Genomic DNA, 57671 nt, shown 5'->3' on the forward strand with positions numbered 1-57671 from the left:
ATATCACGCTGGTCTTGGCGTCGTTTCAGGTCTTCTCGCTTATCGTGGAGCTTTTTACCTTTGCCAAGGGCTATACTCACTTTTAGCCAGCCTCGTTTAAGATACATTTTCAAAGGGATTAAAGTTAAACCCTGCTGTTCGACTTTGCCAATTAGCTTACGGAGTTCTTGGCGATGCAATAGTAGCTTGCGTGTACGCCGTGGTTCATGATTAAAATATTGTCCACTAGCGTTGTAAGGTGAGATATGCACATTAATCAACCATGCTTCGCCATTGCGAAGCAAAGCATAGCCATCTTGGAGATTGACTTTACCCGCACGAATCGACTTAACCTCTGTTCCTGTCAATTCAATTCCAGCTTCGTAAGTTTCTAGAATTTCATACAAATAACGGGCTTGACGGTTGTCGCAAATAACTTTGTAACCTTCGTTCTTGTCGCTCATTGATAATTTTGTGTGCTTTAAATGTACCTAAAAAATTATTTGGATTGGCTTATGAATTATAGGGTGTATCTTATAACCGCTATAAATTGTGAACTGTATATCACTAATTTAGCTTTTCTAAGTTCACAATTCAAAATTTTCCGGCAACTTTAAGTTACCTGAGAGCAATAATCATTAGTGATTGGCTAAGTACTAATGAAAAAGGACAAAGGATAAAAAACAAAAGATATTTATACTTACTTAAGTAAGTGAGCAATAAGAAATAAAATTATGTTACGTCCACTTACTTCGCTTTTTGAAAATTATTAATTATATCAATATTAATTTACACTATAGTGAGCATTAGTGAGCATTTGTTCTGCCTTATTGAGGAATTGTTACAAATTACAAAACTTTCTATACCTCCCCAGCACAGGAAGTCAGAGGTGAGTTAGAATTGTTAACCTATACATAAAGATTTAAGATTCCCTTTATAAATCAACCCTGAAGGCATTCATTAGCTGGTAATCCTGTCATAGGATGAAACATAAGAACACTATTCTTGCTTGTGTTCACTGATGGAGTACGTAAAAGCAAATTTCTGAGTAAAAAAATGCTAGGGGTGTATTGTCCATGCCCTTGACGATCCTTGTAGTGGATGATGATTTGGGCACTCGTCTGTATATTAGCGACTATCTTGAACTGTCTGGCTACTCGGTAATTATGGCTAATGACGGTCAAGAGGCTTTGGCTATGGTGGATGAGTATCATCCCGATTTGATTGTCACGGATATCGCCATGCCACAGATGAATGGCTACGAATTAGTGCGCCGGGTGCGTCAACAGCCAGTATTTCGGTTATTGCCTGTAATTTTATTAACAGCCCGAACTAAGACTCAGGAAAGAATTATGGGCTACCAATCAGGGTGCGATTTATACTTACCCAAACCCTTTGAACTGGAAGAGTTAGCAGCAGCAATCCGTAATCTTTTAGAGCGATCGCAAATCATTCAATCAGAGTACCGCTTTTCTCATAAAGATAGTTTGGGTCTTTCCACCTCAACAAAAGCGGTGGACACCTATAATTCTTTGTCCACTCAAATTCAGAAATCCCACTTGCACTCATCCCTAACTCATAGAGAACAGCAAGTCTTAGAGTTATTGACTCATGGTCTTTCTAATGCCGAGATGGGTCATCAGCTATATCTGAGTCCTCGAACAGTGGAAAAGTACGTTAGCAGTTTATTGAGAAAAACTTTAACTAGCAACCGAGCGGAATTAGTACGTTTTGCGATTAAGCATGGTCTGGTGGAATAAAAAAGTGAGGAGTTAGAAGTGAGGAGTGAGGAATTAAAACTCCTAACTCCTAATTCCTAACTCATAACTCATAACTCATAACTTTTGTAAGCAGACCTTCACAAGCATCGATCAGTAAATCAATAACTTGATTAAATCCCTGTTGACCACCGTAATACGGATCTGGAACTTCCTTTAGAGTGTGTCGAGAGCAAAACTCGCACATCAAACGCACTTTATACTGATATTGTTTAGTTTGATCAAGAGCGAGGATGTTCTCATAATTTTCTTGATCCATCGCCAAAATCAAATCAAAATCTTGAAAATCTGACTCTTGAAACTGGCGGGCTTGACCACGCAGTTTAATTCCCAACTTTGTAGCAGCCGCAGCACTCATGCGTCTATCAGGTGGGCTACCAATGTGATAACTAGATGTACCAGCAGAGTCACAAAGGATACGGACACCTTTGGAATCGGCACAGCCATCGCTCAAGCCAGCCTGCTCAATTAGATGATTCATAATGTTTTCTGCCGATGGCGATCGGCAGATGTTACCTAAGCAGACAAATAGCAACTTGTAAGCCATAGATATTTTTTACCTTTAGTCAAAAGTCAAAAGTCAAAAGTCATTAGACCAATGACCAATGACTTTTGACTAAAATCCAGGAAGTTCCAGTCCACTGGTCAATTCTTCCATACGTTCCCGCATTGTTGCAGTGGACTTGGTGTAGGCTTCTTTCATTGCCACTGTCACCAGATCAGAAACTACTTCTGCACCTTCGGCTAAAGCATCTGGAGAAATTTCTACCCGCTTGGGTTCTTGGTTACCACTGACAATCACCTTCACCAGCCCACCGCCAGATTCTCCTTGAATCTCCATTTGCTCCAATTCTTCTTGAAGTCGCTTTGCGCCTTCTTGAACTTGCTGTGCTTTCTTAAAAGCTTCGGCCAGTTCCTTCATTTTTCCTAAGCCAAAGCCGAATCCCTGTCCTTTTCCTGTCATAATTAGTTTTACGCTTGTGCGTTGAATAACAAATCAAATTCAATTATAGATGCGGTAAGTAATTTGCCTCTTTTTTTACCAATAATTAATGCATCCTAGCATTGGGCATTGGTTACACCCTGTCTCTCATCTTTCCAATCCCAAATCTCCAACGCTCCATTTCCGAGATTGAGAGTTTCAACAAGCAGCTTGAAACTCTCCGAGCATTTTGACTTCTGGCTCTAACCGAATAGACCAACGTTCTTGTACCTGATGTTGGATATGACTAATGAGACAGAAGATGTCACTAGCTTTTGCCCCACCACGATTAACGATAAAATTAGCATGGAGTAGTGCTACTTGTGCTCCACCAATTTGGTAGCCTTTGAGACCAGTTTGTTCAATTAACCAGCCTGCGGTGTAAGGTTTGGGATTGCGGAACACACTGCCACAACTGGGGAAGTTGTATGGTTGGGTGCTCAACCGATGCTTTTTGTGTTGTTTGGTGATTGCCACAACTTTTGCTGGCTCGGCACCTGGCGCGAGTTGTAAAGTGGCTTGGGTGACTATGCGATCGCCACCTTGCAATAATGAAGTCCGGTAACTATAACTTAACTGTTCTGGGGTAATAGTTTCCAGCGTCCCATCGGGTGATAGTACCTGGGCACTAACTAACATATCTGCGATACAGCTATTATGTGCCCCTGCATTCATCACTACGGCACCTCCGGCTGTTCCAGGGATACCAACAGCCCACTCCAATCCTTCCCACCCTAATTCTGCTGCCGCCCATGCCAAGCTGGGAATTGATTCTCCGGCAGCAACGGTTAATTGACCTGTATGGGGGTCAAAGTTGCTGAAGCGGAGATGACGAGTAGCAATGACTAAACCTGATATACCGCGATCGCTCACTAGCAAGTTAGAACCTGCTCCCAGTGTTGTCACCTTTAAATCACGTTCTTTTGCGTATTTAAGACTTGCTTGCAGTGCTTCTAAGTTTCGGGGGGCAACGTATAAATCAGCAGCTCCCCCAACCCTATAGGAAGTAAACGCTGACAAGGAAGCCTGGGACTTAATCACACAATCAGTACTGGGTAAGTAAATTACTTCACTCTCCACCGAATTAGTTGTTTGGTGTTTCTTTGTATTCAAAGCAGAAACTGTGCAGACGTTTCCAGCTACCTGGGAAATGGTCATTTTTACTTTGTTTTGGTAAAATTTTTACATTTATTTAGCGCAAAGATCCGGTAATAGAGCTAACCTATGAAACCGTTGCTAGAGGGGCACTTTGCTCAGAAATAAAACTTCGCAAAGTCTCCACTTAAGATGTGGCTTTAGCTGGCTCACAAAGTGTTGTAATTACTTCAGGAATCACCTGGTTCAAGTTCCCAGCCCCCAAAAACAGCGCTAAGTCTCCTGGGCGTAGTGTTTGCAGCAAGTACTTACACACTGAGGGTAAAGTTGGTTGATAAACTACAGGAGAATGCTGTTTAGCAATTTCCGCCGCTAGATGTTCACCACTAATTTGCCCTAAATCGGGTTCGCCTGCACTGTAAATATCAGTCAGCACAACCAAATCAGCATGGGTAAAAGACTCGGCAAATTCTTTTAAAAAGGTCAGTGTCCGGCTATAGCGATGGGGTTGGAAGATGGCAACCACTCTTTGCCCTGGTCTTGCCTGTAAGCGTGCTGCGGCCAGAGTAGCACGAATCTCGCTGGGGTGATGAGCATAGTCATCAATAAAAGTAATACCATCAACTTCACCTCGGAACTCAAAGCGTCGTCTTGCTCCTTCAAAGGTGGCGATGCCTTTGGCAATTGCTCCAAATTCTAAGCCCAAGACTCGGCCAACAGCCACTGCTGCTAGAGCGTTGCTGAGATTGTGCCGACTGAGCAGGCGCAAATTCAATACGCCCAAAGCTTTGCCTCTTTCCCAAACTAAAGCCGTGGTGCCATCAGCACGATAATCAACATTAGTCACGGTGTAGTCAGCGTCGGTATCTGAGTATAAGCTGTAGCTGATTGTGGGTTGCAAGCGATCGCGCACTGTGGCACAGTCAATGCTACCTATTAACGTTTTACAACCCTCAGCAAATGTCTGGAAGATGTCAATGACTTCTTCTAATGTATCGTAATGGTCAGGATGATCGAGTTCAATATTGGTGATGATGCCAATTTCTGGAGCGTGTTTTACCAAAGAACCATCAGATTCATCTGCTTCGGCCACCAAATATTGGCTTTGTCCCAATCGAGCGTTACCGGACCAAGCATTGACTTCGCCACCCACTAAAATTGTTGGATCTAAACCAGCTTGCAGAAGCATATAGCCAATCATGCTACTGGTTGTAGTTTTGCCGTGTGTTCCTGCTACTGCAATACTGTAGTAATCGGAAATTAATGCGGCTAGTACATCTGAACGATGTAAAATTGGACAACCTAATTCCAGCGCTGCTTTGTATTCTAAATTATTCGTGTTAATTGCTGTTGAACAAATAACTTGAGGTAGTTTTGACTTAGTAGCAGTAGGTAATTGTTCTTGTGAATTTAATCCTACTGCATTAGCCAATACCTGAGGGCGAAAGAATTCGAGATTGCTTGCCTCTTGTCTACCAAAAATATGAGCACCAATAGATTCCAATTTGTGCGTAATGTGGTTAGGACGAAGATCCGAACCTGATACTGGAAATTGACGCTTGGTGAGAACGTATGCCAGAGCAGACATACCTATGCCACCGATGCCAATGAAATGAAATGGTCTACCACTAAAATCTACTGAATTAGTCATTTATTGCTCCTCTTACACCACACCACACCATAATCACAAATGACACGCGTATCATAACAGGAATTTGATTTTTACCGTAACTGCTCCTATATCATGTTCATGTTTGATGGCCAGATGATGTTTCTGCTCTGGTTTTGCTTATTCAGAATGATTTTACCTTGGTTGGAGGTTTTTGCTATTTTTGAACTGTTCTTAAGATTATTCTCAAAATTTTGGCTACATCGGGAAAGAAATTCTTGTAATGTCAAATACATATTTTTGGCTACCTTACTGGAATTGGCTACATAATACATTGTTTAGTGAAACTTATTTAAAATTGCATCAAGTCTAGGCCTGAATTGACTACAATAGTACATTGGTAATGAAACTATTTTTCAATTGCATAAAACCCAGGCATAACTGGATGCAGCAACTAGCAATTTTTGGTGGCACATTTGATCCAATTCATTGGGGACACCTGCTCGTAGCTGAGACAGCAATGCAAGAAGTATCCCTTGAAAAGGTAATTTGGGTGCCATCCCTAAATCCTCCTCACAAAGAAGCAGCTTTGTTTGAGCATCGTGTGGAAATGCTGCAATTAGCCATAAAAGACAACCCAGCGTTTACTGTCTCACAAGTGGAGGCAAATCGCTCTGGGACTTCTTATGCCATTAACACCCTGATCGACTTATCTGCTTCTTACCTAAATACTCACTGGTACTGGATTGTAGGCTTGGATACTTTCCAAACCTTACCCCGTTGGTACCGTGGACACGAACTAGCACAAATGTGTGATTGGTTAATCGCACCCCGACTGCTAGGTGGTGAGACTATAACTCAAAGCAAACTAATCTGCAAGCAAGTGGAGCAACAACTGAGGGAGCAGTCATCCACTATTCACTGGCAACTCTTGAATATACCTTTAGTAGGAGTTTCGTCAAGTCTAATTCGCAAATTTTGCCGCGAACGCCAGTCAATTCGTTATTTAGTCCCGGAATCGGTCAGACCATATATTACTAACAACAATCTCTACTCGAACAAATCTGAATAAATTATGTGTTTTTTTATTGATCTAACAGTTTATGGTTATTATTGCTCCCCCCCTTTGCGATATGATTGGGGTCAACGATATCAACATATAAGCATAAATACAGAGGGCAAGACACTGTGATTAGAGTTGCAATCAACGGTTTCGGGCGGATTGGACGTAACTTTGCGCGCTGCTGGGTGGGTAGAGAGAATAGTAAAATCGACCTTGTGGCTATTAATGACACGTCAGACCCTAGAACCAATGCTCATCTGCTGAAGTATGACTCGATGCTAGGGAAGATCAAAGGTGCTGAGATTAGTGCCGATGATAACTCTATCATCGTTAACGGTAAGACCATTAAGTGCGTATCCGATCGCAACCCAGAAAAGTTGCCCTGGAGAGATTGGGGAATTGACCTAGTTATCGAAGCAACGGGGGTGTTTACTAGCAAAGAAGGAGCGCTGAAGCATGTGAATGCTGGAGCTAAGAAAGTTCTGATTACCGCTCCTGGTAAAAACGAGGATGGCACTTTTGTGATTGGTGTGAATCATCACGACTATGATCACAACATACACAATATTATCAGTAATGCTAGCTGTACTACCAACTGCTTGGCGCCGATCGCCAAGGTGTTGAACGATAAGTTCGGTATCATCAAAGGTACGATGACCACCACCCATAGCTATACAGGTGACCAGCGCTTGCTAGACGCTTCTCACCGAGATTTGCGACGGGCGAGGGCAGCAGCGATCAATATTGTACCCACCTCCACTGGTGCAGCAAAAGCAGTGGCGCTGGTTATCCCAGACCTCAAAGGCAAGCTAAATGGTGTTGCCTTGCGTGTACCTACCCCGAACGTCTCAATGGTAGATTTCGTAGTTCAGGTTGAGAAGCGTACTATTACTGAAGAAGTTAACCAAGCTTTCAAAGATGCTGCCGAAGGTTCACTTAAAGGCATTTTGGACTATAGCGATCTCGAACTGGTATCTTCCGATTATCAAGGTAGTGATGCTTCTTCGATTGTTGATGCCAGCTTGACTTTGGTTATGGGCAATGACTTAGTAAAAGTTATGGCGTGGTATGACAACGAGTGGGGTTACAGCCAACGAGTCTTAGATTTGGCTGAATTGGTAGCCCAGAAGTGGGTTTAATTAAAGAGTTAGGAGTGAGGAGTGAGTAAAACTCATAACTTATAACTCATAACTTTTGAAGTGTTGAAATCCCTGGCTAAGACTTAGAACTTGGTCAGGGAATTTTTTTTGTTCGTCGTGAAATAGTACTGTTGATCCGGGTGTAATCTTGCCCACGATCGCAGCCCTCTCACCAAGATGTTGCACCAAGGCTAATGCTGGCTCTTGTGGCAAACACAGCACTAATTCAAAGTCTTCGCCACCGTATAAAGTATATTTTAGCGCTTGCTCTGGTGTCAGCCAATGGTCAAAAGCTGCTGGGAAGGAAATTTGTCTGCGTTCTAGCACAGCGCCAACGCCACTGGCACGGCAAATTTGGATAATCGCATCCGCCAAACCATCGCTGCTATCCATACCAGCAATGGGCATCGGGCATGGGGATGCTAAGATTTTCCAGAGGATTGGTAAGACATCTAACCGTGGCTGTGGGCGTTGATGTGCGCGGATTAGAGCCGTCTTTTCTTCGTTGTTGAGGTTTTCTCCAAATTCGGGATGTAAGAGCAATTCTAAGCCAGCTCTTGAGGCTCCATGAACGCCTGTAACGACGATCGCATCCCCGACAACAGCAGCAGAACGGCGGATAATTTGACTTGGGTTAGCTTGACCAAAAGCGGTAATTGCCAGAGTAATTACAGGCGATCGCACAATATCACCCCCAACAATTGAGGTATTGTATTTTTGCAGGCATTCTGTCATTCCCTGGTATAGTCGCTCAACCCAACTCACCCTAACTTCACCGGGGAGTCCCAACCCGACGGTGATTCCCAATGGCGAAGCACCCATTGCTGCTAAATCTGATAAATTGGCAGCAGCAGCTCGCCAACCAGCATCTTCTGGGGAAGTGGTGACATTGCTGAAATGTACGCCATCAACCAGCACATCTGTAGTCACCACCAAAGATTGCTCTGGTACAGTCACAAGGACTGCTGCATCATCTCCAATAATTTCTGGAGGACAGAAGCGCTGCAATCTTTCTAAAAGACCTTGTTCTCCAATATCTTGTACTTGTAGGGAAGATAACTCACTGTTCACAATCGGTTTTCCGTGTTGCAAAATTACTAAGAAAACTGATGATTTGCTTTACTGTTTAATATAAAAGTATCGTCTAGGAGTCAGTTGGGATGGTAACAACACCAGTAACCAGCATCACATTTGAGGAATACTTAACCTATGATCATGGCAACGATTTTCATTATGAACTGGTGGATGGCAAGCTGGAGCTAATGAACCCACCGACTATTCAACATTTCCTGATTGTCGATTTTTTGGATACTGCCCTGAAAGCAGAAATCAAACGTTGTAACTCTACTTGGCTATGTTTTCGGGAAAGTGGGGTGAGAACGGGTAGAAATAAATCTAGATTGACTGATTTGTGTGTAGTGACACTGGAGCAAGCTAGAGAATTGTTGAATGCCTCAGCAGTATTTGAGTCACCCCCGTTACTAATTGTCGAGGTGGTCAGTCCAGAATCGGTGAAACGGGATTATCGTCATAAACGCTCCGAATATGCAGCTTTAGAGGTTCCTGAATATTGGATTGTAGACCCAATAGAGTCAAAAATTTCACTGTTACTACTGGAAGATGGATTTTACGAAGAAACAGTTTTTACCGCCAGTGAGAAAATTGGATCACGGACTTTTCCAGAATTAGCGATTACAGTTGATCAGGTGTTTAGCGCTGGGAATCTGAGTCAGGGGAGTTAGGAGTTAGAAGTTAAGAGTTAGTAATTATTCTCCCTCATCTGCCTGATCTCCTGCTTCCCCTGCTCTCCTCTTATGCTGCTTGCGGCTCAACCAGATTTTCTATTCCCTGAATCACAGTTGCCGATTCAATTTTGTCACCCGCTTTCAATTTATCCAAGATTTCTCTGCCTTCAGTGAGATAGCCAAAAACGGCATAACGACCATCCAATAGGTTGCGTCCGGCGGGGGTGAGTTCTGGTTCAAACAAAAAGAAGAAAAATTGTGATGAACCACCATTTACTTCACTTTCGGGACGAGCCATCACCACTGCACCAAAAGCAGAAAAAGGCAGAACTGGCATATCGATATAACGACCAGCTTCTTCTAGTGTAATGCCATAGGTAGGTGCTTTATCACCCTGAACTAAGACTTCTAAGGGAATGGCGCGATATTTGCCCGTCTTTGGATCAATAAAACCCACGTCTTTGCCGGCTGGATCTCCAGTTTGCAGAAAGTAAGATTCTTCAGAACGCGTAAACTCTAAACCATTATAAAAACCCCTCTGCACCAAATCTACAAAATTACCAGCAGTGACAGGGGCGCTATAACCGTCCACTACGAGGGTCAAATCGCCTTTATTGGTTTTGAATTCTACAGTGGCACGACCTTTAAGTTGTGGTAGGTTACTGTACTGGGCAGGTACTTCAAAGGGGAATTCTTTCACCATTGACTCTTGTAACTGAGTTATGAGATTCAGAAGTTTGCCTCTGTCTTGCAGAATTTGTTCTTTATCTTTGCTGTCTGCCAATTCTTGCAATTTACCCACCCCAGATTTTAACTCGGTAATCCAAGCTTCAGCTTGGGGTTGGCGTTCTTCGGGAACGCTTGTTAAGATTTGAGAGGGTTTATCGAGAATACGGGATGCTTGGCTGATGTCTTTGGAAATAGCACCCCACCGCCGATTTGCCCGCAGTTGGGCAGAGATGTCCTCTAAACTGGCTTGTAGTTGCCGTACAGGTTTGTTATCTATCGGGAGTGCATACCGCAACAGAGCCTTACCATCGGTAATTGCGTTGCCGGCTGGCAGCGCGGCGCTACTGGAGGGAGTCCACCCAGCTGTAGTTATGCCTAAAAATATTGTCACCAGCAATATTGCCATTAGGCTGTTCTTCAGCCAGGATTTTAATAGGTTAGACATGGGATAACTCAAATGCAGCATTAAATTGTTGACTGGACGTAACCCATCAATCATCTTCCCACAGTAGGAGTGCTGTTAGCGATAGTAGGGCTTTTAGCCCGTGCTGGGTGCTGAGTCAAAATTAAATGCAAAGAGCCAGATTAGCAGATGGGAAGCTAAGAAAGAGTGGGGAGTAGGAGTGAGTAGCGGGACAAGGGGGACAAAAAGAATAACCCACGCCCAAGCCACTTGCTTCTCCTGTCGGAGACGCTGCGCGAACAAGTCGGGAAACCGCAGACGCTCGCAGGCTCGCTACCGCTGCGCTACCGCCCTTGGCGTCTCCCCTTTTCCCATTCGTGAGAGGCTAACGCCAAGGGGGATAGCGCAGTAGCTCCCCGATGCCCAATGACTAAATAATAACTAATTGCCCCGCTTGAAGGGTACAATAAATGCCGATTGTCTTCCAAAATTTGAAAGTTTCATGATCTCCAGTAACGATTTTCGACCTGGTGTTTCAATTGTATTAGACGGGTCTGTATGGCGAGTACTCGAATTCCTCCACGTTAAGCCAGGCAAAGGTTCTGCCTTTGTACGCACCAAACTGAGAAATGTTCAGAGTGGGAACGTGATGGAAAAAACGTTCCGAGCAGGCGAAACATTGCCGCAAGCTACTCTAGAAAAAAGCACGATGCAGCATACCTATAAAGAGGGCAATGAGTTTGTCTTTATGGATATGGAAACATACGAAGAAGGCAGATTGAGCATAACGCAGATTGGCGATCGCATAAAATACCTCAAAGAAGGTATGGAAGTCAGCGTCATCCGTTGGGGCGAGCAAGTGCTTGAAGTAGAACTGCCCAATTCTGTGGTTCTAGAAATAGTGCAAACAGACCCAGGCGTTAAAGGTGACACGGCTACAGGTGGTACAAAACCAGCAATTGTAGAAACTGGGGCAACTGTGATGGTTCCCTTGTTTATCACCCAAGGAGAACGCATCAAGATTGATACGCGTGAGGATAAATACTTAGGCAGGGAATAACTTTCATCTCCACCGAGATGCTTGCTCCTGATTTAAATCCCTACATAGGGATTAAATCCTTGCCACACTTAAGATACTCATTTACGGATAGGTCGAGGTAATAAAAACTGTGCCATTGGACTTTAATGAAATCCGCCAACTACTGGTAACTATCGCACAAACAGATATTGCAGAAGTTACGCTCAAAAGCGATGACTTTGAACTAACAGTTCGTAAGGCTGTGAGTATCAGCAATCAGGTGTTGTCGGCAGGTCAAGCGACCTTAGGCGGTGTGGTAGGTTCGGGATTGACATCGGGTTCATCTGGGGCAAATCAGGTCACCACGAGTCCGGTAACAGAGGTGGCCACAGGTCGCGTATTTGAGAATACTGGATCTGGGACACAATTACAGCTGTCAGTAAATCCTCCCTCAATCATTGATCAGAGATTAGTAGAAGTGCCTTCCCCAATGGTGGGAACGTTTTATCGCGCTCCTGCACCGGGGGAAGCGGCATTTGTGGAAGTGGGCGATCGCATCCGCAAAGGTCAAACAGTCTGTATCATTGAGGCCATGAAGCTGATGAATGAAATCGAAGCCGAAGTCTCCGGACAGGTGATGGAAATTCTCCTCCAAAATGGTGACGCTGTAGAATATGGTCAACCTTTGATGCGAATTAACCCTGATTAAGTATTAATCTATATAGGAAATGAGTCATTTCAAATGAGTCATCGTTAAAACTTTCAGTCCTTGCGGGTTAATCCTGATGAAACAAACGTTGCCTTTACCGCCAGAAGTGATGCAACAAGTAGCTGAATACTTCAGCCTGTTAAGTGAGCCGATGCGCCTGCGGCTGCTCCACTTATTACGGGATGAGGAAAAATGCGTGCAAGAGTTGGTAGAGGCAACCCAGACTTCTCAGGCAAATGTGTCAAAACACCTGAAGGTAATGTGGCAAGCGGGTATCCTTAGCCGCCGCAGTGAAGGAACTTGCGCTTATTACCGGGTGGAAGATCAAATGATTTTTGATTTGTGTAATCGGGTTTGCGATCGCCTCGCCACAAGGTTAGAACAGCAAGCCCGTAATTTTCGTGTGTTAAATGGTAATCGGTAAGCTTAATAGGAGTTATGAGTCATGAGTTAAAACTCTTAACTCCTGCACAAACGCGATTAATCGCGTCTCTAACTTTTTTAAAGCGGATAATTTTTCTGAAAGCTTTCACGAGTTAGTGGCTGTTCTAACTCTAGACCCTCACCACCTAAAACATCCAACGGTTTGCCGTTCACGTCAATGTACACCTTGGCTTTGGGATTTAAAGTTGTCGCAGTATAAACAACTTGTCCCACGCGACCGATCATTGAGGTGCTACCACCACCGCTGGTAAAATCTTCAGATAAATTAACGTGAACCTCGTTATTTTCTGACTTCAAACCTAAGAGTTTGGTTGCTTTAGGGATGGTTGTTGAATCTGTCCCTCCTGTTGGGCCTGCTAACAAACTTTGAAAAGCTGCCTCTAAAGGCTGGTTGGGTAGTATAGAAGCCACCTTAACAGGCTGGGGAACCAAAGCAATATTTTTGTCCTTTGGTCTTAGCCAATAAACGTTAGGCGTTTGCTCATTAACTGGCTGCCTAGTTGATGGATTTGCTGGTTGAGCGATCTGTTGAGAGGGGTTTGACGGTGTGGGAGTATTACTGGAGTGGGAAGTAAACCAAGCTACACTACCACCCACCGCTACAACCACTGCTGACACGGCTGCAATTGCGCCTGAAGAAATACGATTAGATCCTTGTTGGTCTTTCATGTTCAAAACCTTCCTGACTGAGGGCTGATATGGGAGTTATGTGAGGAGCAGCCTGGTTAAAGACGATACTTATAAGTGGAGAGTTTCCCACAACTTAGAGGAGGCTTGATGCATCAAAATACAATTATTTTTAATTCTGCAAGTCCCTTATTCAATTCTAGAATTTTTACTTCTAATCCGTCACCTCCAAATTATGTAAATCTCATTCTTTCTGGAGATGATTGAAAATTAAATTTACGAAGCAAAGGAACACAGAGGAACGTAAAGTAAAGTATTTATTCTTCTGCGTAAACCTTTGCACCCTTACCCTGCGGAAGGTGAAGCACCTATGCGTCTAATTTTTACCCTCTATCGCTGCGGTAATCCACTTATGAAGTGTGGTTGTAACTTCATCAATCACAATTTCTTGAGATTTACGGGTGGCTCTTTCTACAACTTCGACTTTGCCATTAGCGATCGCCCGCCCGGTTACAATCCGATAAGGGATGCCAATCAAGTCAGCATCTTTAAATTTCACTCCCGCCCGTTCATCGCGGTCATCTAGTAGGGTTTCAATTCCCGCTTGATTCAGTTCTATGTAAAGTTTTTGGGCGATTTCAACTTGTTGAGCATCTTTAATGTTAGGAATTGTGACGATCGCGTGATAAGGTGCGATCGCTACTGGCCAAATAATCCCATCTTTATCGTAAGATTGCTCTACGGCGGCTTGTGCTAGTCGTGACACACCGACGCCAAAACAACCCATAACTAGCGGCTTTTCTTCACCCTGTTCATTGGTATAAGTTGCTTCCATCGCTTCGGAATATTTAGTACCTAATTGGAAGATGTGACCTGCTTCAATTCCACGAGCGCTTTGTAAGGTTTGTTCTGGGTTATGGATGGCGCGATCGCCTGGTCTTGCCTTCCGCACATCCACTACTCTTTCTGGTAACTTAAACTGCTCACCCCAATTAGCACCAACTACGTGATAGCCAGCTTCATTCGCGCCTGTCACAAAGTTTTTTAAATCAACGACTGTTTGATCCACCAAGCGCAAAAACTTGGGATGAATCTGTTTATTGGCGGTAATATACTCATCTGCAATGTCTGGCGCAATGTAGCCTAAAGGTAGAGATTTAGCTGTCCATGTTTGCTGCGCTTCAACATTTGGTACATTCAAACTAATAATAGTTTTAGCACCATATTCAGGAGCTAATTTGGTCAATTCATTTTGCAACTTGACCTCATTAACATCTTGATCGCCTCGGATGTTCACCACAACCAACACTGTTATTCCATTATCATAAACTGTCTGATAAAGGACGTTTTTCACTAATTGAGTGGGAGAACAGTTAAGGAGTTGACAAACCTTTTCAATCGTTTCTGTTCCAGGTGTATCGCGTTTCTCGTAGGTTGTAAACCGTGAGGTTTCAGCGTCAATTGGTAAAGAAACAGCCTTTTCTACGTTAGCGGAGTATTTGCCATCCTCAGTGTAGAGAACTTCATCTTCACCAGCTTCCGCCAAAATCATAAATTCTGTGGAACCAGAACCACCAATTGCGCCAGAATCAGCTTCCACTGCCCGAAAAGCTAAACCAGAACGTCGCAGGATATTGCTGTAGGCTTTATACATATCCTGGTAAGTTTCTTTAAGACTGGCTTCATCGGCATGGAAGGAATAGCCATCTTTCATGATAAATTCCCGTCCGCGCATCAAACCAAAGCGGGGACGAATTTCATCGCGGAACTTGGTTTGAATTTGGTAGAGGTGCAGTGGTAGTTGGCGATAAGAGCGAATCATATCACGAGCGATCGCTGTGATTACTTCCTCATGAGTTGGGCCTAATCCTAATTGTTGTTCACGGCGATCGATTAGGGAAAACATGATCCCCTCAGCTTTGGTGTAGGTGTCCCAGCGTCCCGATTCCTTCCATAAATCAGCAGGTTGTAATTGCGGTAAAAGACATTCTTGTGCGCCTGTAGCGTTCATTTCTTCCCGCACAATCTGGGAAACTTTTTGCAGTACCCGCCACATCAGTGGGAGATAAGCATAGAGACCGCTTCCGATGCGACGAATGTAACCAGCACGGAGTAATAATTTATGGCTGGGAATCTCAGCATCAGCCGGATCATCCCGGAGTGTAACGAATAACATTTGTGACAGTCGCATCGTTTATAGCCTTTCTTTGCTCACTAATTTCTATGTCAACTAAAGTATGAAGTATTAAGGATGAAGTACAAAGTATACAGTGTTATTTCTTTTTCATTTTTATTTATAGCTTTCCGTCTTTTTTGATCACAACTTTAGGAGAGAACTACCTTGGCAGATATAATTTATCAAGCACAAGCACCCTTAGAATTTATTCCGCCGGCGTTTAACCCCTTATTACTACGAGTTGTCCATCTGTTGCTACCCAGTTGGATAAACTGGCAAACAGCTATTACCCAAATTGAAGCAGACAATGTAGAGGCTCTGGTAGATGTCTATCGCCAGTTTCAGGAGGGTAAGATCCGTTTTATGCTGGCATTTCGCCATCCTAAAACAGATGATCCACTTTGTTTGGGCTACTTGCTGTCTCAACTGGTGCCAAAGGTAGCACGATCGCAAGGTACAGCGCTAGAATTTCCGATTCACGCTCATTTTATCTACGATCGCGGCATTCCTCTATGGGCAGGTGCCCACGTTGGCTGGATCATGTCTCATTTAGGTGGTACTCCGATTCAGCGGGGTAAGGCTGACTGGACGGGGTTACGTTCGGCGCGTGACTTGTTTGTCAATGGGAAATTCCCGATGGCGGCTGCACCAGAAGGTGCTACCAATGGTTTATCAGAGAATATTAGCCCCCTGGAACCTGGTATCGCCCAATTAGGCTTTTGGTGTGCTGAAGATTTGCACAAAGCTGGACGCGACCAACAGGTTCTAATTGTACCAGTTGGGATTAAATATAGTTACGTTGATGCTCCTTGGGATGCGATCGCCAATCTTTTAAGTGAATTGGAAACGGCTAGTGGTTTACCTGTGAATCCATCAGAACATGCTTCTGTGGAGTCGCTTTATCCTCGATTATTGACTTTAGCAGAACATTTACTTTTGCTAATGGAACAATTTTACACGCGGTTTTATCATCAAAAGCTGCCGGATGCCAAAATAGTCGGAGAAATTGAAGATAGAAATGAATCGCTAGCAGTTCGTTTGCAAGCTTTATTAAATACAGCGCTACAAATATCAGAACAGTATTTTGACTTGCAGCCAAAAGGGAATTTGACTGACCGCTGTCGGCGAGTAGAACAAGCGGGTTGGAATTATATATTTAGAGAAGATTTTAAGGATGTAAAAGGAGTATCCACTGTAGAGAAAGCTTTAGGCGATCGCGTTGCGGAAGAAGCGAATGCGCGGATGTGGCATATGCGTTTAGTAGAAAGTTTTGTGGCTGTTTCTGGTAATTACATTCGGGAAAACCCAACGGTAGAAAGGTTTGCTGAGACAACTTTAATTTTATGGCAGATGATAGCTAAAATCAAAGGTGAGAAAGCTCTCCAGCGTCCGCAATTGGGTAAGCAAAAAGTCAAAATTACTGTGGGTGAACCCATATCTGTTTCTCAGCGCTACCCAGCGTATCAAGAAAATCGTTTGGGTGCTAGGCAAGCTGTTGCTGAAGTAACGAATGATTTACAACACGCGTTGGAAGGGTTGATTTGATTAGCAAGGTTGCATCTTTAGCTAGGAAGCAGAATAAAGGTGTCAGTCGTCAGGAGGCTTATTGATTTCGACCCCTTGGCTCCTGACTTCCTTAACTAGCAAGAGTGCAATGTAAATGCCCAAGTGTTTATCCGAAGCGGATATTACTTTCTAAAGTAGATTAATGCAGACAACAAATTTCTAGCGATCGCGGGTTTAGATGCCCTGTACGGAGATGCTGGCTGGATATGGTTTATTAAACTTACACAAATCCAACAATTTTTCAAAACTATCTAAGTAAAACGGTGCAAAAAATCTTAGGCTACTAGGCCTACTTGGCTTTACTCCTATTTCACATTGAATACAATTAGGTAAAATCAAAGTAATTTCAACTAAATATGTAATTTGTTATTTGAGTTTTATAAAATTACCGTTAACTTTTCCAAATTATATTTTCAGAATAATTACGCTTTTTTGTTTTTGTAATTCCACTTACAAATAGAGAAGTCCAGGAAATTGTGATTCCCTAAATCAATCAAGTTATAAATAATGAAAACTAACAGCTTACTCAATTTACTGAAGATTGGCATTACCACTTTTGGAATCTTCTTTGTGGCTGGTCAAGGAGCATATGCCTCAGACTTAAAAGGAACAGCATTTAGTATATCTTTGGAGTGTTTGAACGACACTACTGGTCTTTTTATGGGTCAAAACCCCACTGATGCTAGCGGCTGGCAGTATGCATTTGATTCAAACACAGATGGAATGAACGGGAACTATTGGGTTGGTGCCGCACCAGGGACAGTAAATCCCTACGATATCTCTGGTATGGCTATCAAAGAAACTGCTACCAGCGTCATTGTGGCAATCAATGGCAATATGAAGTTAACAGGAGAGGCTGAACAGGGTGCAGCAGGTGGTCAGATTGGATATGGTGATTTGTTCTTCAATATGGTGGGTAAGACCTTTGATAATGCAATGAGCAGCGGGGATTTGTTTGGTATTCATTTCTCCTCAGTGAACGCTTCCGGGGTACAACAACTAGGTGTTTACAGTGGTGTTCAGGCAAAGACAGTTACTAATATCAAAGAAGGCTACACTGTTGCTACATATGGTGGTTTGGCAGGAGGAGGGAATTCTTACGAAAGTCAGGTAAAAACAGGTGGTGGCGTTGCCAGTTATGGTGATTTGACCAGTAGTTACTTTACTAATAACGGCAATGACAATACATTTAATCTCAATGTCATTGACTCTGGAAAATATCTTAATGGAATCTCGTTTCTAGCACAGGGTGATATAACGCAGCAGTTGCTAACCACTGGCTACGATGCCAACAAATTCAACGGCACACAAACCATTGCATTTGAATTCAAGAAATCTGGTATTGTCCAATCTACTCCTGAGCCTGCTAGTCTCACTGGTTTAGGAATCGTTGGTCTGGCCTTAGCTGGCAGCAAGCGCCGCCAGAAATTAGCGTAGCAATTGGGTGGGGACTATTCACAATAGGGCTTGATTTATCTTCAGTGATTATGGACATGATAAAAGACTACATTTTTCTTAAAAAATCATCGCTGGAGTAATGGAATTTTGGATAAAGGTTAAGCGAAAAGTATCCCAATATCTATAGATTTCCCCACTCAACATTAAATAATTAAATTTCAATGCTCTTACTAGAAAGTAAGGGCATTTTTTATCTCAGAGAGTTATCAAATATAAAAACTACTCAGGCAATTCTCCAAACAATCTTGGTAAAGCTCATAATATTCGTTAAACAGAAGCAGACGAGCCGCTAGTTATTCTGCAAGATATAGATACACTTCTGTCAAACTATAGACATATCCGAAAAAGAATGTATAGACGTAGCACTGCTACGTCTATACAATAGTTCTGGATAATACATAATTAATTTCCTTTAACTTTTTATCCCACAAAGCATCAATTGGGTAATTCACCAAAACGTTCCCGGTAACGCTGCAAAAGTTGTTCGGCTAATTGTCGTTACTGTCGTTACAGCGTCTACAATTGGGTAAACAAAAAGTCAAAATTACTGTGGGTGAACCCATATCTATTTCTGAGTGTTAAGCTAAAAATCTTTTAATTTGCATCCTCCAAAAAATAAATCTCTTGTGGGGTGGGCAACATGAGCGCCCTAGTTGTACAAATTAAATGTGCGACAGCTTACCCAGCGTATAAAGAAAATCGTTTGGGTGCTAGGCAAGCTGTTACTGAAGTAACGAATGATTTACAGCACGCGTTGGAAGGATTGATTTGAAAAGGATGGTGAGGACAATTGCTTCAGATACTTCAAATCCTATGTTTCTATATATACAATGAGATTTGATGCATCAGAAAACGATACATCTTCTAAACCTTAAAAGGATTATACATGGCTAAAAAAGTTTCTATTATCAATATGAAGGGTGGCGTTGGCAAGTCAACCCTCACTGTTAATCTTGCTTGGCACTTTGCTGCATACAGACATTGGTCACAGAAAGTTTTGGTTGTTGATCTTGACCCACAGTTCAATGCAAGCCAATACTTACTTGGCGTGAGTAAGTATAAGGCAATACTTGATAGCGGGAAGCCAACTACATGGGATATTTTGGAACAGAACACACGCACACCTACAGGACTTAGTAAAATTATTGAGCCACACAAACCTATTCATAATGTTGTGACTTTTGTCACTGACAGCAGAATAGACCTTATTCCCTCAAGACTTGAACTCGCTTTCTCCCTGAAAAACCCTGCACAGAAAGAGAGACAACTTTCCAGAATACTTGCCAAGATAGACAATGAATATGATTTGATACTAATTGACTGTGCTCCAACTGAGTCAGTCTTGACTACAGCTGCGTATCTTGCTAGTGACTATCTGCTAGTTCCAGTAAAGCCAGAGTATCTTTCTGCTATTGGACTCCCTCTTTTGGTAAATTCCATGAATGATTTCAAGAACGAAAATGATGAGCATAATTTGAGCCTTGGGGGAGTGGTTTTTAATGCCGCAGAGAATTATTATCCAGAAGAACAACTATCAAAAAACATGGTGCGAGATTTAGCTTCTAAACAGGGTTGGTATGTATTTCAAGCAGAGGTTCCTTACTCTAAATCATTTCCCAAAGGTGCAAGAGAGGGTAAGCCTATTATTAACACTTCATATGCTCGTACAGTTCAAAAAGAACGTTTTATGAGCTTTGCAGAAGAATTTGCTAAGAGGATTAGTCTGTGACAGATAAACCAGAATTTGAACTAATAATAGAAATTGCTAAACTGCTCAAAAAGCACAGTCCAGAGTTTTCTAAGAGTCTTGCTGAACTTCTATCTTCGCCAAAATTTATAGAACACTTAGTTTCGGCTCTCTCAAGTACGAACACAATAAGTTCAACAGGTATAACTCAGCAAATAAAGTCAACAGCAAGTAATCAAAACTTGAAAACACCTCGCTCATCATTAACCAAAAAAGCTAAAATATCTCAAAAAAAAGAAAGTCAGTTAGCAAAAGGCAGTTTATCTGCAAGTGCCTCTTATCCGTCATTTTTAAAAGAGCTAGAGAAAACAGATCCTGAGAAATCAGCATTGCTGATCAAACTTTATCATAGCCTGATGAACAAAACTCTCTTACCAAATCTGCAAGATATTCGCAATTTTGCATCAGATACAGGCTTATCAATAATAAAGGCAACCTCTCGCAATAAGGCAATCATTCCTCTTCTCAAGGATTTATTATCTTTAAATATTGAGCAATTAAAGACAAAACTTGATGGACTGATGCCAGTTTTGCCCCAAGATGATCGCAGTCTTGAAGCTTGGGCAAATATAATTTTAGATAAAGAGCGGCAAGCAAAACAAGAAGACTGAATTTAGTGAGTTATCTATTCAGGCAATTCTCCAAAACGTTCCTGGTAATGCTGTAAGAGTTGTTCTGCTAATTCTTGCTGCTGTCGTTCCTGTTGGGCATGAATACTTGCTTGTTCTGCTCTTCTGGAGTGGGAAATCTATTACCTTTACCTTGCTCATCAAACCAGTATAGCCACTCGCGTTGCCATCCTTCATGGATACCTTAACCTCTACCAATTCCCAAGCCTATTTCAGGTATCTATGTGGGTTCACCAAGCTGGCGCACATATTTACCTTTTTCTAACCGATAAATTTTAAAAGGTTCATGTTTCTCACACTGATACTAATCAGGGTTGTAAGTAACATAATAAACAAGAATGCTTAGTTATATAAGACGTTATAGCACGTACACTCGCTATAATAAGCTTGACAGAAAAATGCTATCAATTGATTATGAACAATATTACTATATCTAATCTTGATGATGATATCAAATCTCGTTTAAAAAAACGAGCCGAAAAACATGGTCGTTCCCTTGAAGAAGAAGCCAGAGAAATTCTTTGTATGGCTCTAACAGAAAATCACGAACATCCCATAAACTTAGCTACTATACTTGAGGAACGTTTTGCGAATTTAGGAGACTTGGAATTACCGGAAATTCTTAGAGAACCTATTCGCACCGGATCAACATTTGAAGAATGATTATTCTTGATACAAACGTTTTGTCAGAATTAATGAAGCCTAAAAAGTCTGAAATAGTTCGGAGTTGGGCTGCTCAACAACCCTTAATGACTCTATTTACTACAACAATCACTCAAGCAGAAATTCTCTATGGTATCGCCTTACTCACTGCGGGAAAACGGCGAGAAGAACTTAGTCAAGCAGCACAACTGATGTTCTCAGAAGATTTTACTGGGCGTGTTCTTCCTTTTGATCAAGCTGCTGCTATAGCTTTTGCTAATATTGCGTCTCAAAGAAGACACCGTGGTACTCCTATTTCCCAAGCTGATGCTCAGATTGCAGCTATTTGTTACACCCATACTGCAACTATAGCAACACGCAATTTCTCTGACTTTGAAGGGTGTGGTATTTCTATTATTAATCCTTGGGAACTCCCCAGCAGATAGAAGCTACACCCTATAATTGAGGTGGACGATAAACACACAGTAGCTTATCGTTAGACATAGCCTTTTATAAATTAACTGGAAATACCTTAAATAAATTCAAAACTAAATCAGGGAAACAGCGCAGATTAACTGATTCATTTGGCAGATAAATAAACTTGCGACGATAACCAAATTTACCTTGCAAAGCTTGATAAGGTTCGCTATAGCATTCTAGATAATAATCTACTAAATTGAATATCCAATAATTACAAATACCTGGTTCGGCATAAATAGGCAGCTTTTCGTCTTGGTCATATTTTAAGGATGAATCACCAATCTCAATCAAGAGTAAAATATCATATGGGCTAGGATGATTCGCTAGATAGTCATCATCTCTATTTTTTGCAATTACTCTATCTGGTTCAGGCTCACTGTTGTTAGACAAAGTAATTGGTTGTTGTTTTCGCAGGGTTGCGCGATCGCCTACTAGTTTATATAACTCTCGCTCTAGGCGTGTTTCACAAACAGAATGCGGTGTACCTTTTGCTGCCATCTGGATTATTTCACCCTTAATTAGCTCAACTCGCTCATCCTCCTCAAAGAAGCCGAGTTCAGCTAGACGGTGATATTCAGCTATAGTAAAGCGTTTAGCAGTGGTAAGGCTTATAACAACTACGAGAATGCAGAGTTATTTTTATCTTAATTGACAAGGGTGCTACACAGACGATACCAACAACAAATAAGGGTAAAATTTTACCCCTATTTGTTGTTGTGTATTATTTGAAGAATAGCTAGAGAAGATTATTACTCTGTTAAGTGACTTTCTAGCAAAGATGCGATCGCTTCAGGTTGAATATTCTTGTATTTCTTTTTACCAAGTTCTAAAACACAGTTGGGGGCGCTGCTACAGCATTTTTGGCAACCAGTATGTTCAATGGTAACTTTGTCTAACAAACCGTGATCGCCCAAAGTTTTTTCTAATTCTGATAAAAACCCTTTACCACCACGTTTGAGGCAACCTGGTTTTTGGCATACCATAATCCTCGCTTTGGTTTCAGGCGGTAAATCTTGATTTGGACACGCATCAATTGGTGTCACCCGATAGGCTTTGATTTTTATCTTACTTGTGCGTGAGTCTAGCTTACTATGACCACAAACGCGAACTTGCTGGCCAGGAACTAAAGATGAACTTAGAGAACGGCGCAACTCTTTAGGCAGTTTAATTTCCACATTTCCAGATGGAACTGCCAATTGCAAGTATTTATATTTTCCTGGATCACCACCAACAAAACCTAGTAACTGTCCCTCAAGATTCAATTCTGATAACGTCAGATACTTGTTACCCATGATTGATAAAAAGTTAGGAGTGAGGAGTTTAGAGTTAGGAGTTAAAAGTTAGGAGTTAAAAGTTAGGAGTTAATAATCATAAATTATCATTCATAACTCCTAACTTTTTTTACGAGAGGCGTTTAGCTTCTACAGTTTGGGGTAAATTTGCTGCGTCTGGGAAATCACGAAATTCCAATTCCCAACCATTTGCTAGGGTGAGAATCTTGCCATCATTTCCATCGGTTTGTTTGACTACTTCTTCCTCAAGGTCTTTTTTAGCAACGTAGACTACTAAGGTACCGGCGTCATTCATGCGTAGCATTACTTTCATGAGATTCCTCAACAGATTCTAGTTCTTTTTTCATACAGCCGACGACGAACCCTGTTTCTAAGAAATGCACAGCATAAATATATGAACTCTGCAAATATGTGCCTATACTTGCTATGTAACCGATATCTCCTTTGTTCACTAAAACTTGCCCGACTTCTTTACCAGGAAAAGTACCATCGTTCTTGAGCAGTTTGCGAACTCTGACTTTTTCACCAATTTCAAAAGCCGGTGGCAAGTTTAGTTCTAATTCATCACGTTGCATGAGAATACCTCTGTTCTCTGACCAAATTCAATAGTTCTTCTGTTGTCAGGCTGCGTTTTTTCTGTACCGATTGATGACGCACTGCGTCTAAAACAGACTGGGTTTCTTGGGAGTTTAAGAAAATTCCATGCTGCTCTAGCAAGTTTGAAACCAAATGCCGTCCAGAATGTTTTCCTAATACTAAACGCCGTTCCCAACCCACCTCTTCGGGAGCAAATGGTTCGTAGGTGATGGGGTTTTGTAATACTCCGTGAGCATGAATGCCAGATTCGTGAGCAAAGGTATTTTCGCCAACGATCGCTTTCCAGGGTGGTACATCTGCACCTGATGCAGCAGCAACTAGTTGAGACAGTTCCAGCAAACCGGGTGTGTCGATGCCCAAATCAACGCCGTAGATGCGTTTAATCGCCATCACAACTTCTTCTAGCGCTGCATTTCCCGCTCTTTCACCTAATCCATTAACTGTGGTATTCACTGATAAGGCTCCAGCTTTGATACCCGCAAGAGCGTTGGCTGTTGCCATCCCAAAATCATTGTGCGTGTGGATTTCTAGGGGAATCATCAAAGCTGAAACCAGCCGTTTGACCTTGGTGTAGGTGGTGAAAGGGTCGAGAACTCCTACGGTGTCGCAGAAGCGGAACCGGGATGCACCCCATTCTTGGGCATAAAGTGCTACATCTAAAAGGAAGTTTTCATCAGCCCTAGAAGAATCTTCTCCGCCGACTGCTACCCAAAGACCTTGATCGACGGCGAAGCTGATACAATCTTTGAGTTTTTGCAAACTTACTCGCCATTGACCGTGGAATTTGGCGGCGATTTGGATACCAGAGACGGGAATGGCGATATGCACCCGGTTCAGACCGCAAGCGATAGAAGCCTTAATATCTGAGATGACAGCACGGTTCCAGCCCAGGAGTTTTGCTTCTAAACCTAACTCAGAAATTGCTGCGATCGCTCGTATTTCTTCGTCACCCATTGCTGGTATACCAACTTCTAATTCGGGAATACCAATGGCATCGAGAAATTTAGCGATCGCTACTTTTTCTTCTAGGTTAAAAGCAACACCTGCTGCTTGTTCGCCATCACGCAATGTAGTGTCATTAATTATGATTTGATTCATTGCAAATATCCCTCTCTTGGAAGTATTCTTAATATCCTTTCTCTCTACAATCCCCAGCGATGGTAAATGCTAAAAATATCACAATTCATAATGTAGGATACATGATCCTTAATTATTGACCGATTATCAGCATTACATCTGTATGACAGGGAACTAAAACCATGTATATTTTACTAATCGTTTTTACCGATGTCGGTTGAAGTTTGTTCGAGTAGCAATGAACTAATATAGCTATTAGCAAGTCCTGAACAAAGTAAGACACAGAATCCAGCAATTAAAGATGTAATCATCTTGGGAACCTCAGATTTTCTAGAGCATTGGGGTGTAATTTAGGCAGATGATGGGTACAAATTAGCTAACTGTGTTCTGCTAGCCAGTCAAAAATCTTTTCTAGCTGCTCCAAGTTAACTAAACCATACTGCCAGAGGAGCATCGCTAACGGACCATTTTCTGACTCCCGGTGTCGCAAAGCTACAGCAATATCCGCATTTGAAAGTTCAAGTTCCTTGTGCAAAAAATTGAGGAGTTTTATATCTCTGTTCCGATTAGGCATAATTGATTGAACTTTCAATTTATTAATTTGGGAAAGAATTAAAAATCAGAAATTTCCAGTCTTGTTTGGTAATTTCACTCTTGTAATTGTCACTAGATGTCAGGAAAATTTCAGATTTAGGAGACTAAACAAAATCTAAAACTCGGTTAATCCCTCTCAGTCTGCAACAAATTCTGCTAGCGGACAGTAGCTTCAACTTCTAAATATCGAATAGATTTGTGCATCTATGAACAAAAAGTATGAAGTGCAGTGCTTGCGTCATGAATTCAAGATTAATAGTCTCTGAATTAGGTTTAACAAAAACACTTCATTTTTCATCATTGTAATGCCAGCAACGCTCTAGCCACTCCAATAATTCCTGACGAGAAGCTAGAAATTGCATAACTGTACTGCGAATTAGAATTACTTCTAGCAAATTGTTCACTTGCACTCGTAAAGAACCATCGGGGGGACAAGAAGTATTAATTTTTAACTCTTGCAAACGGTGATAGATTCGCCAGCGATCGCTCAAAGGAATCTGCAAAACTTGATCGCCTAAAGGCTCAGAACTAAGTGGTGAGGCATTTAATTCTCTCATATTGGCAAAGTGGGGAAGATCACGGGGATGAAGGAGAATAATTACTTACTACTAATTCCTGTCTGCTGTTTCCTAATTTCTAAGGTTTGCAGTTGTTTTTCGAGTTGCTCAATACGTGAGAGCAAAGAATAAATCACGGTTGCTTCCACATCGGGTAGCTTTCCATGTTCTAAAGGAGAAAGGCTGGCGTTTTCATTTCGGGAAATAATTCGGCCAGGAACTCCCACGACTGTGCAATCGCTGGGGATATTCCGTAAGACAATCGAACCTGCACCAATACGGACGCGATCGCCAATTTCAAGATTACCCAAAACTTTCGCACCCGCCCCGATCACTGCATTTTTACCCACTGTGGGATGACGCTTACCGCTTTGTTTACCAGTTCCGCCAAGGGTGACGCCCTGGTAAATCAGTGTATAGTCACCGACGATCGCAGTTTCGCCAATCACAACGCCCATTCCGTGGTCGATAAACACACCCTGACCAATTTCTGCACCTGGGTGAATTTCAATTCCGGTCAAAAATCGCCCCAAATGAGAAATAAACCGGGGAATAAAACCCACTCCTCGACTATGTAACCAGTGAGCAAGACGATGCAAACAGAGTGCGTGCAATCCAGGATAGCAAAACACCACCTCTAGCCAATTACATGCTGCTGGATCGCGCTTAAAGATAATGCGAAAATCACTCAATAATGGCTCAAAAAAAACGCCAGAAAGGAGATTTTTCAGCAGAGATGTATGTGCAGAATCCTGCGTTTTGATAGTCTGAGGATTCTTGATTCTGTCTAAAGACTGTTGCATCGGTACTGTCTATCTGGTTGAAAGAGCCATGTGCTATTTTTATGCTTATATCAGGCGACTTCCAACTTGATAGGAAACCCAATGCTGATTGGATTTATTGGATTGATTAAGGTTGTACTCAAACGCCGAAACTCCGACTTAAGATAAACTTAAAATAGGTCTTGGGGTAGGGGCGCTAGTATTTAACGATTGGGGTACTAGTATTTTTTGGGCAGGGTTTAAGAATTTATGTACTCGCTACAAGAAACTTTACCTGTAAGCCTTTGCTAAGATTTAATCACGAGATTTTACTATCTATTAAGCTGTACTCAAATGCACTCAAATATGAGTTAAATTAGAATAAAAATAAGTTTTTTGTATATCCTATTACTATTAGTATCTTATTATTTTGTTAGGCGAAAGACAAGTTTCTTTATTTTCTCTTAGGATTTGCTGTCTGTATATATATATACGTTTCAAAATATAGTTATAGCTCATAGTGAATATCTTATTATATAGATGTGTTGAAGGAAAGCATTTCAAGAAGTGCAAATATACCTGCTTGTCGAGTTGCTTCCAACTATCAGCAATACTGTCTCAAAGGTTTTTGAATTAGTTTGGCAACGTATTGAGTCATAGAATAAAACTTTGAGTAAAACAACAGGGTTTTTCTTTGTGCAGCAAATTATCTAATGGAGAAATATACTTACCAAATTGGCGAATTGTGCCAAATTCTTGCTGAAGGTAATCCGAAACTAAGGGGTAAAAACTAACTTTTACTACTTTTATTATTTTTTCAATTGTTCTAAATAAACAGCAATCTTCATCATAATGCTGTTAGATTCTTGTTAAGAATAGTTACGGTTATTAACACAAGGAAATATTTTTATGGTAGCTGCGCTTAATAATAATGCACCACATCAGGTTGTTATCGTTGGTGGTGGTTTTGGTGGACTATATGCAGCAAAGGGTCTGAATGCAGCGAATGTAAATGTTACTCTCATTGATAAACGTAACTTTCACCTATTTCAGCCGCTTTTATATCAAGTTGCCACAGGGACGCTATCACCTTCTGACATTTCCGCACCATTGCGATCTGTATTTAAGAAAAGCAAGAATACAAAGGTGTTGTTAGGAGAAGTAAATAATATTGATCCAAAAGCGCAACAAGTTTTTTTGGGTGATGAAGTAGTACCTTATGATACATTAATTGTCGCCACAGGTGCTAACCATTCCTATTTTGGTAAGGATAACTGGGAAAAAGTTGCTCCTGGTTTGAAAAGTGTGGAAGATGCGATAGAAATGCGTTGCCGGATATTTGGCGCATTTGAAGCAGCAGAAAAAGAAATTAATCCAGAAATTCGCCGTGCTTTCTTGACTTTTGTGATTGTGGGGGGTGGCCCGACTGGTGTAGAATTAGCAGGTGCGATCGCCGAGTTGGCACACAAAACTCTCAAAGAAGATTTCCGCAGCATCGACACTTCAGAAACGAAAATTTTACTATTACAAGGGGGCCCTCGCATCCTCCCACACATGGTGCCAGAGTTATCGGCATCAGCAGCAGTATCTTTGCAAAAGTTGGGTGTCGAACTCCACACTCACACCAGGGTGACAAATATTGAAGGTGATACCGTTACTTTCAAGAAAGGCAATGAATTTACAGAAATTACCTCAAAAACTATATTGTGGGCAGCAGGTGTCCAAGGTTCCCCAATGGGGAAAGTCTTAGCAGAAAGTACAGGTGTAGAGTGCGATTACTCTGGGCGTGTAATTGTAGAACCTGACTTGTCTATCGAGGGTTATGACAACATTTTCGTAATTGGAGATTTAGCTAACTTCTCCCACCAAGATAGTAAAGTCTTACCTGGTGTTGCACCCGTAGCTAAACAACAAGGAGAGTATGTAGGTAAACTAATTAAACGACGGCTTCAAGGTAAGACTTTGCCACAATTTCATTACAACGATGTGGGTAGTTTGGCGATGATTGGGCAAAATTTAGCTGTTGTAGATTTAAGCTTAATCAAACTCACAGGTTTCATTGCTTGGGCATTTTGGCTACTAGTTCACATCTACTTTTTAATCGAGTTTGACACTAAATTCCTAGTTGTATTTCAGTGGGCGTGGAATTACATCACTCGTAATCGTCGCTCTAGATTGATTACAGGTCGAGAACCTATTGTAGAAGCAAAAACTGTTAACAATAGCGTGCAACAGCCTTCTGCGACACCTCTGTAACTTCAGGTATCCACAAGGGGCTATTAGAGTAATGAGTGCCGTGTGGTAGCAAATCTTGGGCGAAGATTAGCTGTTCTACGAAAAGAATATGGGGATGAGATACCGCCCTCAGCAATTTTGGCAATTTGGCATTTCATGACTTCGAGTTGCAGTTTAAATGGAGATATCAACACAACGGGACAGTGAAGAAGTTGTACGAGGGATAGGGCAAAACTTCCCGCTTCTGGTGTCCCAGCTATGCCAGTTGTCAAATGAGTGCTGTAGAATAGCTCTACATAATTGATACAGCGCTCAACAGAGTTCAGTTCCCGCTCTGCAACTGGCTAGAAATCAACAAAACCAAATATATAGCGCTTCTCGTTTGGATAGAATACGCTCTGACCTCTCTCCTAAAAGGAGAGAGGCTTTGAATTTTACTCCCCAACGCTAGTAGGGAAGGGGCTGGGGGTTAGGTTTGTATTCCATACAATTGACCACTTATACCCCTCTGGGGAAACAAGCTACGCGCAGCATCTCTCTCTGGAAGAAGCAACTGGCGCACAAATCAGCTTTACCTGGGCTGAATATTTCAATTTTCGACACTCATTAATGGAGTTCAAAGACTCATTAATGAGTATCAAAGACTCTTTAATGAGTATCAAAGACTCTTTAATGAGTATCAAAGACTCATTAATGAGTATCAAAGACTCATTAATGGAGTTCAAAGACTCTTTAATGAGTATCAAAGACTCATTAATGAGTATCAAAGACTCATTAATGAGTATCAAAGACTCTTTAATGAGTATCAAAGGCTCTTTAATGGAGTTCAAAGACTCATTAATGAGTATCAAAGACTCTTTAATGAGTATCAAAGACTCTTTAATGAGTATCAAAGGCTCATTAATGAGTATTAATTTATTAAGAACCAGATGCAGCTTTTGTCGGTCTACCTTTGATAGCTTTAAAGCGTTCGCCCAACTGTTCAGCGACAGTTTTTAAGCCTGGAGTCTTTTTCGATGCAGTCTTCACGTAATCATAAACTGTCAAACTGCTAGTCATAGCTTCACTACCGACTGCCATTAGGGTATCATCGACTTGTTCTGCGAGTTGTTGCACTGAGATTAAAAGTTCGGTAAGCGCAGTGGCTAATTGATAATCCCGGACAAGTTCTTCAACGTCAAAAGTGGGTGGAAGAATTTCGCGGTTAGACTGAGCAGCAGTGACGCTATTGTTTACAAAGGCTAGGCTTTTATCGCCCATTTTTAGCAACTTCCGCCGTTCTTCAGTGCTGAGAGTAATCAGAAAGGGCATCTTTTTTTGAACTGTCTGTAACGCAGCTTTAATTTCTCGGATATCTTGTGGCGAAAGGGCGGCTGCAATATTTTGATAGGACATCGTATATTTACCTTGGGAGTTCTAATGATGAAGTAGCAAGTCTTGCTAAGTATAGAATTCCCATTAGTGGATGCGATCGCACATTTTCTGATAATTTTTAGTTTAGTAGGGTGTGAAAGCGTTGCGTAACGCACACAATACAACTGCCTAATTGATTATCCCGAACAAATTCTTCAAGCGATGTCTACGACGGGCTATTCGGCGTCGCACATCATAACCTATTTATTTATTAGTTTTAGCGCCGATGCTGAGGGATACTGACTAGATGCAATCAAAGCTTGTCGTTCTATAAGCCTTTCATCACCGTTAAAATCTAGGATGCGTGCGGTAACTTCACCAATGTCTGTTTGATGCTGAATTACAGCCTCATCTAGTCGAAAATGCTCACCCCAAAAGTCTCTGCGTGGGTTAAAAAACCGCACAAGTTCGCCAGTTTGCCAATTAATTGAGCCTAAATCCGTTCCTTTTTGCAGGTTACAGAAGATACAGGCATAGCAGAGATTATCTGCTGTTGTAGCGCCACCGTGTTTGACACTGATTATATGGTCAACTTGACAACCTGATGATCTATCTACTTCAGAGACGAGACAATACTCGCAAATATGCTCGGCGCGATCGGCAACTAAACGCCGCAATTCTGCATTAATATATGGACGAGGCACTTTGAATATTTACTCCGCGCTGATGTACTGACGAGCTTTTGCTTTTGCTAGTAGCATAATATGCTCTAGCGTCAGGAAATGATCTAACTCTCGCTCATCACTTCCTGTAAGCCCTTCAGTTTTTGCACGGTAAACGAGATCCTCTAAACGGTCTTTGGCTGCATCCGAGAGTTTGAAATCGATAACACTTTGGGGAGTGGTTCCAGCAGCAATAAACTCTATAATTTCATCGTAGACCTTGGCTGTATTTACAGATGTAGTCATGAGATTACCTATTTTTATTTAATTTTACTGATTTACAACGCCACTTTTAATGACATTCCTAATGTTTTTGGCTCTGGTAGAGGTTCACCATCAGCCAAAGATGATTCAATCAGCATTTCTAAAACTTCCTGAGCATTTTTCAAAGCTTCATCGTAAGTCTCGCCGTGAGTGCAAGGCTGCATTATATCCGTAAACTCAGGGAAGAAAACCACATAACATTGGTCTTCTTCTGACCATTGAATCACAATTGTATATTTATTCATAAGCTTCTCGTCGATGAGCAATAGTAGTTACGATAACTTGATTTGTCCCATCATCAACTTGATAAATTACTCGATAGTCACCAATGCGATAGCGATAATAACCTGTAAAGTTACCTTTAAGAGGTTTAACATTAGGATGAAACCGAGGATTTTGTTCTAGTTGCTCAGAGGATGTTTGAAAAATCATCATTGATGTATCAAATATTTTTTACCCCACCCTAACCCTCCCCGTATGTATTGGGGAGGGAACTAGATTTTCTGATTTCCCCCCTTTATAAGGGGGGATTAAGGGAGGTAATAATTCAATTAAAATCATAACCAATCACTTTTCAAACAACCTCTCAAAGCACTTAGCAATCTTTTTGGCTAAAACTTGGTTTGCTGTAGCATAAATTTCCTCGGCTTTAGCGGATAACACAACGTTATACATCAGACCGAATTGTTCTCCAGTTTTTTACCCGACCTTCAGCAATATCTTTTTTACCTCTTTCAAAAGATTCAATAAATCTAGGGATATCAAGTAACTCTTGGGTAGCATCTTCACTCTCCTTATCTGCGAAATACGCTTTGAAGATAATCCATCTAGGTATTGGGTGATTTGCTGACGAACTTCTGTGTTATTTATATTTTCATCACTCTTTTACTTCTCTAATTGTGCCAACTTTTTCTGAGCAAATTCCCGCACTTGCTCATCTGGGTCATTCACTGTGCGATCGCGCAACAGTGGTAAAGTCTGGGGATACTGAGAAAATTGCTTGATAATTATCTTCAGTGCTGTTTGACGCGGGTTTGTTTCAATATATTGATGCCCATATTCATCTTTAGTACGTTGAAAGGGATCGTTGAGCGTAATATCATAGAAAAATTCAAACATACCAGGTTGATCCTTCCATCCCTTGTCTAATTCTTCTAAAGCTTGACATCGTACACTCCAGCAATCATCATTTTGAGCGCATTGTTTGAGAAATGGTAAAGTAACAGAGTCTTTTTTAAAATGCTGTGCTAATGCTTCCACTGCTTTGTATCGTGTATAATCATATTCATCCTTAGAAGCTGTAGTCATTAACCAAGGTAGCGTTTCAGGATCTTCTTTAAAATACTGCGCTACTGATTCTATTGCTGCCTGTATATTTATCTCACCTCCATGCTTCATAGCGTCATTCTTTAACCAAGAGAGAGTGTTAGGATCATCTTTGAAATTCTGTGCTAATGTTGACACTGCAACATATTGCACTATATCTTCATCATTAAAAGCAACTTCTTTAAGTGTGGTAAGGATGTTTGGATGTTCTTTCCAAATATCTCCAAGTTTTGATACTGCTTTCGCATTAATATCAATTGTAATATCTCTTTCTTCTTTTCCATATATAACATCATCTAGATTACCTTCAGAGTCATAGATATAGTCATAGCGCTTGTGGGTGTAATTTATTAATTTTTTAATACGTTCATACAATTGAGTATCTACTAAATTTATTTTATTTCTATTTCTGACCTCTGCTAAACAATCAGCAGCCAAAAAGAGATTGAAAAACTTTTCCTCTTCGCCATCTTGCACTATTAAATACTCAAGAATTTCACCAACAAATCTTGGCTCAATCATTCCCGCAATTAGCAGCAACACCTCATGCCAACTTTCATCTTGCCAGTGTTTCCCAAAAACTTTATTCTTAAGTTCCTCAATAGTCAGCGTTTGCGTTTCTTTAAACTGCCAGACAAACTCCCAAGCACAGAAATATTCTAAAAATGTCCGATGCATAAAAGCATAATCATCCGCACCCAGGAAACATAACATAAAGTTGCGAGTCCGCAGTTGATCTTTCATCACCCGCGCAGCTTCTCTGGGTTTATCAAATTCTATGGTTTTGAGATAATCAGTCAAAACTTTGATTAAATCATTTTCATTAATCAAATTACCTGCCAAACCTTTCTCACCAGTTTGCATAAGATAAGCAACCTGACGCAGCATCGCTTGCTTATCTTTATAATCAATCGTCTTAGGATCTAACCTCTTATCTTCTGTCAAAGCGCGTTCCACATCCCATTGATGTAGCAGTACCCGCGATGCTTGATCGTAAAGTGTAGCTCTATCTCTTGGTAGCTCTTGATTCCGATTAAGAATTGCCATCATCGTCAACAGCAGAGGATTTCCCGCCAATTCTGTAATAGATTTGGATGCTTCAATTCCTCTTGTTAGCCGTTCCCGTTTTCTCTCTTTATCTACTGCATCGGTAAAAGTTAACTCATGCCAACGGTTGATAAAATCCTGAATTTGTTCTGAGTCTAAATCTTGTAATATAAACTGGCGAAACTCAGCATTAAGCAATCGTTGCTGTTTATAGCCAATAATCCGAGAAGTGACAATTACCTGCACATCAGGATAGTCATTAGTAAAGCGATGAATATCAGTAATTACATCCTCTCGCTTACCAGGGTCAAATACCTCATCCAAACCATCAAACATTACTAAGGCATTACCAGCTTTTAATTGTTTATCTAGTTCAAGCTGATTGAGATGATGAATTGCACCACTACATTGATGAAAAAATTCAAGAAAATTATTGCACTCTTTATCTTCCCGTCGCCGCATATAAGTGCGTAATTCAATTAGCAAGGTAATTGGTAATGAGATAACATTATCCAGTGGAGACTCAGCCCAATTCAAAGCCAGAAATTGCAACAATGTAGACTTCCCTGAACCAGGATCGCCCAAAATCACAAGATATTTATAATCTTGCTTTTTATTTACAACATCTAAAACTGAACGTATCGGCTGTTCAAAATAAACCCGTTTATGGCGTTCTAATTCTGCTAATTCAACTGCTTCTACTTGGTCACTTTCTCGCAGCCGTCTAAGATGTTCTTTAGGCAGTTCGTGAACTTGTGCTAAAACTTGATGAGTTTCCCGGACATTTTGAGCAGTAAAAATCCGCCATAACTTCAGTTCGTTATAAGCATAGCCACTGGTATCTAAGCTATCTAACTTAAGATTGCCATAGCGTTCGCGGATTCCTTCTTGATAGCGTTTCAAATCAAAGGTGGGAATAATTCCAGCAATCTGTGTTGTGTTTGCTTGGATTTTATCCAGATTTTTGGAATCAAGAATATCTCTGAGTTCAGGAATTACTCGAATAATTTCTTTAACTTTTTGCACATATTTCTTAGCTACCCGTTTCCAGTTAAAATCATCTGGTAATGGATTTGAGACATTAATTTCATGCCAAACTTCTTGTAATTTATTAGTGTCTATAGCTTGATTGTCATTTTTAAAAGCATTTCCCAAAACTTCTTTGACTTCTTTATTTTTGATAAATTGCTTTATTGGCTGTGTATAGTTTTCAATTTCATCATCAGAAAGTTCTCCACCTTTTAAATCTTCCTGCACCAGTTGTAAAAATTCTTTTAACGCTTTACCAGCAGCGATTTCTATGTCTTCTTTCTTAAGTTTCTTTAAAATATTGCCAGGGATGCCTTTTAATAAATCTTTAGCCCAATCTTTAGCAGCATCCTTGGCTAAGTCTTCCAAAATGGGTTTAAAAATCAACCCGGCGGCCTGAGTTACACCCCAAATAGCTAACCAGTCCAGCATAATACTCGTTTTTATTGAGAGTTTGATTACGAGTATATCCACTAGCTTGAGTAATGTTTCCGAATTTCAGGGAATTTGGAAAACCTCTCTCTAAATCTCTCTCCTTTTAGAGACTTTGAATTTCCCCCCCTTCCCGCGTCGGGAAGGGAGTTAGGTTTCGCGTTGGTTTTTCAGATCAATTGGAAACTGCGATGTCTACGACGGGCTGCGCGATCGCAATCCCGACAGCACGCTCACGCTCCATGAGCCGCCGCTAATTCTTGTAAGAGATATGTGCAATCAATCACTGCACGAATTTTACCTGCTTTAATCAATTCTTTGAGAAAAACCAAGCTTTTAGTGTTGCGTTTGTCAAGGATAAATTTAGCTTTTTGACCGGGAAGGAATGCTGTGAAGACCCTTTACACAACGGTTTAATGATTAGGCTGTGGTAATATAAACACCGTTCGATTTGAGGACTTTTTTAGTTTATGAAAGCGATCGCTCTGCCTTTGTTTGTAACCCTCAGTTCACTCATTTTTTGATGAATTGGGAAAAAATCATATTACAAAAGTATGTCTAACGAAGTATTGTAAAAAACATCCACTTATGGGTTAAGCTAGCTCTAACTCCTGACCAGCAAATAGTCAGGTGTAATATAAATCACTACCATATTAGAAGGAAATTCAAAGTTGTTTGATCTAAATCCAACAATATTCGGACGCATACTATCCGCATCGTTAGTTAGTTTGATCGCCTCACTTACTAGTCTGATATCCTTAGAGGTTCTTCCCACCCCAGCGTTCGGTGCCCCGCCAGCTGCATCTGTTCAAGCCAAGCTGAAAGTACCTAGTGCAATGAGTTCTGCGCCCTTCAATGTTAACCGTTACTTGAAAGTGCCACCCAAATTCTCCATCTCTGTTTATGCTCGGATTAACAAGGCTCGCTTTATGGCAGTTGCTCCCAATGGGGATCTTCTAGTGTCACAGCCCAGTACCGGTAAAGTGTTAATTGTCCGGCCAAATGGCAGCAAAGACCCAATTATTTCTGACTTTGTGACGGGTCTACGCCAGCCACACGACATTGTGTTTCATAAGATTGACAACACCACATACATTTATATCTCTGAGACTCATCAAATTAACCGTTTCATCTACAACTCTGGAGACCTAATTGCAAAAAATCGGCAAATAGTTATAACTGGTTTACCAGATAACAGCACATCGGAACTCAAAGGCGCTTATGGTCACGAACTGAAAAATATCGCACTTGATGCCAATCACAAACTGTATGTGTCGATCGCCTCTACGTGCAATGCCTGCACGGCAGATACTGTCAGCAACCCAAAGCGCGGCGCGATTTATCAGTACAACGCTGATGGAACCAATCAACGGCTTTTTGCCCAAGGTTTACGCAATGCCGAAGGATTAGCATTCTTACCTAACACAAATGACCTTTGGGTAGCCGTAAATAATCGAGACAACATCGCCTATCCCTACAACGATGGCAGTGGCAAATATGGTAAGGTTATCCAGTCTTATGTGGACAACCACCCACCGGACGAGTTGACGAAAGTCCGAGATGGCGGTAACTACGGTTGGCCATTTTGCAACCCCAATCCTGACACAGCAAATGGCTTCAACAATATGCCCTTTGATCGCGACTATCAGTTCAATCCTGATGGACATATTTATTGCAATGCATTGGACAGAATTAGCAAGGGTATCCCAGCCCATTCGGCTCCCTTGGGACTAACCTTCTTACAAAATACCAAATTTCCCAGCTTGTACTCAAATGGGGTAGTGGTGGGGCTGCATGGTTCATGGAATCGGGACAAGAGAACGGGCTACAAAATAGCTTACTTTCCCTGGAATAGTACGACAAAGACTCTAGAGGACGAGATAGATTTAGTCAGCGATTGGCTAGTTCCAGCAACGCAAGAAGTCTGGGGGCGACCGGTGGATATGGCAGTCGATCAGCAAGGTAATTTGTTAATTTCGGATGACCAGAGCGGTACTATCTATAAGCTCTCCTACACGCCATGAGTACAGGTTAAGTAACACCAAATTTTCTTTGCAAATTTGGGATGCTCTTCTGCCTCAGTTAAACCAACCACTCACCTTACTGTCCTCCAATCAACTGGAAACCGCGATGTCTACGACGGGCTGCGCCAACGCCATTTTCCCAACTGCACGCTCACTTTCGCTATAACAATGAGCAGTGGCTAGTTCTTCTAAGGGATATGTGCAATCAATCACCACGCCAATTTTACCCGCTTTGATCAATTCTTTAAGATAAACCAAATCTTGAGTGTTGGGTTTCTCAAAGATAAATTTAGCTTTTTGAGCAGGAAGGAACGCTGTTAAGACGCTCTCTAAGAAGACTTCAGGGCTAGGTACTGTGGTGATATAAATTCCGTTGGGTTGGAGGACTTTTTTGGTTTGTGAAAGTGATATATTCGTAGCGAACGTCTTGCTGAGGTTCTCATTCGAGATATTCCTCAACGGTCATTTTTGACGGCTGTCGGAGGATGGCTATCATAACTAAGATTTTTCACGCTTGGTTTGATTGTAGCTAAGTAGTATCAACAACAAAGAGCGATGCCCTACGGCCCGCAACTCTACTAGAGGCTACGCCAACGCCTTTGCCTTTGCGCTAAAGCCATTTAAAGTCCCAGATTTATCACAATATCTGGAAAACCCCACTTCTATTTCTTTCTCCTAAAAGGAGAAAGACTTTAAATTTTCGCCCTAAGAGCGTGGGGAAGGGGGTTAGGGAGTTAGGTTTTTCGCCAAGGTTTGTAGTGAGCAATTAAGAAAATTCATTGCGATCGCTCAATCATGTTAGATTATAGTTTGTTGTTTCTTTCAAACACAAAATCTGAGAGTTTCCTACCCATCTCCTAATTGTGGGAATAAAAAAAAGAACTAGAAAGTTAAACTTTTTGAAAAATATGTGCAGCAAGACATCTATTTCCAAAAGCCTGTATAGCTTGCTAGATATGATTTAGAACCATAATTGAATACCATTGTCAAAACAAAAATTAAAAAAAGATGAAGTGCATTTTTACCCTCAAAAAAATGATATGTTAGATACAGAATTGAATTTCGCTTTTTTTCTGGAGTAGAACGATATAGACTACTCCGGTTTTTCACCCTCAAACCCTTGGCATTTATTGCTTTCGGCGGAATCTGAGGTAAATCTGAGTACATATTGAAATAACCCAAACCCAGCTGTAAGTAGATTAAATTCCTTGCTGGAATTGGGTTCTGGCTGAGTACAAATAAATCCTGAACCCCTGTCTATAAACACTAGAACCCCAACCAAAAAATACTAGAACCCCTACCCGAAAAATAAATTTTTAATTCTTGTAATGCTTGAAGAATTAGGGTTTTTATTAGTTGAGTACAAGCGTAATAAATCCAATAAATTCTATCCTAGAGAGACGCACTATCTGGGTAGAAGACGGCTGATATAACTCTTATATCGCCAATCACTTAACGCCTCAACATAAAACGAAGCGAAGAGTGAGTGGAGGGATGACATAGCACCATGCCTGAAGTGAATAGAAGTCGCACCTTGGGGCACAAATTCTACCCAAGAACCGAACATTGACACACACCAGCCGAACATCAAATATCTATCGCCTGCCGTACTTTAAAACAAGTCGCCCGAATCCAAGGGTTTGCAGGCAGTGTGAAAGACGCGACTTCAATTCCTGGGCATGAAAGAGTAGCAACAGCATCTCCCACAGTGGCAGCCAAGTCCACCGACCTTTTGCGAAACTCAATGACATCACCGTCTACACGACTCCTCAACTCCAACGCTACGGAATCGCCAACCCAAGCAAAATCAGGTGGTTGCGGCTGCGACAGCACCAGTAACGCCACCGTGGAAAGGGATGAAATGCTCCAAGAACGCATTGCGAAACATCCCTGCTACAGCGAAGACGCTCATCACCACTACGCGCGGATGCACGTTGCAGTTGCTCCAGCCTGCAACATTCAATGCAACTATTGCAACCGCAAATATGACTGTGCTAACGAAAGCCGTCCTGGAGTTGTTAGCGAATTGCTAACACCAGAACAAGCAGCACACAAAGCTTTGGTCATTGGCGGTAAGATACCCCAAATGACAGTTGTGGGAATTGCCGGCCCTGGCGACCCACTGGCGAACCCAGATAAGACTTTCCGCACATTTGAGTTGATTGCAGAGCAAGCACCAGATATCAAGCTGTGCTTATCAACCAATGGTTTAATGCTGCCTGACTACGTTGATCGCATTAAAGAATTAAATATAGATCACGTTACGATCACCATTAACATGGTAGATCCAGAGATCGGTGCATTGATTTATCCTTGGGTTCACTACAAGCGCAAGCGTTACAGAGGTCTTGAAGGCGCAAAAATTCTCCACGAAAGACAGATGGAAGGATTGCAAGCCCTGAAAGATGCTGACATCTTATGCAAAGTTAACTCCGTAATGATTCCCGGAATTAATGACCAGCACTTAGTCGAAGTGAATCGAGTCATTCGTGAAAAAGGTGCATTCTTGCACAACATCATGCCATTGATTTCTGCACCAGAACATGGCACACACTTCGGTTTAACCGGTCAACGCGGTCCCACACCCAAAGAACTCAAAGAAGTTCAAGACAATTGCTCTGGTAACATGAAAATGATGCGTCACTGTCGCCAGTGCCGTGCCGATGCAGTCGGATTATTAGGAGAAGACCGCAGCCAGGAATTTTCCAAAGAGAAATTCTTGGAAATGACTCCAGAATACGACATGGACAAACGCCAAGAAGTTCATGACGGCATTGAGAAGTTTAAGGAAGAACTGAAAGTAGCCAAAGACAAGGCGCTAGTCGGCAAGAAATTTGCCAACAATCCTAAAGTCCTAGTTGCAGTAGCAACCAAAGGCGGCGGATTGGTTAACCAGCACTTCGGTCATGCCAAAGAATTCCAAATTTACGAAGTGGATGGAAAGGAAGTTCTCTTTGTCGGTCATCGCAAAATTGACCAATACTGCCAAAGTGGATACGGCGAGGAAGCTTCTTTTGAGCATATTATGAAAGCGATCGCAGATTGCAAAGCAGTTTTAGCCTCCAAGATTGGTAACAGTCCTCAAGAAAAATTGCAAGAAGCTGGAATACAGAGTGTTGAAGCTTACGACGTGATTGAGAAGGTTGCTTTGGAGTTTTACGAGCAATACGTTAAGGAATTAGGGAATAAGGAATAGGGACTGGGGAATAGGGACTGGGGATTAGGAATTAACGAAGAATTTTCCCAATACCCAGTACCCAATACCCAATACCCAGTACCCAGTACCGAGTATCCAATCCCCAATGCCCTTTGCCCAAAAAAGGAGAATAATAATGGCTTACAAAATTCTTACTAGCCAGTGTATTTCCTGCAATCTATGTCTATCTGTATGTCCCACAAATGCAGTTAAAGTGGTTGACGGACAGCACTGGATTGATGCCGAACTTTGTACAAGCTGCGTTGGTAGCGTTCATACCATGCCTCAGTGTAAAGCTGGTTGTCCCACCTGTGACGGTTGCGTTAAACAGCCTAGCGATTATTGGGAAGGCTGGTTTGCCGATTACAACCGCGTAGTTGCTAAATTAACAAATAAACAAAATTATTGGGAACGTTGGTTTAATTGCTATTCCCAGAAATACTCTGAACAGTTGCAAAAGCGCCAACCCCAATCAGTGGGAGCAGAAGTTTAACAAATAATTCGTAGTGACGCTCGTTTTGACGCTTCGTTAACGCTATCGTAATTCGTAATTGAAGACAACAATGCAAAATAACTGCATCTATCTCGATAATAATGCCACCACTAAGGTAGACTCTGAAGTTATAGAGGTAATGCTACCTTACCTGACAGACTTTTACGGCAATCCCTCCAGTATGCATACCTTTGGTGGGCAAGTCGGTAAAGCACTGAAAACAGCAAGAGAACAACTTGCAGCCATTCTGGGAGCCGATCAGTCAGAAATCGTCTACACTAGTTGTGGAACTGAGGGAGATAACGCCGCGATTCGAGCCGCACTATTGGCGCACCCAGAAAAGCGACACATCGTTACCACCCAGGTTGAACACCCGGCAGTACTTAATGTCTGCAAACAATTAGAAACCCAAGGTTACAGTGTTACCTATCTTTCAGTAAATCATCAAGGGCAGCTGGATCTAGATGAACTAGAAGCTTCCTTGACGGGTAACACCGCCCTGGTGACAATTATGTATGCTAATAACGAAACCGGCACGATTTTCCCGATTGAGCAGATTGGGTTGCGGGTGAAAGAATATGGCGCTATCTTCCATGTAGATGCGGTGCAAGTAGTGGGAAAAATCCCCTTGAATATGAAGACTAGCACCGTGGATATGTTAACCGTGTCTGGTCATAAGCTGCACGGGCCGAAAGGAATTGGTGCTTTGTATATCCGGCGCGGGGTTCGGTTCCGTCCCTTCATACTTGGGGGACACCAAGAACGCGGACGTAGGGCGGGAACAGAGAATGTTCCGGGAATTATTGCCTTGGGCAAAGCAGCAGAACTTGAACTGTTACACTTAGAAGAAGCAAACAAAAGACAAACAAGGCTGCGCGATCGCCTAGAACAAGCTTTACTCGCGACAATTCCCGATTGTGTAGTAAATGGTGACCCTACGCAGAGATTGCCCAACACCACCAATATCGGCTTCAAGTATATTGAAGGTGAAGCTATCTTACTATTGTTGAATAAATACGGTATCTGTGCCTCATCCGGTTCTGCTTGTACCTCCGGTTCACTCGAACCTTCCCACGTCCTTCGGGCTATGGGCTTACCCTACACAACTTTGCACGGTTCCATCCGCTTCAGCCTTTCTCGCTACACCACTGAAGCAGAAATCGATCAAGTGATAGAGGTAATGCCCAGTATTGTGGAACGTTTACGCGCCCTGTCACCCTTTAAAAATGATGATGCAGGTTGGCTGCAAGAACAAGAGCAAGCACTGGCACATCGTTAGGGACTAGGGACTGGGGACTAGGGATTAGGGAAGAATTTTCCCAATACCCAATCCCCAATACCTAATACCTCAATCTAAAATCCAAAATCTAAAATCTAAAATTCATTATGTGGGACTACACCGATAAAGTATTAGAACTGTTTTACGATCCCAAAAATCAGGGAGCAATCGAAGAAACGAGCGAACCTGGGGTTAAGCTTGCAATGGGAGAAATCGGTAGCATTGCTTGCGGTGATGCTCTGAGACTACACCTGAAAGTGGAAGTAGAATCTGATAAGATCCTAGATGCTCGTTTTCAAACCTTTGGCTGTACTAGTGCGATCGCATCTTCTAGTGCATTAACCGAAATGGTCAAAGGTTTAACCTTAGATGAAGCCCTGAAAGTGTCCAACAGAGACATTGCAGATTACCTGGGTGGTTTACCAGAAGCAAAGATGCATTGCTCTGTCATGGGACAAGAAGCGCTAGAAGCCGCTATCTATAATTATCGTGGCATACCTCTAGCTACCCATGATGATGATGATGAAGGCGCGTTAGTTTGCAGTTGCTTTGGGATCAGCGAGGCCAAAATTCGCCGCGTCGTTCTAGAAAATAATCTCACTGGTGCCGAAGAGGTAACAAATTATGTGAAAGCTGGTGGTGGATGCGGTTCCTGTTTGGCGAACATTGATGATATAATTAAATCAGTTCAACAGGAATACGCCTCATCTGCTATCAACGATTACGGCGTAAAAGTTGCCACAGAAATTGTTACGTCCAAAGAGCGATCGCTAACTAACGTGCAAAAGATTGCTCTAATTCAAAAAGTTCTGGATGAAGAAGTCAGACCCGTACTCATCGCTGACGGGGGAGATGTAGAACTCTATGATGTAGAAGGCGATCGCGTTAAAGTTGTGCTGCAAGGTGCTTGCGGTTCCTGTTCTAGTAGTACAGCAACCCTAAAAATTGCGATCGAAGCCAGATTACAAGAGCGTGTCAGCAAGAGCCTTGTAGTCGAAGCAGTTTAGGAATTGCTGTAGGACTTAACGTACTCTACAAATACGTCCTAATATGCATTCAGCCAGAAACAGAAAGTAGGATTTGAACCGAATCATTGTCTCCACTCAATGCTTCATACCAATTCGCTAAAAGAAAGTAACACATTAAAATCTAACTTTCTTAATTACGAATTACGAATTACGAATTGGTATCAGTCCTACCACTATTACTGCTAACAGCATATAGGCTTCATAGATTAAGTGCCTAAAAAGCAAATTTCATCATCTAACTCGCTTCAAAGGAACAGGATATGAGCACATTGTACGACAAACTTGGCGGACAACCAGCTATTGAACAAATAGTAGATGAACTCCACAAACGTATTGCAACAGACAGCCTTCTAAATCCCATTTTTGCTGGTACAGATATGGTCAAGCAACGTAATCATCTAGTTGCTTTCTTATCTCAGATTTTTGAGGGGCCAAAGCAATACGCAGGTCGTCCAATGGACAAAACACATGCTGGAATGAATTTACAGCAACAACACTTCGATGAGATCGCAAAACTCCTGAGTGAATCAATGGCTGTGCGTGGAGAGTCGCCAGAAGACACCACCGCTGCACTAGAGCGCGTCTCAAATTTTAAGGGCGCTATTTTGAACAAGTAATAGGACTTCTGCATTGATTGTTGACAAATAGCAACATCAAGTCCTATTTAATTTTTCCAGTTGAAACACATTATGACGTATTTGTAAATTGCGTAATCTCCTAGTCATTAGTCAGGATAAATGATTAATGACTAGGGACAAAAGAAAAAAATTTAGCCAGGAAATATATGTACTTACTTTCAATAATTTTAGCTGTGGAGCGATCGCCCCCAGCAGGCATTTATGCCAACGCTACCAACGATGCTCTACACGCGCTCACTACTGTCGCTCAACTGGCGTGAACGCAACTGACAAACGCGCATACCCACCAACCAACCAATTGCAGAGAAATACAAACCATGACTGAAGAAAAGATTAGACAGATAGCTTTCTACGGTAAGGGCGGTATCGGTAAATCTACCACTTCCCAAAACACCTTGGCAGCTATGGCAGAAATGGGTCAACGCATCCTCATCGTCGGTTGCGACCCTAAAGCTGACTCCACCCGTTTGATGCTACACAGCAAAGCTCAAACAACCGTTCTTCACCTCGCCGCAGAACGTGGTGCAGTAGAAGATATCGAACTCGAAGAAGTAATGCTGAAGGGTTTCCGTGACGTTCTTTGCGTAGAGTCTGGTGGTCCAGAACCCGGTGTAGGTTGTGCAGGTCGTGGTATTATCACCGCCATCAACTTCTTGGAAGAAAACGGTGCTTACCAAAACCTAGACTTCGTATCTTACGACGTATTAGGTGACGTTGTGTGCGGTGGTTTCGCAATGCCTATCCGTGAAGGAAAAGCACAAGAAATCTACATCGTTACATCAGGCGAAATGATGGCGATGTATGCTGCAAACAACATCGCTCGTGGTGTTCTTAAGTATGCTCACACAGGTGGCGTGCGTTTGGGTGGTTTGATTTGTAACAGCCGTAACACTGACCGGGAAATCGATCTGATCGAAACCTTGGCAAAACGGTTGAACACCCAAATGATTCACTACGTACCCCGTGACAACATCGTTCAACACGCAGAATTGCGCCGGATGACTGTTAACGAGTACGCACCTGAAAGCAACCAAGCTAACGAATACCGGACATTAGCTACAAAGATCATCGACAACAAGAATTTAGCTATTCCTACACCCATCGAAATGGAAGAACTAGAAGAATTGTTGATTGAATTCGGTATCCTCGAAAGCGACGAAAATACTGCAATGCTAGTTGGTAAGAGTGCTGCTGAAGCTCCTGTAGTATAAGTTACTGCTAAGAAATAACGCTTTAGCACAAGGAAAAAGGAAGAGTTCCATATCTTACCTTTTGCCTTTGACCCTCTCCTTTACATCTCCCCCCTAACCTTAGAGGGGACTCCTAGTCCCCCTATGCCTGATCCTTACGAGTCACAAAGGTTAAGTATGACACCTCCAGAAAATCAAAACATTATCGAAGAAAGAAAAGAACTAATTAAAGAAGTTCTAGAGGCTTACCCCGATAAAGCTAAGAAAAAACGGGAAAAGCACTTAGGCGTATACGAAGAAGGTAAGTCCGACTGCGGCGTTAAGTCTAACGTTAAATCCCTTCCTGGTGTCATGACCGCTCGTGGTTGTGCTTACGCCGGTTCTAAAGGTGTGGTTTGGGGCCCTATTAAGGACATGATCCACATCAGCCACGGGCCTGTTGGTTGCGGTTATTATTCTTGGGCTGGTCGTCGTAACTACTACATCGGCACCACAGGTATTGACTCCTTTGGTACCATGAACTTCACCTCCGACTTCCAAGAACGAGATATTGTTTTTGGTGGTGACAAGAAACTTACCAAGCTCATCCAAGAACTTGATGTACTTTTCCCCCTCAACCGTGGTGTTTCCATTCAATCTGAATGTCCCATCGGTCTAATTGGGGATGACATCGAAGCTGTTGCTCGGAAGACATCGAAAGAAATTGGCAAGCCAGTTGTACCTGTTCGTTGCGAAGGCTTCCGGGGTGTTTCCCAATCTTTGGGACACCACATTGCTAACGACATGATTCGTGACTGGGTTTTCACCAAATCCGACCAAGCTAAGAAAGACGGTACACTCAAGTTTGAAAGTACCCCTTATGACGTAGCCGTTATCGGTGACTACAACATCGGTGGAGATGCTTGGGCGAGCCGCATCCTGTTAGAAGAAATCGGCTTGCGCATAGTCGCTCAGTGGTCAGGTGATGGCACCATCAACGAAATGTTGATGACCCCCAATGTAAAGATGAACCTCATCCACTGCTATCGGTCGATGAACTACATCAGCCGTCACATGGAAGAAGCTTATGGTATACCCTGGTTAGAATACAACTTCTTCGGCCCCACCAAGATTGCTGAATCTTTACGGGAAATCGCTTCCAAGTTTGACGAGACAATCCAAGCAAACGCTGAGAAGGTAATCGCCAAGTATCAGCCAACAATGGATGCGGTAGTCGGTAAGTATCGCCCCCGCTTGAATGGTAAGACTGTCGCCATCATGGTTGGTGGTCTACGTCCTCGCCACGTTGTCCCAGCCTTCCTAGACTTGGGCATGAAGATGATTGGTACAGGTTATGAGTTCGCTCATAACGATGACTACAAACGTACCGCTGGCTACATCGAAAACGGCACCATCGTTTATGACGACGTTACCGCTTACGAATTCGAGGAATTTATCAAAGCGCTGAAGCCTGACCTAGTAGCTTCTGGTGTGAAAGAGAAGTACGTCTTCCAAAAGATGGGTCTGCCTTTCCGTCAAATGCACTCTTGGGATTACTCCGAACCTAGCGATGCCTGCGGCGCGCTACGCGCCAACGCTCCTCAACATCATAATAATGCAAGGTTTTTTAGCGGTGGGAGAAAAAGGAGCCTGTTTGTAGCCTAAATGCAACTTTCAGGGTTATCTAGAAACAATCTATTTTTAGGCTTTAGATAGTATAACTCTTATGGAGTCTGGTTTTTAGATTTGAAAAGCATTTTGCTCAAAGAAAAACTGTAAAATAAAAGACTATTTAAAATGATGATTTTTTAGATTAAATGGTGCGATCGCATGATTGAAAACACAGTCAATATACTTAAATACACGTTTATAAACTGCACAACCAACGAGAAATAGATACAACTTGGTTCTCTTGATTTAAGTTAGCAGCATTACTGAGAGTGCCGTTTTCCAAATGATTCCAGATTTCGCCTGCCATCCTTCTAGCGATTGCTGATCCTACGAAGAAAGTAAGAGGTGAATGCCCTACTCTAGAAAATGCTTCACGGATACGATTTAGTGCTGCTTGTGCAGTTTTCCAATGCTCATCTGCGCCTGCGGGATCTATACCCCCTTTAAGTTCACCAAGGGCGATAACGTATGGTGCAACTACAGATGGTTCAATGGTGCTAGATTTGTTGGCTACTAATTCTGCTGGGTTAAGGTTAAACAAACATAGATCCACATTACTTCTAACTAGCGGGACAGTCAGGTTATAAATTAGTGTGCGATTACCAATCTCGCTCTGCCAGCTTATTCCCCGTAAAGATAACTCAATTTCTGAGTCATTATTTGTCATAGCTACCCACTTTTTACTCTTTGAGTGTTGCTAGTGGTATCTTGTACCTGCGATCGTGAGAGTGGAGAGAATTGCACGAGTCAGCTTTCGTTGTGCCAACGCGCCTCCAACATTTCGCATTGAGCCACCAAGTGTGTCACCACGAGTCAGCAAAAATCTAAAAACCAATTCCTCTGGAAAGTTTGCACCTGCTGGTTCAAGAAAATTTTTAATCAGACCATTTATAGCTTCTACCTTATCCTCTGACATCAGGTGCGCTAGAGATTTATCAGATAAGCCTGCCGCAGTTAACAGTCCCATCTCGATGCCCTTAATCTTTAATAATTCAACAGGACTCTCAGCTTTAGTAGCAGCTTCTTTAAGTGCCCTTGCTTCTGCAACATAGGGCGTAGCACGTCGATTTTTTTCCAGTGCAAGAGCCACAAAACCTGCACGGATTGCTTCATAAGTTGTTATAAGATCATCAATGGATTGAAGATGATTACGATAGGAAGACATAGGAATTCGAGTTATGGCTTTTTCCACACATAAACGCACTTCCGCAATGGATCGCGTCCATGATTTCCCATTTGCTGGCTACTATTACCTTTATCACTTGGCAAAACAAGGATATTTTCAATAACAAAACCGAGTTGTTGGGCGAAATCAGAGAGAATCATATCTACTGAAATGCTTGCACCTGCATAGCGAACATTGTCATTAACCATGAATAAAAGTGCCCCTGGTTTAAGAACACGAAAACATTCTTGTATTACACACGCCATCTCATAAAAATATCCTCTGACCATTCTTGGTATACCATTGTTATTTAACATACCGTTTGCTTTTTGGTTATTTAGATATTTCAAGATAGCCTGCAATAAATTCTGTGAATCAGCAATAGTTAAGGCTGTTTTCCAGTCTGAGTTGATAGTCAATAAATCTTTGGGGCGATTTTCAACTGTACAACTTAGCATTTCCTGGCGAAGGTTAATTAACTCTTTTTCAGAAATACCAAGTAGAGCTAGTTCTAGTGCATAGGTGCGAGTATAGTCATATCGATTGCAATAGGGCGGGGATGTGATAATTGCATCATATGCGCCATTGGCTAGGCGCGGCATAATCTCAAGACAAGATCCTCCATAAAGATGTATTTGACCTTGAGGATTTTTAATTGGGAAAAGCTCAATTTGTTGTGTAGAAGGCAGGAAGTCATCAATAATTTCAATAATTTTATTGGTGATAGCATTCTCAAACTCTAAAATTTCACCTTTATTGAAAGGTTTCTTGCTCTGTCCACGACCAGAACGATAATCCCAACGAAGGTACTGTCCATCTTTACGTGTATAACTTATGGATTCTAAAACGCATAGCAAGACAAACTTCAAAACTGCTTGAACTCTATTATTTTCTAATTTGCAAGCTTCCAGATACTGCTCAATTGCATTTTTAGTTAGTTCAGTATAAGCTCCTTTTGTGATTCTCAATTCTGGTAAGTGTCTTTTCTGCTCACACTGCTTCCAAACCTGTAACTTTGACCAATTTTTTATTCTCTCGAAATCTTCAGGAGTGAATTCAGAATCTAAAACCTTTTTAGCATTAATTATTTGTTGACCAATGGGCAATAATTCAATGCCATCAGCATCAATCCCAGTTTCCCTAGCAGCAAATAGCGCAGTTCCACTACCTGCAAATGGGTCTAAAACCTTGCCTTGAGTAGTTTTATATTGTTGCAATAAATATTCTATAAGAGATGCAGAAAAAGCTTCTTTATATTTGTACCACCGATAGATAGGTCTAGTTTTATTAGCTTGAAAACTAACTATAAGTCGCGTCAGTGAAGGATGAACCAAAAATTTATTCTGGAAGCGCTGATGCAGTTGCCTATCAAGGTTGTCAATTTTGCCTAAACCATCACTTTCCACTTCGGATACGGTATTGGAGATACTTGCTAGGCTGACCACAGATGAATGTTCCTAGAGAATTAACTAGTCAAGTTAGTATAGTTCTAAATTTTAGGGGTAAATATCTGATTCGTCCAAACTTTACAAAAAGTCACTGTATATTTAGAAATGGTGTGAGATGCACAAGAAGTAGCCTGTCATACACATCTCATCACTCACCGAAAACCTCGAAACTGCGATGTCTCAACCGATAAATTTCTGGGCGATCGCAACATTCATAAATAAGGTTTACACAAACTTTTGGGCTTCTGGCTATATTCAATTATTAGCGAGAAGCTGCAACACAACGTCTGATGTTACTTAATACACTTGAGGGACAAAGAACTGCTCATTGCGGGGGGCGCGAACATAATTCTGTCCCACAGGTCTAGACGGAAGCTCTAAGGGAGGAGGTGTCATATCTTCGTAAGGAACTTTGCTCAACAAATGATGAATGCAGTTGAGCCGCGCCCGTTTTTTATCATCCGCTTCAATCGTAAACCAGGGGGCTTCTGGAATATTCGTGTACGCAAACATGGTATCTTTTGCTTTGGAGAATTCTACCCAGCGATTACGTGATTCCAAATCCATCGGGCTGAGTTTCCAACGCCTTGCTGGATCGTGACTGCGAGAGAGAAAGCGTTGCTCTTGTTCTTCATCGCTGACGGAGAACCAATACTTGATTAAAACAATGCCTGAACGTACCAGCATTCGTTCAAATTCCGGGCAAGATTGCATGAATTCTTGATATTCTGCTTCAGTACAAAAATCCATCACCCGTTCAACTCCAGCTCGGTTGTACCAACTGCGATCGAAGAGGACAATTTCGCCTGCTGTCGGAAGATGTTGCACGTAACGCTGAAAGTACCACTGAGTTTTCTCACGATCAGAGGGGGTTCCCAGGGCAACTACACGACAGCCACGAGGATTGAGTGGCTCGGCAATGCGTTTAATTACTCCTCCTTTGCCGGCAGCATCGCGCCCTTCAAATATTACGACAACCCGATAGCCAACGTGCTTAATCCAGTATTGCATTTTGACTAACTCAATCTGGAGTTGCTCTAGTTCAGTTTCAAAAGTCTTTTTGGGAATTTTTTTGGCAATAGCTTCAGTGCTAACTTCAAAAATTCCTTTTGATTTTTTAGATTTTTTCTTGTCTTTTGCCTTTGCTAGGTTTTCTATTAAATCTGTAGTGGGTTGAGCTAGACCATTATTTTGCTGGTTTTTAATTTCATCAATTGACATCGCAGTTACTCCATGCTATTGAATTTGCATAATTGCTTATCTATTAAGTATATATTTTATTGAGTTTAAATATACACCTTTGCAAGTATTATCAGACTAAAAATGTAAAATTTTTATCCATCTTTCGTTATAGTCAATTTCAATTTTTAGTTTAATTGCACAATGCAGCAAGACCCATCGAAAAGCGATCGCTCACCGGACGAACCTTTAAAATTGCTAATGCGGCGCTTCCCAAGGAGACGGCAGCAAAAAACGACATGGCGCAATGTAGCTTTGCGTGAAATGGTATTATCTGTCACCGTTTTGCCTAATTTCTCGTTCAATGATCTCTTTGATAAATTCAGGTATTTCTTTGTTTAATCTTACGGCCTGTTGTTTTAATTTTTCATAAATTTCAATATTATCCTCTTGCCACATAAGGTCTATCCTCCTAACTTGTTGCATCGCAACATGCGTGTAATTTTCTGGATACGCCCAGTAACATGACAAGCAAATAGATTTGTCTTTTATCCTTTTCCAATTTTCACAATGCTCACATGACCAAGATTTTGCCCGATTAGCTGAACCACAAAGTAACATAAAGCTCTCAGACTCTAGCTCTGGCTCTCCGTCAACTTCAAAAGGAACACGGTGATCGATTTGCAATTCCCGCTTATCAACTTTCTCCAAGTAGATGAAGCACTTACAGCCATATCTCTTGATCAATTCATCTTTCAACTGTGTGGATAAGCCCGTTCTACCAGATAGCCTAGAAAATCTAGCCTTACTGATATCTCCAAATTTATAAGCAGCTATTCTCCTTCCATCAGTTCCTGTAACGCGGAATGTCTCCAGAGGAATTCCATGTTCCCGAACATCTCTAGCTGCTCTGGGAGGATGATTGTAGCCGTACCTTTGTTTCAACTCTTCTGTTGTTACAAAACCATATTGCAAGATATGATCGATAACAGCTTTTGGCCTTTTAGCGGTTACTGACTGACAAAGTTGGATGAAATCATCGGGTAAGTGAGGGTGCTGTTGAGAACTGTCCATGCCGTTCCAGAAGAATAATCTGTTTATGTGCTTCGCTAATATAGCTCTCCAAATCTAAATTGCGCTCACACGATAAATTTGGCGATAAATACAAAGACTCTACTGTAATTTCTTGTCTACCTAATAATGTTGCTTGAGACGAGCGGCCAACTTCAATTTCAATTTTTTTGAGTCCTAATTGTTCAGGTAATTCCTTACCAAAGGTTTTATTTCCTCGTTTGCCATCATAACTAACTGCAAACATTATTTCCTTTCGATTCAACTCTTTGAGAGCTACAACAAAATCATCGAAATTAATCCCAGAATAATATCTTGAATCTCTATTACCGCATACACCTTGATATGGGGGGTCTATATAAACAAAATCACTATTTCTAACTTCAGCTAGAACATCTTTATAATCCAAGTATGTAAATATACACTTTCCCTTAAGAAGCTTAGAAACTCCTTCTATATTTTTCCTCATCTTCTCAGGTTGGGTTCCCTTTCGCCTTTTATCAGGGCTTTGATTAAAGAACCCTTCAGAGTTATACCGTACAGCGCCTTTTACACATCGAGCCAACAAGTATAGAAAATGTTTTGGATTGTTAGTTTTATTGAATTTTTCTCTAGTTTGATAAAAGTGTTCTACAGAATTATCATGCTGCTCATTCCATATATCAGCATAAGCATTTGCTATTTCATCTGGTTTCTCTACAATCAACTCCAATAGCTCAACCAAAGGTTTATTTAGATCGTTAATCCAAAAATTTTGTGAAATTGCTTTATCAGAGACAGCGATACTAATTGCAGCAGTTCCTGAAAATGGCTCTACCAGTCTCTCCACTCTGTTGGGTACAAATCTGAGAATGTCTGAAGCTAGATTTCTCTTACTGCCTTGATATTGAATTGGATGCGGGAGACTAGTCATCTCAAATAGAGAACAAATGATCTAGATAACTCTATCACGAGAATTAAGATGGCTAACGGCTCAACAGATTGTGTGAGATACTAACTTCACAAAAGCAATTACATAAAATCTGTAGGGTGTGTTGTCGCCTAGCGCAACGCACCTCAATAACCGTCATTGCGAGTGAAACGAAGCAATCCCAAAGACCCTCTAATTGCGTCATTTCAAATGACATATTATCGGTAAGCAACCGGACATGATATAATATGTCACTGCCGATTAATACTAATCAAGTCTGTTAAAATACTATCTAAGCTACCGTTAACTTGAATCCGATCAATCTTCTCTGCAATCCGCTCTAATACTTCCAGTTCCTTCAAACGCAATGCAACGGGATTATCCTCCATCACTTTGGCAGTGTTTAGCATACTGCGGGTAGCAGCAGTTTCTTCTCTACGTCTGACTACGTTTGCTTGAGCAGCTTTTTCTGCCTCGACTACTTTGCTCAAGATAGTCTTAATCTCACCAGGTAAAATAATATCTTTCACACCTACAGAATCTACTTCAATCCCATAGTCTGCGGCTTTCTGGCGAATGTATTCAGATATACTTTTATCAATTGCACCTTTATCTTCTAATAAACCATCTAAATTCCGTTCACCGACTGCACCACGCAAAGCAAATTGTAATTCTTTGTATAAGAACCCGGAAATATCTGACAGCCCGTTTTTTGCCCTTAATGGGTCTTGAATGCGGAAGCCAGCCGTCAAATTTAACCGCAGAGGTACTTTATCTTTTGAGAGGATGTCTTGACCGGATACTTCCATATTTTGCAGTCGCAGGTCAATCGTTTCGGTTTGAAAAGAGCGGCCAAATAACCACCAAGCGTGTACCCCTGGCGATCGCTCCCCTTGAAACTCTTGATTAATGTATACTAGTCCAACGTGTTGGGCGGGAACTTGGCAAATATGCAAACTGTTACGACTGAGCAATTTCACTTCTGTTGAACCCTCAACCAACTCAGCCACTAAGGCAGACTGTAACTGAGCATCAGCGCTGATATCGATAATTTCCACTGCAACACCCTGCCAAAACAGCTTGCGACTTGTAGGCGACAAAATAGAAATCACTTTACCTCGATACCGCACAATTGCAACTTGCGAAGCCAGTAATTGCACTGTTTCACAGTAGGCAGCAATAAAGTCGGGATGTTTTTCAATGAGTACATCTTCGAGGGGAAAGTCTGGGTTAGGCACAATCCGGCTGAGAGTCCTGACTGTAACATCTCTATCTACCGACCAAAAAGCATACTCTCCTGGTTCTAGAGGTCGCACAAAATTATTTTGCAGATATAGTAAACCAATCTCAGACTCTGAGATTTGGAACTTCTTCAATCCATTCAACGCAACTGAGCGCAATTGCTGCACAAAGGAACCAGGCAATTCCCAGCTTTCTTCCAAGTTGAAGAGATGAGATTCTACCTCAATAAAACCACGCCAAAAAGCTATCAATTTATTTGGTGCAATGCTTACCCAATTCTGACCGTAGCGGACTAACGCAACTTGGTTGAATCCGGTTCTGATAATCAATAAATGTTGTTGCAGTTCAGTCTGATGATTTCGCAACAACAGTTCTAGGTTTTCAATCTGAGCTTGTGGCTGGTTGAGATCGTAGGTTTTGACTTGCCAATGCCAACCAAAATAAGTATGTGTACCGGGCTGCAAAATTTTCTTAAAGTCACTGCGGTGATATAAGATGCCAATTTCGTTAGGTTTGATATAAAATGTTTCCCACATAGGAATTTGCATAAATAATTTGGGCGATATCTTAGGTAAGCTAGGCGATGCCTGCGGCGGGCGTAGCCATCGCAACCAGCTAAAAAGATTTGATCAAGACATTTATAACCTCGCTTGAACTCAAATACCACCTGCGATGCAAATAGCTGTCTCACAGCTTAAGTATTGGAGTAGACAGAATTTCTCTTGAGGTTCTTGGAGTTTAAAACCCTGTAGACACAGACTAAAGGATTGGTTTTATCTGCTTGTACTACTATATACTACAAAGTATTTTTTTACTCTGCAAGTGCAGGTATTTACAGTTTAAGTGCGGGCAAAAGCTTCTCTAAAGCTGGATTAAGATTGCTGTTAGTTTTACCGGACTGCTCAATGGCAATCTAGAAAAAGAGAACTGCGCTCAAATATGCCGTTCGGTTGCCAATCCAGAATCCCCGAAGGAAAACTAAATGTAGGAAACGAAGGGACATACTCAAGTTAGAGAGAAATGCAGTTGCGCTTGCTCCTTAACTGTGACTATCGAACATCAGCCTTACGAGTAATGATCGACAGCACAACACCTGCACCGCAGAGTTAGGAAAATGACGGACTCGAACCGTTTTGGGATTTCTCCCGTACCATATTGGCTACCGTGACGGGGTAGTGTCTTTTGACCCAGACAGGGTTGGTGGAAAGTATAGGAATCGAACCTACAACACATCGATTATGAGTCGATTGCTCTACCAGTGAGCTAACTTCCTGGGGTTTGATACAGGACTCGAACCTGTGACGCATCGATTATGAGTCGATTGCTCTACCAACTGAGCTAATCAAACGATGGTACAGTTTCAAGCACTCGGCGGTATACACTCATACCAGAGGATGGCGCACCAGTTAGGCATATAGAACCTAAACTATAGCTTTGTAACTTTGTTACTATCCCAGTTCAAAATTTAGCACATGGAAATTGTGAGGTGCTACAACTACGCCCATCGTAGACATCACCTCAATTTGACCTATGCTCACGATTCATTCTTGTGGCTCAGTCTGGGAAAGCTAGACCAGTCATTGGGTCACGAATATACAACCCTAATGTGAGACTACGCATCGCTTCATCCCAAACTGGTGTTAGCTGTTCTGCTTGATCTGCCCAATAATCGAATGTAATCAAGCACTGAACATTTGAACCCAAACCAATGCAAGTTCGCGAAAAAGCTTCTCGTGGTTCTTCCTGAGTGTCAATAAACTTTATCTCTGTCCACACAATCCTGGCAGTTTGGCGTTTGACAGTAAAAATTTCTCCCTTGGCAATGACGTTGCGACTGTCGTCTTCCATGACTTTCTTTAAGGTGGATTTTAGCGGAAACTGACTCCAGTCGTTGGGTGGCAGACGATTAAAAGATACTTCCAGACAGCAATCATCGTTGGGCGGTTTTTTATCGAGGAACTTGAAGGATTTTTCTTGTGGCTCAAAAACCCAATCCTGGGGAACATTGAAGCGAACAGCGCCTCGATCTGCAACAAATATTTTATAGCCTGATGGAGATTCCCAACAATGGTCAGGTTTTAGTTCAAGCGTTTCTTTAATCCACTGGAGATTGCTTTTTTTACGCTTTGCCATAGTGTTTTTGCTTTCTCTGTTGAAGAGGGCGTAAGCGTTAGCCCGTCGTAGACATCGCTTAGATTTGGGTCTTAGGCGATGTTTACGATCGGCTGTTCGGCATCGCTCACTTTGTTAATATTATCAAATTGCTTGAGATCATGGTGCATTGCGCCCTTGCAACAATGCACCCAATAAATAAGAAAATTTAAGCGATACCGTACTCTGTGTACTGTCGTTTATATGGAGGTTGTAAACCCAGCACAATGTCTTCCTTTGAGACTCCCACAGCAACTAACTCCTCGGCTGGATTTTGATCGGTCAAATTCTGCTGAAGCCAAATTTTACCATTTCTAATATCAAAATGCATAATGCAGCGATAAATACGGTTAGACCCTTGCCAACCAACATTCATCCACTGATTATCGTAAAAAGTTTAGTGCATCTGGCTGCTTTAGATGATCGACTTCCCCTATTCTCTGCATCCAGTCTCGTCTAAGTTGGGTACGTTCCATAGTTGTGCCAAACTCATCAATCCAAACATCTGAAGCAACTTCCTGTAAGAAAATCTGCCATTCAGTACGGACACCTTCAGCACGTAATACCCGATCAACAAATTCTTCGACAATAGCGAAACCTGCTTGACTTGGTTCTTTTAAAAGAGTCTTAAGTTCTTTTTCACAGTTGTTAACTGCTTCAGCTTGAGCTTTAAAGAGATTATTTACAATTTTCTCAGCAGGGGAAGATGTATGTATTCCTCCTGCCTTTATATCTTCTATCCATTTGTCTAGAAAACTTCCTTCAAGTCTGTAGGTTGTTCTATTAGGAGTTAAAACATCTAAATGCCTTCTAATTCTATGTTGAACCAGTCCACGATATTGAAGATCGAAAGTTGCAAGCGTCTGAAAACCAAGTTTCAAACCAGCTAAATTCTCTGGAATCTTTTCTGCTAACTCCTTTAAGAATTCACTACCATTACCTTCCGCAATCTTTTCCAATTTTCCATGAGTCTTTAAAACCACTACTACACGAGACTTTGCTTGCTCTAAAGATTCCTTTAATGCAATATCCAAAGAAAGAAATTGTTTTGAAAGATGAGTACGCACTTCATGCAAGGACTCAGCATAAGCAGTCATGTATGCCCCAGCAGCATAACACTTTTGCTGAATCTCCTCCAATTCAGGAATTCCCGTCTTTGAGCGACAAGCTGCGATCGCAGAATCAACGGCGGACTTAAAGTTTTTATCGTCGGTATCTCGTTCAGAGATCATTGATGAACTTAGACGTTCAAGTTCTCTCGTCAAATCATTCCAAAACTTTCCAAAAAGTTCAAGGAATTTAGGAAACCAATCATCTCTTGATGCTTGCCTCCAAGCATCCTTAGCTTTTTCTAACTCAATAGCAACAGTTCTTTGAAGCTGAATCAGTCTGTCTTGACATGCAGAAGCATATTGTCGGTCTAATACTTCAACCCTCTCTGCTAGATAATGTAAGACTCGATCTAATATTTCAGTTTGTGCTTGTTCTGAGTTAGCACAGTCTGCAATTATAAAATCTTGAACATCAATGTGTTTCTCAGATATTGTCGCAGCTAAACTTTCACAATTTCTTCGATTATCAGAACTTCCGCTGATCTGATTCAGTACCATGAAAGACCATTCTTTGATAGGAAGGTCAATTAGGGCACTATTAGCCATATCATAAAGTTCAACGTCCTCTTTTGCCCAGAAATCACCAGTGGA

54 protein-coding genes, 2 tRNA genes and 4 pseudogenes (2 of these 60 only partly in view) are annotated in these 57671 nt (G+C 41.7%); 23 read left to right on the forward strand and 37 right to left on the reverse strand.

What is annotated here, in order from left to right; all coding sequences use genetic code 11:
* Positions 1-443, reverse strand: partial view of an SsrA-binding protein SmpB gene (gene smpB / locus V7K35_RS12800; RefSeq protein WP_094349892.1) — the 5' portion only. 25 nt of this gene lie to the left of the window's left edge; the window shows 443 of its 468 coding nt (coding positions 1-443); its start codon is at positions 441-443; the stop codon falls past the left edge of the window.
* 612 nt (positions 444-1055) lie between these two features.
* Between smpB and V7K35_RS12805 the strand changes: the two genes are divergently transcribed.
* The gene (locus V7K35_RS12805) at positions 1056-1739 is read left to right on the forward strand and encodes a response regulator transcription factor (RefSeq protein WP_335079444.1); all 684 of its coding nucleotides are present in this window, start codon (positions 1056-1058) and stop codon (positions 1737-1739) included.
* A 61-nt stretch (positions 1740-1800) separates the two neighbouring features.
* On the opposite strand, the gene V7K35_RS12810 is transcribed toward V7K35_RS12805, so the two are convergent.
* From V7K35_RS12810 to murC, 4 genes are all read right to left on the reverse strand, one after another.
* On the reverse strand, positions 1801-2304 hold the full coding sequence (locus tag V7K35_RS12810; protein WP_335079446.1) for a low molecular weight protein-tyrosine-phosphatase: 504 nt from the start codon (positions 2302-2304) through the stop codon (positions 1801-1803).
* A gap of 69 nt (positions 2305-2373) precedes the next feature.
* Positions 2374-2721, reverse strand: a complete 348-nt coding sequence (locus V7K35_RS12815) for a YbaB/EbfC family nucleoid-associated protein (RefSeq protein WP_334797184.1) — start codon at positions 2719-2721, stop codon at positions 2374-2376.
* Between the two features lie 177 nt (positions 2722-2898).
* Positions 2899-3897: a UDP-N-acetylmuramate dehydrogenase gene (gene murB / locus V7K35_RS12820; RefSeq protein ID WP_335079448.1), complete on the reverse strand. Its 999-nt coding sequence runs from the start codon at positions 3895-3897 to the stop codon at positions 2899-2901.
* A 124-nt stretch (positions 3898-4021) separates the two neighbouring features.
* A complete protein-coding gene (gene murC, locus V7K35_RS12825; protein ID WP_335079451.1) occupies positions 4022-5485 on the reverse strand; it encodes a UDP-N-acetylmuramate--L-alanine ligase in 1464 nt (487 codons plus the stop codon).
* A 403-nt stretch (positions 5486-5888) separates the two neighbouring features.
* Between murC and nadD the strand changes: the two genes are divergently transcribed.
* Both nadD and V7K35_RS12835 read left to right on the forward strand, forming a co-directional pair.
* The gene (gene nadD, locus V7K35_RS12830; RefSeq protein ID WP_335079453.1) at positions 5889-6515 is read left to right on the forward strand and encodes a nicotinate (nicotinamide) nucleotide adenylyltransferase; all 627 of its coding nucleotides are present in this window, start codon (positions 5889-5891) and stop codon (positions 6513-6515) included.
* A 116-nt stretch (positions 6516-6631) separates the two neighbouring features.
* Positions 6632-7645, forward strand: coding sequence for a type I glyceraldehyde-3-phosphate dehydrogenase (locus tag V7K35_RS12835; RefSeq protein ID WP_335079455.1), 1014 nt, complete (start codon positions 6632-6634; stop codon positions 7643-7645).
* A 39-nt stretch (positions 7646-7684) separates the two neighbouring features.
* Here the strand turns inward: V7K35_RS12835 and thiL are convergent, their stop codons facing one another.
* Positions 7685-8716 (reverse strand): thiamine-phosphate kinase, encoded by a 1032-nt coding sequence (gene thiL / locus V7K35_RS12840; protein ID WP_335079457.1) that lies wholly within the window; start codon positions 8714-8716, stop codon positions 7685-7687.
* A gap of 89 nt (positions 8717-8805) precedes the next feature.
* Here thiL and V7K35_RS12845 point away from each other — a divergent pair, with 89 nt between their 5' ends.
* A complete protein-coding gene (locus V7K35_RS12845; RefSeq protein ID WP_335079459.1) occupies positions 8806-9387 on the forward strand; it encodes a Uma2 family endonuclease in 582 nt (193 codons plus the stop codon).
* A 70-nt stretch (positions 9388-9457) separates the two neighbouring features.
* Here the strand turns inward: V7K35_RS12845 and V7K35_RS12850 are convergent, their stop codons facing one another.
* Positions 9458-10564: a peptidylprolyl isomerase gene (locus tag V7K35_RS12850; RefSeq protein ID WP_335079644.1), complete on the reverse strand. Its 1107-nt coding sequence runs from the start codon at positions 10562-10564 to the stop codon at positions 9458-9460.
* A 460-nt stretch (positions 10565-11024) separates the two neighbouring features.
* On the opposite strand from V7K35_RS12850, the gene efp reads away from it, so the two are divergent.
* From efp to V7K35_RS12865, 3 genes are all read left to right on the forward strand, one after another.
* Positions 11025-11582 (forward strand): elongation factor P, encoded by a 558-nt coding sequence (efp, locus tag V7K35_RS12855; RefSeq protein WP_334797193.1) that lies wholly within the window; start codon positions 11025-11027, stop codon positions 11580-11582.
* Positions 11583-11691: 109 nt separating this feature from the next.
* Complete coding sequence (accB, locus tag V7K35_RS12860) at positions 11692-12249, forward strand: acetyl-CoA carboxylase biotin carboxyl carrier protein (protein ID WP_335079461.1); 558 nt, start codon at positions 11692-11694, stop codon at positions 12247-12249.
* Positions 12250-12325: 76 nt separating this feature from the next.
* Positions 12326-12673 (forward strand): ArsR/SmtB family transcription factor, encoded by a 348-nt coding sequence (locus V7K35_RS12865; RefSeq protein WP_334797195.1) that lies wholly within the window; start codon positions 12326-12328, stop codon positions 12671-12673.
* A gap of 77 nt (positions 12674-12750) precedes the next feature.
* On the opposite strand, the gene V7K35_RS12870 is transcribed toward V7K35_RS12865, so the two are convergent.
* The gene (locus V7K35_RS12870; RefSeq protein ID WP_335079463.1) at positions 12751-13362 is read right to left on the reverse strand and encodes a GerMN domain-containing protein; all 612 of its coding nucleotides are present in this window, start codon (positions 13360-13362) and stop codon (positions 12751-12753) included.
* A gap of 334 nt (positions 13363-13696) precedes the next feature.
* A complete protein-coding gene (locus V7K35_RS12875) occupies positions 13697-15511 on the reverse strand; it encodes a proline--tRNA ligase (RefSeq protein WP_335079465.1) in 1815 nt (604 codons plus the stop codon).
* Positions 15512-15661: 150 nt separating this feature from the next.
* Here V7K35_RS12875 and V7K35_RS12880 point away from each other — a divergent pair, with 150 nt between their 5' ends.
* The 7 genes and pseudogenes from V7K35_RS12880 to V7K35_RS12910 all read left to right on the forward strand — a co-directional run bounded on the left by V7K35_RS12880 (position 15662) and on the right by V7K35_RS12910 (position 21984).
* Positions 15662-17041 carry a 1-acyl-sn-glycerol-3-phosphate acyltransferase gene (locus tag V7K35_RS12880; protein ID WP_335079467.1) on the forward strand — a complete coding sequence of 460 codons (1380 nt, stop codon included), beginning with the start codon at positions 15662-15664 and terminating at the stop codon, positions 17039-17041.
* 528 nt (positions 17042-17569) lie between these two features.
* On the forward strand, positions 17570-18499 hold the full coding sequence (locus tag V7K35_RS12885; RefSeq protein WP_335079469.1) for an XDD3 family exosortase-dependent surface protein: 930 nt from the start codon (positions 17570-17572) through the stop codon (positions 18497-18499).
* A 528-nt stretch (positions 18500-19027) separates the two neighbouring features.
* Positions 19028-19292 (forward strand): annotated as a pseudogene (locus tag V7K35_RS29695) (hypothetical protein); the annotation flags it as partial.
* Positions 19293-19406: 114 nt separating this feature from the next.
* Positions 19407-20249, forward strand: a complete 843-nt coding sequence (locus V7K35_RS12895; protein ID WP_335079474.1) for a ParA family protein — start codon at positions 19407-19409, stop codon at positions 20247-20249.
* Positions 20246-20878 (forward strand): hypothetical protein, encoded by a 633-nt coding sequence (locus V7K35_RS12900; protein ID WP_335079476.1) that lies wholly within the window; start codon positions 20246-20248, stop codon positions 20876-20878. Before V7K35_RS12895 ends, V7K35_RS12900 begins: the two co-directional genes overlap by 4 nt.
* Before the next feature lie 432 nt (positions 20879-21310).
* Entirely contained in the window at positions 21311-21559 is a 249-nt protein-coding gene (locus tag V7K35_RS12905; protein WP_335079478.1) for a FitA-like ribbon-helix-helix domain-containing protein, read from the forward strand.
* The gene (locus V7K35_RS12910) at positions 21556-21984 is read left to right on the forward strand and encodes a type II toxin-antitoxin system VapC family toxin (RefSeq protein ID WP_335079480.1); all 429 of its coding nucleotides are present in this window, start codon (positions 21556-21558) and stop codon (positions 21982-21984) included. The genes V7K35_RS12905 and V7K35_RS12910 overlap by 4 nt, the downstream gene beginning before the upstream one ends.
* A 64-nt stretch (positions 21985-22048) precedes the next feature.
* On the opposite strand, the gene V7K35_RS12915 is transcribed toward V7K35_RS12910, so the two are convergent.
* From V7K35_RS12915 to cysE, 8 genes are all read right to left on the reverse strand, one after another.
* A complete protein-coding gene (locus V7K35_RS12915) occupies positions 22049-22630 on the reverse strand; it encodes a Uma2 family endonuclease (RefSeq protein ID WP_335079645.1) in 582 nt (193 codons plus the stop codon).
* 137 nt (positions 22631-22767) lie between these two features.
* Entirely contained in the window at positions 22768-23310 is a 543-nt protein-coding gene (locus V7K35_RS12920; RefSeq protein ID WP_335079482.1) for a (2Fe-2S) ferredoxin domain-containing protein, read from the reverse strand.
* 109 nt (positions 23311-23419) lie between these two features.
* On the reverse strand, positions 23420-23623 hold the full coding sequence (nifT, locus tag V7K35_RS12925; RefSeq protein WP_335079484.1) for a putative nitrogen fixation protein NifT: 204 nt from the start codon (positions 23621-23623) through the stop codon (positions 23420-23422).
* A complete protein-coding gene (locus tag V7K35_RS12930; RefSeq protein ID WP_334811376.1) occupies positions 23598-23885 on the reverse strand; it encodes a nitrogen fixation protein NifZ in 288 nt (95 codons plus the stop codon). The genes nifT and V7K35_RS12930 overlap by 26 nt, the downstream gene beginning before the upstream one ends.
* Positions 23875-25005 (reverse strand): homocitrate synthase, encoded by a 1131-nt coding sequence (nifV, locus tag V7K35_RS12935; RefSeq protein WP_335079486.1) that lies wholly within the window; start codon positions 25003-25005, stop codon positions 23875-23877. Before nifV ends, V7K35_RS12930 begins: the two co-directional genes overlap by 11 nt.
* 355 nt (positions 25006-25360) lie before the next feature.
* Positions 25361-25558, reverse strand: coding sequence for a DUF2949 domain-containing protein (locus tag V7K35_RS12940; RefSeq protein WP_334797208.1), 198 nt, complete (start codon positions 25556-25558; stop codon positions 25361-25363).
* Between the two features lie 307 nt (positions 25559-25865).
* Positions 25866-26135 (reverse strand): Asr1405/Asl0597 family protein, encoded by a 270-nt coding sequence (locus V7K35_RS12945; protein WP_335079488.1) that lies wholly within the window; start codon positions 26133-26135, stop codon positions 25866-25868.
* A 41-nt stretch (positions 26136-26176) separates the two neighbouring features.
* Positions 26177-26938: a serine O-acetyltransferase gene (gene cysE, locus V7K35_RS12950; RefSeq protein WP_335079490.1), complete on the reverse strand. Its 762-nt coding sequence runs from the start codon at positions 26936-26938 to the stop codon at positions 26177-26179.
* A gap of 867 nt (positions 26939-27805) precedes the next feature.
* Between cysE and V7K35_RS12955 the strand changes: the two genes are divergently transcribed.
* Positions 27806-29152 (forward strand): NAD(P)/FAD-dependent oxidoreductase, encoded by a 1347-nt coding sequence (locus tag V7K35_RS12955; RefSeq protein ID WP_335079492.1) that lies wholly within the window; start codon positions 27806-27808, stop codon positions 29150-29152.
* Positions 29153-29652: 500 nt separating this feature from the next.
* Here the strand turns inward: V7K35_RS12955 and V7K35_RS12960 are convergent, their stop codons facing one another.
* From V7K35_RS12960 to V7K35_RS12995, 8 genes are all read right to left on the reverse strand, one after another.
* Entirely contained in the window at positions 29653-30024 is a 372-nt protein-coding gene (locus V7K35_RS12960) for a hypothetical protein (protein WP_335079494.1), read from the reverse strand.
* Positions 30025-30049: 25 nt separating this feature from the next.
* The gene (locus tag V7K35_RS12965) at positions 30050-30526 is read right to left on the reverse strand and encodes a hypothetical protein (RefSeq protein WP_335079496.1); all 477 of its coding nucleotides are present in this window, start codon (positions 30524-30526) and stop codon (positions 30050-30052) included.
* Positions 30527-30744: 218 nt separating this feature from the next.
* Positions 30745-31188 (reverse strand): HNH endonuclease, encoded by a 444-nt coding sequence (locus V7K35_RS12970; RefSeq protein ID WP_335079498.1) that lies wholly within the window; start codon positions 31186-31188, stop codon positions 30745-30747.
* A 9-nt stretch (positions 31189-31197) separates the two neighbouring features.
* Positions 31198-31452, reverse strand: coding sequence for a hypothetical protein (locus tag V7K35_RS12975; RefSeq protein ID WP_335079501.1), 255 nt, complete (start codon positions 31450-31452; stop codon positions 31198-31200).
* Between the two features lie 32 nt (positions 31453-31484).
* On the reverse strand, positions 31485-31715 hold the full coding sequence (locus V7K35_RS12980; RefSeq protein WP_335079504.1) for a type II toxin-antitoxin system HicB family antitoxin: 231 nt from the start codon (positions 31713-31715) through the stop codon (positions 31485-31487).
* A complete protein-coding gene (locus V7K35_RS12985; protein WP_335079506.1) occupies positions 31708-31905 on the reverse strand; it encodes a type II toxin-antitoxin system RelE family toxin in 198 nt (65 codons plus the stop codon). Before V7K35_RS12985 ends, V7K35_RS12980 begins: the two co-directional genes overlap by 8 nt.
* 450 nt (positions 31906-32355) lie before the next feature.
* Positions 32356-35304, reverse strand: a complete 2949-nt coding sequence (locus tag V7K35_RS12990) for a HEAT repeat domain-containing protein (RefSeq protein WP_335079508.1) — start codon at positions 35302-35304, stop codon at positions 32356-32358.
* Between the two features lie 233 nt (positions 35305-35537).
* Positions 35538-35636 (reverse strand): hypothetical protein, encoded by a 99-nt coding sequence (locus V7K35_RS12995; protein ID WP_335079510.1) that lies wholly within the window; start codon positions 35634-35636, stop codon positions 35538-35540.
* A gap of 339 nt (positions 35637-35975) precedes the next feature.
* On the opposite strand from V7K35_RS12995, the gene V7K35_RS13000 reads away from it, so the two are divergent.
* Positions 35976-37328: a PQQ-dependent sugar dehydrogenase gene (locus V7K35_RS13000; RefSeq protein WP_335079512.1), complete on the forward strand. Its 1353-nt coding sequence runs from the start codon at positions 35976-35978 to the stop codon at positions 37326-37328.
* 90 nt (positions 37329-37418) lie between these two features.
* Here V7K35_RS13000 and V7K35_RS13005 read toward each other — a convergent pair.
* Positions 37419-37736 (reverse strand): annotated as a pseudogene (locus V7K35_RS13005) (zinc-binding dehydrogenase); the annotation flags it as partial.
* A gap of 1336 nt (positions 37737-39072) precedes the next feature.
* Here V7K35_RS13005 and nifB point away from each other — a divergent pair.
* The 7 genes from nifB (at position 39073) to nifD (ending at position 46796) form a co-directional block, all read left to right on the forward strand.
* Positions 39073-40524: a nitrogenase cofactor biosynthesis protein NifB gene (gene nifB, locus V7K35_RS13010; protein WP_335079646.1), complete on the forward strand. Its 1452-nt coding sequence runs from the start codon at positions 39073-39075 to the stop codon at positions 40522-40524.
* Between the two features lie 136 nt (positions 40525-40660).
* Entirely contained in the window at positions 40661-41017 is a 357-nt protein-coding gene (locus V7K35_RS13015; RefSeq protein ID WP_334792974.1) for a 4Fe-4S binding protein, read from the forward strand.
* Positions 41018-41087: 70 nt separating this feature from the next.
* Positions 41088-42296 carry a cysteine desulfurase NifS gene (gene nifS / locus V7K35_RS13020; RefSeq protein ID WP_335079514.1) on the forward strand — a complete coding sequence of 403 codons (1209 nt, stop codon included), beginning with the start codon at positions 41088-41090 and terminating at the stop codon, positions 42294-42296.
* 107 nt (positions 42297-42403) lie between these two features.
* Positions 42404-43303 carry a Fe-S cluster assembly protein NifU gene (gene nifU / locus V7K35_RS13025; protein WP_335079516.1) on the forward strand — a complete coding sequence of 300 codons (900 nt, stop codon included), beginning with the start codon at positions 42404-42406 and terminating at the stop codon, positions 43301-43303.
* A gap of 281 nt (positions 43304-43584) precedes the next feature.
* Positions 43585-43941 carry a globin domain-containing protein gene (locus V7K35_RS13030; RefSeq protein ID WP_273768343.1) on the forward strand — a complete coding sequence of 119 codons (357 nt, stop codon included), beginning with the start codon at positions 43585-43587 and terminating at the stop codon, positions 43939-43941.
* Positions 43942-44279: 338 nt separating this feature from the next.
* Entirely contained in the window at positions 44280-45173 is an 894-nt protein-coding gene (gene nifH, locus V7K35_RS13035; RefSeq protein ID WP_335079519.1) for a nitrogenase iron protein, read from the forward strand.
* Positions 45174-45329: 156 nt separating this feature from the next.
* Positions 45330-46796 carry a nitrogenase molybdenum-iron protein alpha chain gene (nifD, locus tag V7K35_RS13040; protein ID WP_335079648.1) on the forward strand — a complete coding sequence of 489 codons (1467 nt, stop codon included), beginning with the start codon at positions 45330-45332 and terminating at the stop codon, positions 46794-46796.
* 202 nt (positions 46797-46998) lie between these two features.
* Here nifD and V7K35_RS13045 read toward each other — a convergent pair.
* The 11 genes and pseudogenes from V7K35_RS13045 to V7K35_RS13095 form a co-directional block, all read right to left on the reverse strand.
* Positions 46999-47967, reverse strand: a pseudogene (locus V7K35_RS13045) (type II restriction endonuclease).
* 11 nt (positions 47968-47978) lie between these two features.
* On the reverse strand, positions 47979-49412 hold the full coding sequence (locus V7K35_RS13050) for a DNA methyltransferase (RefSeq protein ID WP_335079521.1): 1434 nt from the start codon (positions 49410-49412) through the stop codon (positions 47979-47981).
* A gap of 300 nt (positions 49413-49712) precedes the next feature.
* Positions 49713-50636: a polyphosphate kinase 2 gene (gene ppk2, locus V7K35_RS13055; protein ID WP_335079523.1), complete on the reverse strand. Its 924-nt coding sequence runs from the start codon at positions 50634-50636 to the stop codon at positions 49713-49715.
* A gap of 288 nt (positions 50637-50924) precedes the next feature.
* Positions 50925-51668 (reverse strand): HNH endonuclease, encoded by a 744-nt coding sequence (locus tag V7K35_RS13060; protein WP_335079525.1) that lies wholly within the window; start codon positions 51666-51668, stop codon positions 50925-50927.
* Positions 51631-52578 carry a DNA adenine methylase gene (locus V7K35_RS13065; RefSeq protein ID WP_335079526.1) on the reverse strand — a complete coding sequence of 316 codons (948 nt, stop codon included), beginning with the start codon at positions 52576-52578 and terminating at the stop codon, positions 51631-51633. Before V7K35_RS13065 ends, V7K35_RS13060 begins: the two co-directional genes overlap by 38 nt.
* A 248-nt stretch (positions 52579-52826) precedes the next feature.
* Positions 52827-54353 (reverse strand): slipin family protein, encoded by a 1527-nt coding sequence (locus V7K35_RS13070; RefSeq protein WP_335079650.1) that lies wholly within the window; start codon positions 54351-54353, stop codon positions 52827-52829.
* A 662-nt stretch (positions 54354-55015) separates the two neighbouring features.
* Positions 55016-55090: transfer RNA gene (locus V7K35_RS13075), tRNA-Met, on the reverse strand.
* Positions 55090-55165, reverse strand: a tRNA-Met gene (locus V7K35_RS13080). The genes V7K35_RS13075 and V7K35_RS13080 overlap by 1 nt, the downstream gene beginning before the upstream one ends.
* Before the next feature lie 206 nt (positions 55166-55371).
* Complete coding sequence (locus V7K35_RS13085) at positions 55372-55950, reverse strand: hypothetical protein (RefSeq protein WP_335079527.1); 579 nt, start codon at positions 55948-55950, stop codon at positions 55372-55374.
* Between the two features lie 187 nt (positions 55951-56137).
* Positions 56138-56350: pseudogene (locus V7K35_RS13090) on the reverse strand (XisI protein); the annotation flags it as partial.
* A 1-nt stretch (position 56351) separates the two neighbouring features.
* On the reverse strand, positions 56352-57671 hold the 3' portion of the coding sequence (locus tag V7K35_RS13095; protein WP_335079530.1) for a hypothetical protein. Its footprint extends 942 nt past the window's final position; only the last 1320 of its 2262 coding nucleotides appear in the window; its start codon lies off the right edge, out of view; its stop codon occupies positions 56352-56354.

This window comes from Nostoc sp. (assembly GCF_036917275.1).
GTDB lineage: Bacteria > Cyanobacteriota > Cyanobacteriia > Cyanobacteriales > Nostocaceae > Nostoc.

Coding starts and splice junctions, on each gene's coding strand:
- cysE (WP_335079490.1), bottom strand. CDS start 26,938: ATGCAACAGTCTTTAGACAGAATCAAGAATCCTCAGACTATCAAAACG.
- V7K35_RS12980 (WP_335079504.1), bottom strand. CDS start 31,715: ATGAATAAATATACAATTGTGATTCAATGGTCAGAAGAAGACCAATGT.
- nifT (WP_335079484.1), bottom strand. CDS start 23,623: ATGAAAGTAATGCTACGCATGAATGACGCCGGTACCTTAGTAGTCTAC.
- V7K35_RS12905 (WP_335079478.1), top strand. CDS start 21,311: ATGAACAATATTACTATATCTAATCTTGATGATGATATCAAATCTCGT.
- V7K35_RS12975 (WP_335079501.1), bottom strand. CDS start 31,452: ATGACTACATCTGTAAATACAGCCAAGGTCTACGATGAAATTATAGAG.
- V7K35_RS12845 (WP_335079459.1), top strand. CDS start 8,806: ATGGTAACAACACCAGTAACCAGCATCACATTTGAGGAATACTTAACC.
- V7K35_RS13070 (WP_335079650.1), bottom strand. CDS start 54,353: ATGTGGGAAACATTTTATATCAAACCTAACGAAATTGGCATCTTATAT.
- nifV (WP_335079486.1), bottom strand. CDS start 25,005: ATGAATCAAATCATAATTAATGACACTACATTGCGTGATGGCGAACAA.
- V7K35_RS12895 (WP_335079474.1), top strand. CDS start 19,407: ATGGCTAAAAAAGTTTCTATTATCAATATGAAGGGTGGCGTTGGCAAG.
- V7K35_RS13015 (WP_334792974.1), top strand. CDS start 40,661: ATGGCTTACAAAATTCTTACTAGCCAGTGTATTTCCTGCAATCTATGT.
- V7K35_RS12865 (WP_334797195.1), top strand. CDS start 12,326: ATGAAACAAACGTTGCCTTTACCGCCAGAAGTGATGCAACAAGTAGCT.
- V7K35_RS13085 (WP_335079527.1), bottom strand. CDS start 55,950: ATGGCAAAGCGTAAAAAAAGCAATCTCCAGTGGATTAAAGAAACGCTT.
- V7K35_RS12955 (WP_335079492.1), top strand. CDS start 27,806: ATGGTAGCTGCGCTTAATAATAATGCACCACATCAGGTTGTTATCGTT.
- V7K35_RS12940 (WP_334797208.1), bottom strand. CDS start 25,558: ATGCCTAATCGGAACAGAGATATAAAACTCCTCAATTTTTTGCACAAG.
- V7K35_RS12945 (WP_335079488.1), bottom strand. CDS start 26,135: ATGAGAGAATTAAATGCCTCACCACTTAGTTCTGAGCCTTTAGGCGAT.
- nadD (WP_335079453.1), top strand. CDS start 5,889: ATGCAGCAACTAGCAATTTTTGGTGGCACATTTGATCCAATTCATTGG.
- ppk2 (WP_335079523.1), bottom strand. CDS start 50,636: ATGTCAATTGATGAAATTAAAAACCAGCAAAATAATGGTCTAGCTCAA.
- V7K35_RS13060 (WP_335079525.1), bottom strand. CDS start 51,668: ATGGACAGTTCTCAACAGCACCCTCACTTACCCGATGATTTCATCCAA.
- V7K35_RS12920 (WP_335079482.1), bottom strand. CDS start 23,310: ATGGGTAACAAGTATCTGACGTTATCAGAATTGAATCTTGAGGGACAG.
- nifH (WP_335079519.1), top strand. CDS start 44,280: ATGACTGAAGAAAAGATTAGACAGATAGCTTTCTACGGTAAGGGCGGT.
- V7K35_RS13030 (WP_273768343.1), top strand. CDS start 43,585: ATGAGCACATTGTACGACAAACTTGGCGGACAACCAGCTATTGAACAA.
- nifB (WP_335079646.1), top strand. CDS start 39,073: ATGACATCACCGTCTACACGACTCCTCAACTCCAACGCTACGGAATCG.
- murC (WP_335079451.1), bottom strand. CDS start 5,485: ATGACTAATTCAGTAGATTTTAGTGGTAGACCATTTCATTTCATTGGC.
- V7K35_RS12885 (WP_335079469.1), top strand. CDS start 17,570: ATGAAAACTAACAGCTTACTCAATTTACTGAAGATTGGCATTACCACT.
- V7K35_RS12870 (WP_335079463.1), bottom strand. CDS start 13,362: ATGAAAGACCAACAAGGATCTAATCGTATTTCTTCAGGCGCAATTGCA.
- nifS (WP_335079514.1), top strand. CDS start 41,088: ATGCAAAATAACTGCATCTATCTCGATAATAATGCCACCACTAAGGTA.
- nifD (WP_335079648.1), top strand. CDS start 45,330: ATGACACCTCCAGAAAATCAAAACATTATCGAAGAAAGAAAAGAACTA.
- nifU (WP_335079516.1), top strand. CDS start 42,404: ATGTGGGACTACACCGATAAAGTATTAGAACTGTTTTACGATCCCAAA.
- V7K35_RS12930 (WP_334811376.1), bottom strand. CDS start 23,885: ATGCAACGTGATGAATTAGAACTAAACTTGCCACCGGCTTTTGAAATT.
- V7K35_RS12985 (WP_335079506.1), bottom strand. CDS start 31,905: ATGATGATTTTTCAAACATCCTCTGAGCAACTAGAACAAAATCCTCGG.
- V7K35_RS12990 (WP_335079508.1), bottom strand. CDS start 35,304: ATGCTGGACTGGTTAGCTATTTGGGGTGTAACTCAGGCCGCCGGGTTG.
- V7K35_RS12810 (WP_335079446.1), bottom strand. CDS start 2,304: ATGGCTTACAAGTTGCTATTTGTCTGCTTAGGTAACATCTGCCGATCG.
- murB (WP_335079448.1), bottom strand. CDS start 3,897: ATGACCATTTCCCAGGTAGCTGGAAACGTCTGCACAGTTTCTGCTTTG.
- V7K35_RS12875 (WP_335079465.1), bottom strand. CDS start 15,511: ATGCGACTGTCACAAATGTTATTCGTTACACTCCGGGATGATCCGGCT.
- V7K35_RS12965 (WP_335079496.1), bottom strand. CDS start 30,526: ATGTCCTATCAAAATATTGCAGCCGCCCTTTCGCCACAAGATATCCGA.
- V7K35_RS12815 (WP_334797184.1), bottom strand. CDS start 2,721: ATGACAGGAAAAGGACAGGGATTCGGCTTTGGCTTAGGAAAAATGAAG.
- efp (WP_334797193.1), top strand. CDS start 11,025: ATGATCTCCAGTAACGATTTTCGACCTGGTGTTTCAATTGTATTAGAC.
- V7K35_RS12850 (WP_335079644.1), bottom strand. CDS start 10,564: ATGTCTAACCTATTAAAATCCTGGCTGAAGAACAGCCTAATGGCAATA.
- V7K35_RS13065 (WP_335079526.1), bottom strand. CDS start 52,578: ATGACTAGTCTCCCGCATCCAATTCAATATCAAGGCAGTAAGAGAAAT.
- V7K35_RS12910 (WP_335079480.1), top strand. CDS start 21,556: ATGATTATTCTTGATACAAACGTTTTGTCAGAATTAATGAAGCCTAAA.
- V7K35_RS12805 (WP_335079444.1), top strand. CDS start 1,056: ATGCCCTTGACGATCCTTGTAGTGGATGATGATTTGGGCACTCGTCTG.